Annotated in this window: 34 protein-coding genes (1 of these 34 only partly in view); 9 read left to right on the top strand and 25 right to left on the bottom strand. The window is 37.0% G+C overall.

Translation table 11 applies throughout. The features are described from left to right. From ACY0M5_RS14815 to ACY0M5_RS14875, 13 genes are all read right to left on the bottom strand, one after another. Positions 1-1,674: the 5' portion of a beta-mannosidase gene (locus ACY0M5_RS14815; protein WP_461629665.1), read on the bottom strand. It extends 927 nt beyond the left edge of the window; only the first 1,674 of its 2,601 coding nucleotides appear in the window; the start codon lies at positions 1,672-1,674; its stop codon lies off the left edge, out of view. 72 nt (positions 1,675-1,746) lie between these two features. Then, a complete protein-coding gene (locus ACY0M5_RS14820) occupies positions 1,747-3,708 on the bottom strand; it encodes a sialate O-acetylesterase (RefSeq protein WP_461629666.1) in 1,962 nt (653 codons plus the stop codon). Positions 3,709-3,857: 149 nt separating this feature from the next. Beyond that, positions 3,858-4,493, bottom strand: coding sequence for a GDSL-type esterase/lipase family protein (locus ACY0M5_RS14825; protein WP_461629667.1), 636 nt, complete (start codon positions 4,491-4,493; stop codon positions 3,858-3,860). 49 nt (positions 4,494-4,542) lie between these two features. Continuing rightward, the gene (locus tag ACY0M5_RS14830; protein WP_461629668.1) at positions 4,543-5,661 is read right to left on the bottom strand and encodes an SGNH/GDSL hydrolase family protein; all 1,119 of its coding nucleotides are present in this window, start codon (positions 5,659-5,661) and stop codon (positions 4,543-4,545) included. A gap of 78 nt (positions 5,662-5,739) precedes the next feature. Then, entirely contained in the window at positions 5,740-7,113 is a 1,374-nt protein-coding gene (locus tag ACY0M5_RS14835) for an MFS transporter (RefSeq protein WP_461629669.1), read from the bottom strand. Between the two features lie 93 nt (positions 7,114-7,206). Further along, a complete protein-coding gene (locus ACY0M5_RS14840; RefSeq protein WP_461629670.1) occupies positions 7,207-8,418 on the bottom strand; it encodes a glycoside hydrolase family 27 protein in 1,212 nt (403 codons plus the stop codon). A 5-nt stretch (positions 8,419-8,423) separates the two neighbouring features. Next, on the bottom strand, positions 8,424-9,623 hold the full coding sequence (locus tag ACY0M5_RS14845) for an AGE family epimerase/isomerase (protein WP_461629671.1): 1,200 nt from the start codon (positions 9,621-9,623) through the stop codon (positions 8,424-8,426). Positions 9,624-9,681: 58 nt separating this feature from the next. Next, complete coding sequence (locus tag ACY0M5_RS14850; protein ID WP_461629672.1) at positions 9,682-11,073, bottom strand: glycosyl hydrolase; 1,392 nt, start codon at positions 11,071-11,073, stop codon at positions 9,682-9,684. Positions 11,074-11,253: 180 nt separating this feature from the next. Continuing rightward, the gene (locus tag ACY0M5_RS14855) at positions 11,254-12,129 is read right to left on the bottom strand and encodes a hypothetical protein (RefSeq protein ID WP_461629673.1); all 876 of its coding nucleotides are present in this window, start codon (positions 12,127-12,129) and stop codon (positions 11,254-11,256) included. 69 nt (positions 12,130-12,198) lie between these two features. Beyond that, complete coding sequence (locus tag ACY0M5_RS14860; RefSeq protein WP_461629674.1) at positions 12,199-13,818, bottom strand: RagB/SusD family nutrient uptake outer membrane protein; 1,620 nt, start codon at positions 13,816-13,818, stop codon at positions 12,199-12,201. Between the two features lie 110 nt (positions 13,819-13,928). Then, entirely contained in the window at positions 13,929-17,093 is a 3,165-nt protein-coding gene (locus ACY0M5_RS14865; protein ID WP_461629675.1) for a SusC/RagA family TonB-linked outer membrane protein, read from the bottom strand. Positions 17,094-17,265: 172 nt separating this feature from the next. Then, positions 17,266-18,456: a glycoside hydrolase family 130 protein gene (locus tag ACY0M5_RS14870; RefSeq protein WP_461629676.1), complete on the bottom strand. Its 1,191-nt coding sequence runs from the start codon at positions 18,454-18,456 to the stop codon at positions 17,266-17,268. Positions 18,457-18,469: 13 nt separating this feature from the next. Next, the gene (locus ACY0M5_RS14875; protein ID WP_461629677.1) at positions 18,470-19,561 is read right to left on the bottom strand and encodes a glycoside hydrolase family 26 protein; all 1,092 of its coding nucleotides are present in this window, start codon (positions 19,559-19,561) and stop codon (positions 18,470-18,472) included. A 371-nt stretch (positions 19,562-19,932) separates the two neighbouring features. On the opposite strand from ACY0M5_RS14875, the gene ACY0M5_RS14880 reads away from it, so the two are divergent. Continuing rightward, positions 19,933-20,811: an AraC family transcriptional regulator gene (locus ACY0M5_RS14880; protein ID WP_461629678.1), complete on the top strand. Its 879-nt coding sequence runs from the start codon at positions 19,933-19,935 to the stop codon at positions 20,809-20,811. 112 nt (positions 20,812-20,923) lie between these two features. Here ACY0M5_RS14880 and ACY0M5_RS14885 read toward each other — a convergent pair whose 3' ends face one another. Then, a complete protein-coding gene (locus tag ACY0M5_RS14885) occupies positions 20,924-22,045 on the bottom strand; it encodes a DEAD/DEAH box helicase (protein WP_461629679.1) in 1,122 nt (373 codons plus the stop codon). Positions 22,046-22,232: 187 nt separating this feature from the next. Then, a complete protein-coding gene (locus ACY0M5_RS14890; RefSeq protein ID WP_124992824.1) occupies positions 22,233-22,709 on the bottom strand; it encodes a hypothetical protein in 477 nt (158 codons plus the stop codon). Between the two features lie 597 nt (positions 22,710-23,306). Here ACY0M5_RS14890 and ACY0M5_RS14895 point away from each other — a divergent pair. From ACY0M5_RS14895 to rlmF, 7 genes are all read left to right on the top strand, one after another. After that, positions 23,307-24,098 carry a DUF4382 domain-containing protein gene (locus ACY0M5_RS14895; RefSeq protein ID WP_461629680.1) on the top strand — a complete coding sequence of 264 codons (792 nt, stop codon included), beginning with the start codon at positions 23,307-23,309 and terminating at the stop codon, positions 24,096-24,098. Between the two features lie 143 nt (positions 24,099-24,241). Further along, entirely contained in the window at positions 24,242-24,625 is a 384-nt protein-coding gene (locus ACY0M5_RS14900) for a hypothetical protein (protein ID WP_461629681.1), read from the top strand. Between the two features lie 320 nt (positions 24,626-24,945). Next, positions 24,946-25,683, top strand: coding sequence for a peroxiredoxin (locus ACY0M5_RS14905; RefSeq protein WP_461629682.1), 738 nt, complete (start codon positions 24,946-24,948; stop codon positions 25,681-25,683). A 169-nt stretch (positions 25,684-25,852) separates the two neighbouring features. Beyond that, complete coding sequence (locus tag ACY0M5_RS14910; protein ID WP_461629683.1) at positions 25,853-28,042, top strand: response regulator; 2,190 nt, start codon at positions 25,853-25,855, stop codon at positions 28,040-28,042. Between the two features lie 296 nt (positions 28,043-28,338). Beyond that, positions 28,339-29,775, top strand: a complete 1,437-nt coding sequence (locus ACY0M5_RS14915; RefSeq protein ID WP_160463456.1) for a TlpA family protein disulfide reductase — start codon at positions 28,339-28,341, stop codon at positions 29,773-29,775. 268 nt (positions 29,776-30,043) lie between these two features. Continuing rightward, positions 30,044-31,717 carry an asparagine synthase B gene (gene asnB / locus ACY0M5_RS14920; RefSeq protein WP_461629684.1) on the top strand — a complete coding sequence of 558 codons (1,674 nt, stop codon included), beginning with the start codon at positions 30,044-30,046 and terminating at the stop codon, positions 31,715-31,717. 714 nt (positions 31,718-32,431) lie between these two features. Further along, positions 32,432-33,424, top strand: a complete 993-nt coding sequence (rlmF, locus tag ACY0M5_RS14925) for a 23S rRNA (adenine(1618)-N(6))-methyltransferase RlmF (RefSeq protein WP_461629685.1) — start codon at positions 32,432-32,434, stop codon at positions 33,422-33,424. Positions 33,425-34,149: 725 nt separating this feature from the next. Here rlmF and ACY0M5_RS14930 read toward each other — a convergent pair. From ACY0M5_RS14930 to ACY0M5_RS14975, 10 genes are all read right to left on the bottom strand, one after another. Next, positions 34,150-35,118 (bottom strand): glycoside hydrolase family 130 protein, encoded by a 969-nt coding sequence (locus ACY0M5_RS14930; RefSeq protein WP_461629686.1) that lies wholly within the window; start codon positions 35,116-35,118, stop codon positions 34,150-34,152. A 39-nt stretch (positions 35,119-35,157) separates the two neighbouring features. Beyond that, positions 35,158-37,023, bottom strand: coding sequence for a sodium:solute symporter family protein (locus ACY0M5_RS14935; protein ID WP_461629687.1), 1,866 nt, complete (start codon positions 37,021-37,023; stop codon positions 35,158-35,160). A 10-nt stretch (positions 37,024-37,033) separates the two neighbouring features. Then, a complete protein-coding gene (locus ACY0M5_RS14940) occupies positions 37,034-38,326 on the bottom strand; it encodes an MFS transporter (RefSeq protein WP_124992814.1) in 1,293 nt (430 codons plus the stop codon). A gap of 26 nt (positions 38,327-38,352) precedes the next feature. Further along, the gene (locus ACY0M5_RS14945) at positions 38,353-40,587 is read right to left on the bottom strand and encodes a GH92 family glycosyl hydrolase (protein ID WP_461629688.1); all 2,235 of its coding nucleotides are present in this window, start codon (positions 40,585-40,587) and stop codon (positions 38,353-38,355) included. Positions 40,588-40,801: 214 nt separating this feature from the next. Then, entirely contained in the window at positions 40,802-42,802 is a 2,001-nt protein-coding gene (locus tag ACY0M5_RS14950; protein WP_461629689.1) for a glycoside hydrolase family 97 protein, read from the bottom strand. Between the two features lie 11 nt (positions 42,803-42,813). Continuing rightward, positions 42,814-44,847, bottom strand: coding sequence for a glycosyl hydrolase family 95 catalytic domain-containing protein (locus tag ACY0M5_RS14955; protein ID WP_461629690.1), 2,034 nt, complete (start codon positions 44,845-44,847; stop codon positions 42,814-42,816). A 103-nt stretch (positions 44,848-44,950) separates the two neighbouring features. After that, positions 44,951-47,242, bottom strand: a complete 2,292-nt coding sequence (locus ACY0M5_RS14960) for a GH92 family glycosyl hydrolase (protein WP_461629691.1) — start codon at positions 47,240-47,242, stop codon at positions 44,951-44,953. 7 nt (positions 47,243-47,249) lie between these two features. After that, complete coding sequence (locus ACY0M5_RS14965) at positions 47,250-49,529, bottom strand: GH92 family glycosyl hydrolase (protein ID WP_461629692.1); 2,280 nt, start codon at positions 49,527-49,529, stop codon at positions 47,250-47,252. A gap of 295 nt (positions 49,530-49,824) precedes the next feature. After that, positions 49,825-51,384 carry a SusD/RagB family nutrient-binding outer membrane lipoprotein gene (locus ACY0M5_RS14970; RefSeq protein WP_160463454.1) on the bottom strand — a complete coding sequence of 520 codons (1,560 nt, stop codon included), beginning with the start codon at positions 51,382-51,384 and terminating at the stop codon, positions 49,825-49,827. 112 nt (positions 51,385-51,496) lie between these two features. Beyond that, positions 51,497-54,661 (bottom strand): SusC/RagA family TonB-linked outer membrane protein, encoded by a 3,165-nt coding sequence (locus ACY0M5_RS14975; protein WP_461629693.1) that lies wholly within the window; start codon positions 54,659-54,661, stop codon positions 51,497-51,499. Positions 54,662-55,109: 448 nt separating this feature from the next. On the opposite strand from ACY0M5_RS14975, the gene ACY0M5_RS14980 reads away from it, so the two are divergent. After that, a complete protein-coding gene (locus ACY0M5_RS14980) occupies positions 55,110-57,638 on the top strand; it encodes a Kelch repeat-containing protein (protein ID WP_461629694.1) in 2,529 nt (842 codons plus the stop codon). Positions 57,639-57,671: the final 33 nt, after the last annotated feature.

Here is a 57,671-nt window from a genome sequence, read left to right on the forward strand (position 1 = left end):
AGCTTTGTACTTGTCAAAATCCTCGAACGGATGCAATCCGTGCCACACGCCCCAATAGTGCATATCTCCGCTCCTGCTGTCGTAAGCCGCATGCTTTTCGGGTTCGAATCCTGCCTGTGGTGACGATGGCCAATAGTCATCTCCATCGGTATATTCCGCAACTGCATCCGGTAAAATGTCATGAAAAATATCCATGTATGCCTTTTGAATTTCTTCCCGTTGTTCTTCGTTATACAATTCTTTCCAACCCCAACCGGCTTTGGAAAAATAACTCCAGGCAGTATTTATTTCGTTGTTTCCGCACCATAGGGCAATGGATGGATGATTGCGCAAACGCACAATATTGTCTTTGGCTTCCTGTTTCACATTTTCTAAAAATTCCTTGTTGCCCGGATACATGGAGCAGGCAAACATGAAATCCTGCCAAACCATAATGCCGTTTTTATCGCACAGATCATAGAAAATATCGTTCTCGTATGTGCCGCCGCCCCAAACACGAAGCATGTTCATGTTGGCATCTTTTGCATCGGTAATTACCTTTTCGTAATCGGCTTTGCTAACCCGTGGCAAAAAATTATCATTGGGAATGTAATTTGCACCTTTTGCAAAAACAGCAACTCCATTCAGTTCAAAATAGAACGACTCCCCTGTCTCATCTTTTTCCCGAACCAGTTTCAAACTTCTCAATCCTGTGCTTAGCCCGTATTTAGATATCACCGAATTGTCCTTCACCAATTGAGCTTCGAATTGGTACCTGTTCGGCTCACCCAATCCGTTTGACCACCACAATTTCGGATTTTCGATATTGAATGGAACAGAAATCAAACTGCTTCCTTTTTCAATTTCAACTTGTTTACTCAGCAATTCTTTGCCGGTAGATTGATCTTTTACGATTACTTTTCCTGTAAAAGCTTCGTTTGCTTCCACAGTAAAATCAGCAGTCAGTTTTGCCTGCTCTTTCTTTACCGATTTTTGCTGAATGAACACATCTTTAATACGAGCTTCATCCCAGGCTTTAAGCTCAATTGGCCGCCAAATACCTGATGTCACGAAACGCGGTCCCCAATCCCAGCCATAATGATAACCGGCTTTACGGGTAAAAACCGACACTTTTTTGTCCCCCAACCCGCCATTTTCTGATTGATCGTTACCCGCAGGATATGTATAGGCTGATGTATTCAATAATTCCAATCCTTTTTTAACAGGAGAATGAAAATAGATGCGAAGTTGATTCTCACCTGATTTTACCAGACTTTTAATATCTATTTCCCATTCCCGAAACATATTATCGGCTTTCAACACCAACGAACCATTAACATACACATCGGCATAAGTATCCAATCCTTTAAAATTGAGACGCAGATTTTGCCTGCTGATTTCCTTTTCGGATAATTGAAAAGAACTGCTGTATTCCCAATCCTCTTTATCAATCCATTGCTGATTTTTTTCGTTTGTACGATAAAACGGATCTTCAATCTGTTTATTCGCAAGCAAATCGGTATGAATGGTTCCGGGTACTGCCGCTTTTCCTGCCAACTCACCATTTACCTGATGATAAGTCCAGTTAGAGTTTAATTCCCTTGTTTCCATGTTTTGAATTTCATTGGGTTGACATGCATTGAATAGTCCTGTAAAAAATAGTAATGCCATTAAATTCAACCTGTAATTGTTCATGAGCTTGTTGTGGTTTTTACAAAGTTTATTTTGATAATAAATCTATTAGTTCCTCCGGACATTAATCGGAATCTACAATTTCGCTTCAAAAGGACCCGCTGGTAATTTCGCAGAATTGATTAAGTTGCAATCGGGATTGGAACTCCATGCGTAACGCACCGAAATAGGTTCTGTCACCTGATCCGAACTAAGAATGATTGTATTCTTATCAATTTTAGCCTTTGCCCAATGGTAAACTCCATCTTTTCCGGCAATTGCAAAACCTGTTACTTCTCTGTTATCCGAAGCTGTGAGCCCTTTGTAACAATGATCAAATTCTACAACGAGAGAAGAATTTTTAGTAAGCATCGCTTTATAAGTGGGACCACAATAAGGGATATTCTCGCCATAAACTTTGTTTCGAGCCCACAAAGCCAAACGTTTTCCAACATCCTGTTTGTTGCCTGGATGAATGTTTTTAGCATCTCCTATATCAACAGCTACGGCCATTCCTGTGTTTGGTAATTTAAGGGTTAAACGCTGCGCCTCGCGAAGTTCGGCCCAACTATCGTTCACGGGTTCCGTATTTCGCTTCAGATAAGAAGCCAGCTGCACGAAAATAAACGGAAAATCCTCTCCGCCCCATTTGCTTCTCCAGTCATTAATCATAGCAGGAAATAATTCTTCGTACTGCTTTGCTCTGCCGGTATTGCTTTCTCCCTGATACCAAATTACACCACGAAAACTGTATGGAATTAAAGGATTAATCATGGCATTAAACAATACTGTTGGTTGATTGGGATCGTTTAGTTCCATTGGAATTGTTTTAATGTCTTTTAAATCATATCCGACCTTACACTTCCAGTTTTTAGCCAATTCCATTCTAAATCCATCTTCCGATGTTAAAGCAAAATGAGAAGCTTCTCCCACAAAACCTCCGGCACCACGATAATCGGATAAACGAATTGCAATTACATTTCTACCCGGCTTTACCAGATTCGAAGCCAGCTTGTATTGTCTGGGAACATCCCATTCGGTGCTCTCTCCCACTTTTACACCATTAAACCATGTTTCATCGGCATCGTCAGGCGCGGCAATGTGCAAAGTCATTTCTTTATTCGCATTTTCATCAGAAATACTGATGGTTTTTCTGAACCAAATACTTCCGTCAACAGATCCAATTTTAGTGCTTTCTACCATACCCGGCAGATTCATTGGCATCCAATCTGCATCATTCAAATCAACCGAAGCAAAAATGGTATCCTTACCATTAATTCCTTTATCGGCCTCGCCTGTTTCCTGAATAAAAGCAGCAAGGTCTTTTTTGTATTTTAGTTCCAACTCTTCTTTGGATGTTGGATTTTTTTCAATTTGAAGTACTTTCTCCCGAAAATCAGCTATGTTTTTTAAGGTTTCAGCACTCGTCCAGGCTTCGGCTACGGTTCCTCCCCAAGCTGTCTGGATTAACCCAATGGGCATATTTAAATTTTCAAGCAAATCGCGGCCAAAGAAATAAGCGACTGCCGAAAATTCTTTACAGCTCTCGGGAGTGCATGTTTTCCATCCTTTCGATTCCATTTTTGTTTCAGGCTGAAAAGATGTGTTTCGGTCAACCATAAAAAGACGGATATTGGGATGATCTGCATGGGCAACCTCTTCTTCAGCATTGTTAACATGAGCCCAATTGCCTAAAAGCGGCATTTCCATATTCGATTGACCGGAACAGATCCAAACTTCGCCCACATAAACATCTTTAATTTCCAATGTTTCATTTTTGGTTTTCACCGTCAGGTTATTCGGACCACCATAAACTTCAGAATCAAGTTCAATTTTCCATTTCCCATTTTCATCTGCGACTGCTTGTTTTTGCTGATCTCTGAAGAGAACAGTAATTTTTTCGTTAGCCGGAGCTTCACCAAATACAGAAACAGGCTTATCGCGCTGAATAACCATACCATCACCAAATAGCGGAGACAGACTTATTTCCTGAGCAAAACAGTTCGCGCCTGAAAATATCAGTGTGAACAAAAAAATGACAGTTCTGAAGTGTTTCATCTGTTTATAATTTTAAGTTTTTGTTATATAGCCTGTTCCGAACTTATTTCGGGAGAACTTACCATACAATCATCTCCTTGTCTTTAGAATGATTTAAACATGGATGTTTCGTTTCCTTTTATTATTTTCTTCTTGAATCCTTACTATATCTATTTACTAATAGCCTCACCAACAATTTCAGACATTCGTTTGTACCCAATTTTATTAGGATGAATTTTGTCCGGAAACAAATCTTCATTATTGTACATCGCAGAATGCAAATCAATCAATTTAACATCTCTTTGAGTTAAAATGGAATCGACAACAGGAATAACGCCATTTACAATAACTGAATCACGAATACCCCAAACCTGAGCAAATGCACGTGGCGGATAACAAACAAAAATCTGCATTTTCGGATTGGTGGTTTTAAGAGTATCAATCACACTCAAATAATTGGAATAGAATTCATTGCCATATTGATCCCAATTCTGAGGCTTTGAATCATTGGTTCCCAATAATATTATTGCGACATCGGCATTATACTGCAGTGCCTCGGTAAAAGCGCTTTCTTTCCAAAGCGGAAAGTCTCCTTTTTTCAACATGGTTCTGCCACCAACACCAAAGTTTCTCACCTCTTTGTTTTCACCCAACATTGCGTTCATCTGATTTGGATAAGAATCCTGATTATCTCTTCCAAATCCTTGCGTAATACTATCGCCAATACATGCAATTTTAACAACATGCTCCTTACAGCCAAATAAACAGAAGCAACTTAGAAGACTTACAATTAGAAATTTTCTCATTTTATCTTATTTAAATTAATTTATATCAAAAATATAAATCCATTTGGGCTTACCAACACATTAGTTTTCTAAGTTCTATTTCCAATTCGTCAGCAATCAAAGCATGATCATCAATATTGGGATGAGTGTCACAACCTCTGATATACCTGTTTTTAAAGAAATATTTACTCACTTTGTTATCTCCTTCACTCTTTCTTCTTTCTACTACACTGTTGATGTATTTTTTCAGGACATCATTTAAAGTTTTATCGCCCATTGGACTTGTTAAACATATAATTTGCGTTTCTGGATAATAGGTTCTAATCAGCTTTATAAAATTAAGGTAGGCATTACAAAACAAGGTAGAATCCTGAATCCCATCATTCTGCCCCAGGCAAATGGTCAGCACATCTGGAATGTATTTGTCAAAATCCCAATTTTTGCCATCAATACCCAAACTTGTTCGGTGAAATACTTCAGGCATTTCCGTTGATGATCCGCAACAACTATGAACCAGTCCAATTCCCGAAACAGAAGTCAAATGCCATTGTGCATTTAATCCTCTGGCCGTTCTCGGGCCATAAGCCATATAAGCATTGTGTTGATCGTACCATTCTGAAGTGCCGCATTTTTTATAGGATTCGTCGCTGCCCATACCGCATGTAATTGAATTTCCGATGCACTCAATCTTTCTTTCGGATGATAATTTGCCGGGCATAATCGATGCACAGTGAATCTCTTTTATTTTTATGTATCCGATACCAGCTTCGGTATCCTTGCAGATTAAAACCGTGTGTTCACCGGAATCTAAATTTGTCGGAAGAGAGATTGTATCCAACTTTCCACTAAGTCTGATGCGGTTCTCAATTGAATTATCAATTACCAATTCTATAAAATTATGATTTCCCCATAGGTTTTCATCTTCAATAATAAACCGGCAAGAATTCCCTTTAAAACGAAACCGGAGATAAGCTCCAGGAGCCCACACCTTTGGGCATTGACCGCTAAAGTCCCAGCGACCTATGTATTCTATATTTTCATTCGAAAGATTCACTGATGCTAAATCAGATTCGCAATTTTGATTTTGAGAAACCGCAGGCAAAACAAAATTAGAATTTCCATTTTGTCCCAATGCTGAAAAATGCATGCCTATTACCAATCCTAATATGTATAAATATTTTGTCCTCATTACTATTCTCTAATTTACTTCAACAAGATGTTTTTTAACTGCTTTCAATTCCATAGGTGTTAGACACTTCAACTTATATTATTGACGCTTTTCAGCCAATTCGGAAATTACCTGTTTCATATATTTATCGCTCAATTTATACAGCAATAAAAACAGAGCAGAAAGCGCGGCACCAATGGCTGGATAAATACTAATCATCAAGCGAATTCCTTTTAATGATTCGAAAGATTGTTCAGCATTGGCCTCAAAACCATAAGCGGCCAACAGCCAACCTGTAACGGCGCCTCCAAGTGTCCATCCCATTTTTTGCGACATTGATGAAGATGAAAACACCAATCCAGTAGCGCGTCGTCCGGTTTTCCATTCCGAATAATCGGCAATATCAGCGTACATCGACCAGATTAGCGGCAATACAATTCCAGCTGTTACTCCAATAAAAATGTTGAGCAGAAAAATCAATCCTATTTGTCCGGGTTGCAGCCAATATAGGGCAATACTGAAGAACGATGCCAAAACCATTGCTCCGATAAAGGTTTTCTTCTTTCCTATTCTTGCTGAAACGGGTTTGGCTAACAAAACTCCTATCATATTTGTTACCAACCAAATGGTCATATATGCACCCGCCAACTTATCCCACTTCATTTCTCCAAGTAAAGGAATGGTTTGATCTTTGATAAAATATTTGAAGTAATACATGATGCTTCCATCGCGAAGAGAATTGAAGATCAGCACAGCAATACCAGCGCCAAGCATAATAAACCACTGTGCATTTTTCCCCAAATCTTTTACATCTTTCCAAATCGAATTTTTCACGTCCAATGGCTTTACTCTCTCTTTTGTCCACAAATAGGTCATGATGAAAAAGAAAGCTGCTACAACAGCATAAATTGCAACAGAATATTGATAGCTGCCTGCTTCACTTGAACCTATTTCCCTAAAAAAATCCAATAAATATGGAATAGAAGCAGTCATGAAGATTCCCCCGGAATAGGCACCAATAAATCTGAAGGAAGCCAAAGATGTTCTTTCATCCGAATTATCGGTCATTACTCCCATTAAGGAAGAATAAGGAACATTAATTGCCGTGTACACCATCATCATTAAGGTATAAGTTACATAGGCGTAAATCAATTTCCCTGACGGACCAAATTCCGGAGTGGAAAAGGTTAAAACCCCAATAATTCCAAACGGAATGGCAACCCACAAAAGATAGGGTCTGAATTTTCCTTTCGAAGTACTGGTTCTATCGGCAACAATTCCCATAATCGGGTCATTCAATCCATCCCACAAACGAGTCAATAACAACATTGTTCCAACTGATGCAGGAGACAACTCAACCACATCAGTGTAAAAAATCATGAGAAACATGGAGAAGATCTTCCAAAACATAGAAGATGCAAAATCGCCAAAACTATATCCAATTTTTTCTTTTAAACAGATTTTCTGATCCATTCTATTCGCTTTTAGTGGAGCTGTGTATAAATACTCCAAATAGGTTCGTACTTGCAAAAGCCATTCAACACAGCTTCCCGTTTGCTGGTTTTATTATTTCTGAGGACTAAGTTTTAGCAATAAAACATCATGCCCTTTAATTTTTGACTCAAGATTTTTATTGGTTAACCCGATATTTTTGGATGCATACAGATCGTACATCGAGTAACTTTTGTATTTCTTTTCCAATTGCTTGTGAGTTAGCTGATCGTTTATTGGATGTTTCCACCAATCATAGGAAAGGAGTAATTCATCGTTGCTCATGTTAATAAAAGCCACAGCCCATTCTTCATTGGCAAGAGGTTTCACCCAGATTTCCAATTCCGGACTTTTCAGATGGCAATAAGCTTGAATACCCAAAACATCCTGATTGACTGCAATTACATTTTTATTTTCGATTGTTTTCAATGTTTCGTTAGACATGCTGCGGAGGTCGTTTCCTAAAATCAGAGGCGAGGTCAACAAACTCCACATGGCAAAATGTACACGATCTTCCGAATCCGTCATGCCGTTCCCTACCTCCATCATATCCAAATCGTTCCAATGACCCGGACCTGCGAATTTCCGGAGGTCTTTACGTAGATTAATAATTGGCCAAATGCCTCGTGATGACCAGTTTCCATGACCTACTTCACAATCCCAGCAATTGGTAATATCACCGGTTACTCTCCACAAATGTCCAATATCCTTTGCCCATTTCCAAGGCTCATTATCGCCCCATTCGCAAATACTGAAAACGATTGGTTGTTTGCTTGCATGCAAGGCATCTCTCATGGTTTCATAAGCTCCTTTTGCATTTAAATTTTCGGTATTGCACCAGTCATATTTCAAAAAATCAATTCCCCATTCAGCGAAAAGTTTAGCATCCTGATATTCAAAACCACGGCTACCGGGATAACCAGCACAGGTTTGATTTCCGGCACATTCGTACAAACCAAATTTTAAACCTTTTGAATGCACATAATCAACAATGGATTTTATTCCTCCAGGAAATTTCTTTGGATCCGGAACCAGATTGTTATTTTCATCTCTTTCCTTAGCCATCCAGCCGTCATCCAATACAATATATTCATATCCGGCTTCTTTTAATCCTAATTCAACAAAAGCATCAGCAGTTTGCATCACCAATTGCTCATTTATATCTGTACCAAATGTATTCCAACTATTCCAACCCATAGGTGGAGTTAAAGCCAAATTCTCTGCTTTCTGAGCATTCACGCAAATGCTGAACACAATCATTATTAGTAATAAAACCAATTTTCTCATTCTGATTATTCTTTTAGTCTGCTATAACTTTCAATTAGTGCTCTGGTATTATGGTACGGACATTTCCAAAATCCTACTTTGCAATCACTGGCTACAGGTTTTCCTGCTGCATCAACCCGCCAAAACCATTCTCCACCCTTACCATCTTTAATATTGGCTTTAACAAATGTCCATATTTGAATGGCTCTGTCTAAATACTTTTTATTTCCTGTTATTTTGTAAGTATCCACCAAGCCAATAATCGCCTCGGCTTGAACCCACCAGTGCTTATCTTTATCAATAACCCCATCAATTTTCTCGTAAAAGACACTGCCATCACGATCCATTCCGTCATGAATAACTTTATCGGTTACCTGAACGGCTATTGTTTCCATTTTCTCAATCCATTTCTCATCATGAATCACTCTTGCCGCATCACTAAGCAACCAAGTTGATTCAATATCATGTCCAAATGATATTTCACTGGATTTTACTGTCCAATTCATATCAAAAAACAATTGAAACTGAAAAGTTTGTTGATTAAGAATCCTATCGTAAAATATCGACAACAAATCTTTAATACTGTTCTTCACTTCAGCATTATTCCAAACCCGATAAAGGTTGGTATAAGGTTCAATTATATGAAGGTTCGTATTCATTGACTTTGGCTCATTTGCATCTTTTTCACTCAAGCGCATATCATCCAACATCTGCCAGTCTCTGCCCAAAGCCTCAATATAACCACCAAATTCTTTGTCTTTGTATTTACTTTCCAGCAAATGAAAAAGATTTATTGCCTGTTTAAGACTGTTTTCGTCATTGGAAGCTTTATAATATTCCGAAAAAGCATAAATACCAAATCCTTGCGCATAGGCTTGTTTTCTATCATTCACAACCTCTCCTGCTGCATCAACAGCCCAAAACAAACCACCATTCTCATGATCCAAAAAAAAGGCAAGAATATAATCAAAAGCCCGCTTGGCTATTTCAAGATATCTCTCATTTTTACTATGGTTATATGCGGATGAAAATGTCCATAAAATTCTTGTGTTTAGTACAACTCCCTTTGCAATTTCGCTACTGACTTCACTGGTATTGGAAATCTCACTATAAAAACCACCATTATATTTATCAATTGTACTTTCTGCCCAATAATCAAGTATATCGAACCATTCTTGTTTAATTTCACATAGGAATTGCTCCAGTGAATTATTTTTTTCTCTCATCATCAATCTATTAATCCGTTTGGGGATTCACATTAAAATAAAACACCCTTTAAACATTCTACTTTAAATCAGGCATTTGATCTCGTGTAATCACATAAGTATTGCTAAAAGCATTCGTCCACCAAGCAACATTGGCATGTTCATGAACGTTACCCGCAAAATCTGATTCATTTGTATCATTTGTTCTTTCGTAATCGTACCAAGGCATAAAATAAGACCATTTAGCTCCGGCATTCCATTGCTCAGAAATATCAGCCGTGTTGCCACATTCACTTAGAGTGATCATTTTAGTAGGATAAGTTTGCTGAATTGTATTGAATTCAGCAGCAATAGAAGCTGCTTCAGCATTATTATAAATGTCTCTTCCCACGATATCAACATAGTTGTCACCAGGATAGAAGGCGTTGTCTTTTGTTTGTGTAGTCCACACCCATATCAAATTATTTAGTCCTTGAGCTTTAAAATAATCGAACATAAAAACCCAAAGTTCTTTGTAGGTATCTGCACCGTCAGTACCCCACCAAAACCACGTTTCACCATTCGTATATTCATATGTATTACCTGCTGCTTCGTGCAATGGCCGCCAAATAACGGGGATGTTTTTAGCCTGAAGCAATTTTAAGTATCCAACTATTTCTTCTAAATCAGCTTTGGCAACCGTATTTTCCCAAGTGCCATCTATTGTAACATTTGAAGCCTTAAAAGTTGTTTCTTCCGGTTTATAAGTATAATCTACAGAACCTTCGTAGGTAGGAACAATCCAGTGCCATCCAGCACTTATGATCCCATTGTTGCTCCACCAATCCTCAACAAAAGAAATGTCAGAATAATCAACCCAATCGACAGGAGAATAAGGCAAATGAACGTAATCAAAAGTTGCAATTGCAGGATATTTCCCTGTATGCTGTTTCACCCATTCGGCCTCGTTGATGTTCCAGTTCACATTGGCCATTGCAGAGGAAATTATTTTTTTCCCATAGTTCTCCTTTAAAAAGGAATACAGATTTGTGGCTTCCGGGGAAGGATTTGTACTTACAAGATTAACTCCGGCTTCTTCTATTTTAGATTCTTCTGTGGAAAAAGTCAATCGAATGTCTTCAACCAACGGAACATTAAATATACTACTTACGGAACCTGCAGGAATATTAATAGTATATGTTGTGTTTGCATTCAGATTTGAATTGAAAATTAGTTTAGTAGACGATGCTTTTACTTTGACAAATTTACTGTTCAATGTTACACTATGATTATCTGCAAGTGATACATCTTCATAAAATTCAACTTCAATATTGGTTGAAGACTTTACTCCGACCGCATTATCCTCAGGGATACTTGATTTAAATTCAGGGGCTGTTTTTGGAACAACACTGCTTTTAGAGCATGCAAACAATACACAACAAAATAAAAACACAACAATCAACTTACTCATTACAGATTCATTAAATTTCATAGTTATTTCAGAAGAATTAACAAAAATGATTGCTCAATTAATTATATTTCAATCTGTATTACGATGTAAACTACATGCCTATTACTTCATCATCAATAATATACAGATATTCAAAACCGATAAGAATTACCTGCGATAATATCTTATCGGTTTATCATATTTTAATTCTATTCATTATCCTTAAGGATACACATATCCCTCACGTTTATAATGGTAGAACCATGCACCACTCCATGCATCGGCATTTGCTCCACCTTCCGGCACACTAAGAATTAATTCATCTTCAGTCAATTTTACAATCCAGAACCTATATTGAATTTTATCATCTCCTGTAATTCCACATGGTATACTATGACCTGTCAGTTTTATTGATCCTTCAGACCAAACAGCATCTCCATTTTTAATTACATTATCTCCTCCAATTTCCATTATCCAACTGCCGGTACCATTGCCTGGTTGACCTATTCCGGACATTTCAGTTTCAAAATTCAACTGTCCTTCCATGCTAAATGTTAATCTATCCATAGCTGATGCACCTTTATTTTCAGCAAACCAATCCATAGTTACAGTCCACCATTCAGCTTTAGAACTTCCAATCCAGCCACCATTGCCCCAAACAGCGCCTCCGGCGTAATCATTGTCATCAGCCCACACCCAGGTTTTTTGTCTTACATCACCATTTTGAGCTAATAATTTCCAATAAGGATGGCTAAAGAATTCAGGATCATCTGCCGCAACAGAAAATGTTTTTGTTACTTCTACTCTTTTATCACCTCCCAAAAACGTTGCTTTAAGTGAATAATCCCCTTTCAAAGGTGCGTCAAACTGATTCTCATAATGAGAGCCAGTCCAACCATTGGAAGCTTCCCAATACACTATTAAATCTTTATTAGTGGTTGAGCATGTTACTATATTCCCATCAACAGAAACATTTACTGTTTTTTCTAACTCACTTGCTGCTTTTGCAGGCTCGAGCGAATGTCTGTTTTCGATGGGATCACAAGCACTAAATGCTAATATGACTATCGTCAATATGTATATAATATTTTTCTTCATTTTATTTAAATTTAATAATTGATAATACAGTTATTCAGCGCATCCATCTGCACTTTGTATTTACCTCTACTATTCCCATCCAGGGTTTTGAATCAAATTACCTTGTGATAAAGAAATTTCGGATTCAGGCAATGGTAAAAATGCTCTGTCCTCTCTATAGCTTATGCTGTATTCGTCATTCAAACCTAATAATTTAACAGGTTCACCATTGGCTGCTTCTATTGTTGTCTTAGCATCTCCCCAACGTAATAAATCGTAATATCTAAGGCCTTCAAGAGATAGTTCCAGTCGTCGTTCTTTTTTTAGATTGTCCAAAGAGTAAGGCACTTCATCCAATCCAACCCTTGCACGCACTCTGGTCATTCCTGTATTTGTTTCTGTTAATTCAGAATGCATCAACAACACATCTGCGAAACGAATAATCATATCATCCTGCATATTCCACAGTTGGTAACTGTCCTGTCCACCATACAAATTGTAGTACATACCTTTATAAACTCCACTACCAGACTCAGTCTCTGATAAAATGGCAGTGTATTTTTTATTGTATAAGCCTGTTTCATCTCTAAATTCCCATGCACCCCATTCGTAGCTTCCCACCAAAGCAGTATCTGTTGTTACATCTAAAATACTCATATCTAACCGAGGATCACCAACCATAGCATCTTTTAGCAATGTACTAACCTGACCAATTCCCCATCCCTGACCGTATGGGGCGTAATCCTTACCACCTCTTACTGAACTATACAAAACCATTTGGTTAGAGTAAGCTAAACGTCCAGGATTTCCGGGTCCTGAATAATTCGCCTGATTGGTATATTTTAGCGCAAAAACGGTTTCCTTATGTCCGTCACCAGGCCAATCAACGCCATCTGTAACATGAGCATACGGCCACACGCTTCTATAGTCATCCAGAAGATCATGACCGCTATTGTTAATGCAATCATCAAGCCAGGCAACTACATTGGCTTTTGTAACGCCGTTAGGTAATTCACTTGAAGTATAGTAGCCTGTATAAAATAAAAATACCCGGGCCATTAACGCTTCTGCAGCCCATTTCGTTGCACGTCCGCTATTTACACTAGCCCATTCGGCAGACCAACTCCCGCTTGGTAAATTCTCAATTGAAGCCTTTAAATCTGTTGCAATTTGTTCATAAATTTCAGTAGACGTTGCTTTTGGCAAGTAGACAAGCTCGGTTTGTAAGTTCAATGGAACCTCACCAAACAATTGCGCCAAACGAAAATAATAGAAGGCTCTCAAAAACTGAGCTTCCCCTTTGTGTTGTTTTTGAAGAGTCTCATCATCGTATTCAGCTTTATCAAAATTATTCAATAACATATTTAGTCGGTAAATACCTTCATAGGAACGTTGATAAATTGGCAGGCATAAATCGGAACCACGATTATCAAACTTGTCAACATCATAGGCTTGAGCATCCCCGGTTCCTCCTCCGGAATAACAATCATCCGATAAGACATTAGCAAGAAGAATTGGGTTATTCATTCCATTATCCACAGTTAGACTTGAATAAGCTCCAATAAGCGCTTCATCAATATCTGCAGGAGTTTTATAATAACTCTCCAAACTCTTTTCATATAGGTTATCCCTATTCAAAAGCTCATCTCCACATCCTGTCATCAGGATTAATGCAACTGATATAATCGATATATAAAATAATTTATTCATGTTATTTCTATTTAATTTCCATAATTCATATAAAACAAACATCTTTTTTTCCTGATAATTCAGCATAGAATGTTGGCCTTGTGTTTATGGTGTGTTTATGGATACTAGAATTAAAACTTAAGATTTAAACCAACCATAACTGTTTTGGCTGCTGGATACAGGCCAAGATCAATACCTGATGCCCATCCATCTGGTCCATATCCTACTTCCGGATCCATTCCATCATAATTCGTAAATGTGAAGTAATTCTGTAAGGTCACATATACTTTAGCCTCTGACAATACATTAAAATCAGGAATCAATTTCTTCATATCATACCCCAATGTTATATTGCTGATTTTGAAATAATCTGCATCTTGAACATATAGATCGGACATAAATAAATCATTGCGTTCGTGTAGACTTGATGTTATACGCGGCATGCGGTTAGAGGTACCTTCGCCATGCCAACGGTTGAAAATATCAGTTGTATGGTTATCCCACTGACCAGAACCATAAGATTTTGCGATTTGATGTCCTAATGCTCCATTACCTGTAACATTCAAAAACGCCCCTTTATATTCGGCAGTTAACTGAATACCTATGATATGGTCAGGCATTGGTTGTCCTAGATTTATTTTATCATCATCATTAATTTTCCCATCTCCATTTTGATCAATAAATCTTGAATCTCCAGGCTGTTGATTTGCAAAATACTTTTCTCCTGCGTTGTCGGCACCAGCGGGTGCTACCCAAGCATTGGCTTCAGCTTCATTCTGAATTACACCATCAGATTGATACCCCCAGAAATAACCTATAGGAAAACCTTCTTGAGCTCTGTACATTTCACTCATTCCTTGTTTTAGCACATTAGCCTGACCATGAATAATACGTTCGGTATTTGCAATTTTTGTTACTTCATTTTTATTATAAGAATATGATAAAGTTGCTCCATATTTGAAATCACCCACATTATCATTCCAACTTAGAGATAGTTCAATACCTTTATTCTGCACACCACCTCCATTAATAGTCTGATTACTGATACCATTGGAAGAAGGAACAGCAGTCGGTACTAACCAATCTGTGGTTTTCTTATCATACCAATCAAAGGCACATCGCATTCTTGAATTAAAAAGGTTTGCATCAAAACCAATGTTTAACTGCTCTGATGTTTCCCAGCCTATTTCGGAGTTGGGTATACGTGTAGGATATGATCCTGTTGATCTTGTACTTGTTATTGAGCCTGGAGCTCCTTTGTTATCTCCAAATCCATAAGAGCCATCATAAAACTCTGCTTCTGAGTTGTAATATCCTATTGTAGATGAATATAAGAATGCCGGTATCGATTTATTTCCAACCTGTCCCCAACTTGCACGAATTTTAAAGAAATCCAACCATCCAGCAGTATCATCCAAAAAAGATTCATTACTCAATACCCATCCAGCAGATACCGACGGGAATTTTCCCCACTTGTGATTATTACCAAAATTAGTTGATCCATCGGTTCTAAACATAGCCGAAAACATGTATGTTTCATTTAAATTGTACGATAGACGTCCAAAATATGACATAGTTTTATCACCATAATCGTCGTTACCAGATGCCGAAACAAGGTTAGGAGCATTATCGACATAGGCATTTTTCCAAGTCTGAAACAAGGTTTCTTTTCCTGTTGCGCTTAAATTATATGCCAAAGGCGTATATTCAATACTGTTACCCGCCATAGCAGTAAAGCTATGACCACCTTCAAGCTTGAAATCATAAGTCGCTGTATTATCCCAAGTGTATGAATAACCTGAGGAAAGTGATTGACTTACTTTATCCGCATCTTGTGATGTTGAGGAACTAAGATTGTATTTCGGAATCCAGCTGCGTGAACCACTCCACCATACATTAGCTCCAATTTTAGATTGAATCGAAAGTCCCTTAATTGGTTCAATCGTTAAATAAACATTTCCTGCAATATTATTGTTGTCGTTCTCTCCATATTTGGTCAGGTATTCCATCTGACCAATAGGGTTAGCAGCCATAGGATCCATATCCAAAGCATAGGAATAATCTCCATTTTCATCGTAAACTGACATTAATGGGTTCATTTTCACAAAATTGTGAACATCATTCCAATAAATACCACCTTGGCGAATTGAATTCCGTTTACTTTTCGTATACGTTAAATTCTGACCTACCGTAATAAGGTCTCTTGAACCATTATCAAACAACACATGCTCTGTATTTAATCTAACCGTAAAGCGATTGTAATAGGAATCGGATTGTTTGCCCATTACCCCATCCTGACTGAAGTATGAAAATCCAAGCGAATAAACGGATTTTTCACCTCCTCCAGAGATATTTAAAGAATGATTTGAGATTTTTGCATTGCTAATACTGGCCTCATCAAACCAATCGGTTCCTTTCCATTCTCCACTTTCTATCTTATCCCAATTTGGTGTGACAGCTGCATAATTAAAAGGTGCTAATCCATCATTTATTCTTGCTTCATCCTTTATCAGAACATACTCCTGAGCTGTTAGTAAATCAGGACGCTTGTAAACATTCTGCCAACCTTGGTAGCCATCATAAGTAACAGTTGCTTTCGTATTTTTCCGCCCTTTTTTGGTCGTTACTAATATTACACCATTTGCACCACGGGAACCATAAATTGCAGCCGACGCAGCATCTTTAAGAACATCTATACTTTGAATGTCACTGGCACTTAAATAATCTATATTTCCTTGTATTAAACCATCAACAATATAAAGCGGTTGTGAATTACCCGTTGTTCCAACACCACGAATAAACACTTTAGTTCCCGAACCTGGCTGAGCACTGTTTTGTACAATGTTAATACCTGGAGATATTCCTTTCATTGCACCCAAAACACTTGCGGTATTTAAAGATTCAAGATCTTCTCCCTTCATATTCAGATTTGCGCCGGTTACTAACTTCTTTTTCGTTGTACCATACCCAACTACTACAACTTCATCCAGCCCCTCAGTTTCAACTTCCATTTGAACATTCAGCAAAGTAAGATTAGATGCATCAACGATTTTGTCTTGAAAACCAATAAAAGAAAACACAAGATTTATTTTCCCTTCTGGAATAGAGAAGCTGTAATTTCCGTCAACATCGCTGATTGTACCCTGTGTAGTACCTTCAATTACGATTGAAACTCCCGGTAACGGAAGGTTTTGATCATCTGTTATTGTCCCGGTTATTGTTTTATTTTGTCCGTAAGCCAATTGCTGTGAACAAAACAAAAAAACAATAACCAAGATTTGTAGACTCTTGTTCATAAAATATAGATTTAAATGGTTAAATTTATTTACACATTACACTCTGTAATAGTATTTTACTCATCATTATTTAACAGTTACAAAAACAATATAAGTGATGAAACAGCGCATTATCTTGTCTTTAAACATTAGTAGGCCGGCATGGAATATAGCCTTTGGGCAGATTACTTTATCATATTAACATATTTGAGAAATTTAGATTTTTATCAATTAATTCATTAATTGTATTTACAGATTGATGTGAGTGAAATTTATCTTGCGGTGAATTAATGCAATAGCCAACTAATTGATCAATAGTTGATGTTGCTATATGCAAACGCGTATCCGAAGAAGCATAATAGATTTTCACACTGCCATCTTCATCAGCAATCCATCCATTCGAAAAAACTACATTCGAAACATCACCTACACGCTCAGATTGCAAGGGAGCAATAAAATGACCATGCGGTTTGTGAGTAATCACCCATGGCTTTTCCAGATCCGTCATGAACATGTATAAGGTATATCTTAATCCTGCCGCTGTATTCCGAACTCCGTGTGCCAGATGCAACCACCCATCTTTTGTTCGTATTGGTGCCGGACCTAATCCGTTTTTCACCTCGTAAATGGTGTGGTAGGTTTTTGCATCAACAATGATTTCATTTTTCACTTCTGCATCTTCAATTGTTTCTGACAAACCAAAACCAATTCCTCCGCCTTTTCCTGTATCAATAAAACCATCCTGCGGACGGGTAAAAAATGCATACTTTCCCTCAATTAAGTGAGGAAATAACACAACATTACGCTGCTGTCCTGAAGTTGATTTTAAATCAGCCAAACGTTCCCAACTCACTAAATCTTTTGTTCTGGCAATACCAGCCGAAGCTACTGCGCTTGAAGTGTCACCATCCGGTGCGTTTGGATCTTTTCTTTCAGTACAAAACACGCCATAAATCCATCCATCATCATGTTGAGTCAAACGCATATCGTAAACATTTGTATCCTCACCTTCAGTTTGAGGCATGCTTATTGGACGATCCCAAAATTTAAAATTATCCACCCCATTTGGACTTTCAGCAATTGCGAAAAACGACTTTCTATCGTTTCCTTCAACACGAACTGCAAGAAGGTATTTGCCATCTATTTTCACAGCACCCGCATTAAATGTTGCATTAAACCCGATACGCTCCATAAAAAACGGGTTGGTATCTGGATTAAAATCAAACCGCCACTGCAATGGCAAATGATCTCTTGTTACAATAGGGTTTGCATACCGATTGTATATTCCATTGGTACTAAACAGTTTTTCATTCCTTCTTCCCAACAATTCTTCATGTTTTTCACGAATCAATTTTATTCGTTCTGCAAACAACTCTTTATTCATACCAAAAGTTTAATTATTTATTTTTCAGTTTATTAAAATCGTTCAGTAAAAGCAGTTCAGGTTGATCTAAAAAGTTTCTGGCATCAGTGGCTGACGAATGATTTTCGTATGGAAAAAAGAAATGAACCTTTGGGTCATTCCTCCAAACCATTACATAACTTAATTCTTTGCTGATTAATGAATCACCAAGCACTTTGCCCAGCTTTTTAGTAAACCACAAGGAATCAGAAACATTCTCCAAGCCTGTTTCTGTAAGCGCTGCCAATTTGTGCTTCTCTTTTGCATAACCAATTAGCAAGTGTAATTTTTTAACAGCCTCCTTTTCTCCATCCTGTATTTTTAAATCGTAATAATTGTCCATTCCGATAATATCAACAATATCATCACCAGGATACCATGTAAGGTATCCGTCCAATGTTGTAAAATTTCGATCGGGAGAGTAAGCAACCAACATTTGAGTCAGTCCTTTTTTGTTTTTTAAATAGTTTATGGTAAACCTAAATAACTCCTTAACTTCTTCTGCAGTACAGTTTTTTGTTCCCCACCAGAACCAAGTGCCATCCATTTCGTGCCACGGACGAAAAATAAAAGGCATTGCAATTCCATCATCTGTTTTCAGGGATTTAAAGAAATCAGCAACTCTATCCAATTGAATCAAAAACTCCTTGTGATGTGATCCATTTGGTAAAATATGCTTCACGACATCGTTTTCGGTATTCCATGAACTTTCTCCATTAACAACCGAAAAAGGATGCCAGCTAAACGTATTGATTCCACCCATTAAATACCCTTTTATTGCCAATCGCTTCATGTCCGAAAAAGGAACACTATCCAAATTGTGCGTGCGTTGAAGTTCTATACCACCTAATTCCCATCCGAATATGGCTGGATAATCTCCGGCAACCCGTTTCACATCCGACTCTCCATCCACATAACTCCAATTCTTTCCATAAACCAAATCATCCTGATGCCCGAAAAGAATTCCTTTCCCTTTCACAGATTTCAATTGTTCTGCAATTGAATTGGTGATTTTCTTAACTGGTTTTTGGGAGCAAGCCATTAACACAGACAGACCTAAAACAGCTGTTATTTTCGGTATTATCATTACATTATCATTTTTATATACTCTTTTTAATGGCAACTTTCTCATCTATACAAAATTCTCTAAATAATTATATTTCAAAATTATATCGTTTGCACACTTCAGCCAAGTATTTTTCGATCGTAAGATGATACTTTATTATCATTTCTAATAAAAATGATATGCGACACCCAAAAACAAACAAAAATCACTCTTATTCAATAGAATAACAAAACAACCAAATAACAAAAAAACCGAAAACACAGCTAAAACACACAATACATTTACCAAAACTTAACTCTACAATCCAAATATTCATCTTAAATAGTACAATTCAATCACTATTTGTTGTACTATCACATCAATTTAAGTAGTTTTGCATAAAACAACAAGCTATGAAAGACCATATCCACAGAGAAATTACCCCTCTGCAAGAGAACGATTGTTTCCTAATATTTGATAGAGAAAGAAATGCTTTTAACTTTCCAATTCACTTCCATCCTGAATTCGAAATTAACTACATACATAAGGCAAAAGGAGGGAAAAGAATCATTGGAGATCACATTGGGGAAATCCAAAACAAAGAATTAGTTATGGTAGGTCCTAATCTTTATCATGGATGGGAAAATTACAAAAACGACAGTAAAGAACTTCTGCATGAAATCACAATACAATTCCCGAGAGAATTATTTGATGATAACACTCTGAATAGAAATATGCTTAAACCCATACGGGAATTGCTCAACAATGCCAACAGAGGTATTTTGTTCTCAGAGGATACGACAAGAATGGTGGAACCAAAACTGATTGCTCTTAGCCAGAAAAGAGGTTTCGACAGCTATTTAGCATTTCAGTCCTTATTATATGATCTGGCCATTTCCAGAGAACAACATTTGCTTACGAATATGTCATTCCACCGCCAGAATGATTTTCACAATAGTGAAAGAATTGAACGGATCTACAAATACATACAAGACAATTTCCAGCAAAAAATTAAGCTTGAGGATGCAGCTACACTTGTAAACATGTCAGTAATATCATTTAGTCGCTTGATAAAGCAACGCACAGGGAAATCTTTTGTTGAATTTGTTATCGAAATTCGTTTGGGAATAGCTACACGGCTATTGATTGAAACCAACAAGAGCATCGCGGAAATTTGTTTCGATTGTGGCTTCAACAACATTTCCAACTTCAATAGAATATTTAAGAAAAAACAAGACTGTACTCCGTCTGAATTTAGAATGAACTTTAACGGGACTAAAAATGTGTATTAACCTAGCATTGGTTAAAGGTTTACTGCAATTTTATGACTGTGAAATAATCTTACAAAAAAAAGAGATCCTGCAAGCAAGATCTCTTTGATATATTTTCATGAACAAGAGCTATTTATTTTCTCGGTCTGATTTGATTGAAAGCGATGTTTAACGTTTTTTGGAAATAACGAAGGTTTTTAAGCTCCTTGTTATTCACCAATGCCAGAGAAACACCTTCTTTACCTGCACGGGCAGTTCGTCCGCTTCTGTGTGTGTAATACTCTTCTTTATCTGGCAATTCATAATGTACCACAAACGAAAGATCGACAATATCGATACCCCGGGCAGCAATATCTGTTGCCACCAAAATTCGCAGGCTTTCGTTTTTAAAAGCACGCATTACCTTATCACGTTCTATTTGCTTTAAATCGCCGTGAATGGCATCAGTTGGAATGTTTTTTGCAATTAACTGCTTAGCCAAAACCTGTGCCGAAGCCTTGGTTTTACAAAACACCACTCCCCTGTTTTTTTGCTCCGATTTTAAAAACTGAATCAGGATATTCAATTTTTCATTGTCCTCGCAGATCAGGAACTGATGCTGAATATTCTTGTTCACCACATTTCGTCCACTCACCTCAATTTTATGCGCGCCTGGAGAAAAATGTCTTTTAATTATCTGCATAATTTCCTGAGGCATGGTAGCTGAAAACAACCATCGGTTTTCTACACGCGACAGATGAGTTAAAATCTCATCCAACTGGGTTTTAAAACCCATGCTCATCATTTCATCCGCCTCATCCAAAATTACCGTCTTTACATGGCTCAAATCAACCGCTTTTCTCTTCACCAAGTCAATTAACCGACCTGGAGTCGCAACTATAATATGAGTTGGTCGACGCAAAGCACTAATTTGTCGGTCAATTTGTTCTCCTCCATAAACCGATTCAGTAAAAATCTTATCGGTGTACTTGGTAAACTTGAACAATTGCTTGGCAATTTGCTGTCCCAATTCTCGGGTCGGACAAAGAATCAAACCTTGAACCTTGTCTGACTTGGTGTTAATTCTGTGCAGCAAAGGGATTCCGAAGGCTGCTGTTTTGCCTGTACCAGTTTGAGCCTGGCCAATTAAATCGGTGTTAGCCTGAAGAAGTACCGATATCACTTCTGCTTGTATTTGAGTAGGCTTAATAATATTAAGATCGTTTAATCCCTTAATAATATCTTTATTTACACCTAATTCCTTAAAGTTTTCCACAACAAATAATTTAAATAGTCCGCAAAGATAGCTTAATCAATTCAGAATTAAGAATGATGGCTAAAAATACCGGGACACAAAGAATATGAAGAGTAGCATTAAGGTCACAAAATTATTTTTATATTTAATTACTAGTAAAAAAAACCTCATCCCCTGCACTCATCATAGAGTACAAGATTGATTCACCTTAGAATAATTCCCTGTCTTCTTCATTTTCTATTTGCATGGCATGTACCAATGTCCACTTAAACGGAAAGGACTTACTCAGGGTGTACAAAGCCATGATCCATGGTAAAAACCAAATCAAATTTTCAGTTAGTGAATAGGCCAGCATAGCAACAATTCCTGTTAAAGCTCCAAATAACATTTTAAAAGAAAAAGCTTTTCTGAAATATTTTAGCTTTTCTTCCAAAGTCTCAAATAAGCCCACATATTCCAATTTCTTTTTATACATCATTTCCGAAATAATAATCTCCACAATAATCAAAGAAATTCCCAATATGTTCTTCCATATCGATATATTCAAACTTTTATGAATACTTAAAATTGAATATTCACCACTAATAGCCACAACTCCCAAAGCAAGTTCAACAATAAGAACAATAAAAAATGCTGAAACCAATCCAAATCTTGTCCACTGAACCAATTGTTGTAAATTCTTCATAATATATAAATTGAGCAATTAATAATAGATTTAATCTTTATGTAGGAGGATGGCAATCTTAATGAATAATCGCTTCACTTTGAGCCATACTGATTAAAAAAACAAGTTTTTTTAAACTTTTTTAACACACAAACGATTACAATTCATTGGTAAGAATCAACAGAGGAATTAAAATTACTCCGAAACAAATGGATTAATAAAATATCCAGTTTGCAACTGGATGCTTCGTGTTTCTGAAAAAGCAAAAGCCGTATCGCACTTTATAATGAACTTAATTCCCATTCTAAATATAGAAAACAACAAAATGGGATGTTTTCTTTTGATTGGACATATACACAATATCAAATGATTTTGGAAGCTCTCCTCCTTTTACTAACTGAGGAATTGGGGAAAACATGTAGAACACTTCCCCATATTTTGTCAGTCTTCAAAATATTAGATCCATTTTAATTTTCATCATCTTATTGATACCATACATTTTACTGTATAAAGAGTAATATCTGGCACGTTTATTGGCTTTCTCGAGTCATTAAAAAGAAACAAAATTATTTTTTTAACGTTTTCAGTTAATAAACTTTAATTAAAATTTAACACACAATGAAGATTTTTAAATCACTAAGTGCAATCAGTCTTGTAATTTTATCATTGATTTTTATCCAATGTTCCGATGACAATGTAAAACTTACAACTCCTGTAAAAATTAGATTAACAGATGCTCCCGCACAATACGATAAAGTTAATATTGATATTCAGGCTATTCAATTTCATTCATCAAACGATGAAAACACAGAAGATGGATGGCAGGAAATGAATTTATTAAATGCTGGTATTTATGACTTATTGGAGTTCAATAACGGTTTAGATACTCTTTTGGTAGATCAGGAAATGCCAAGTGGCACTGTTTCTCAAATGCGTTTGATTCTTGGCGCAAATAACTCGGTAGTTATTGATGGTGTTTCTTATGATTTGGATACTCCTTCTGCTCAGACTTCTGGTTTGAAATTTCAAATTCACGATGATTTCTTAGCTGGAATTGAGTACAAATTATGGATAGATTTTGATGCTGCCCGTTCTATTGTTTCAACAGGGAATGGCAAATACAAACTAAAACCTGTAATCAGAACTTTTAACGAAGCGACAAGTGGCGCCATTTCTGGAACTATATCTCCAGCTGAAGCACTTCCAACTATTCATGCAATAATCGGTTTGGATACGATCTCGACCATTGCCGAAGAAAACGGAAGTTTCCTTATTAAAGGATTGCAAGCAGGCACATACAAGATTGATTTAATGCCTGTTGATGGATTCACCGAAAAAGAAGTTGAAGATATTGCAGTAAGCAATGGTTCAGTTACCGATGCTGGGACGATAGAAATTTCGGCTAATTAAAAAATAAACATTACTACTACAATTAAAAGTTGCTCTTTTTAGGGCAGCTTTTTTTTATTTATAAAAACTCTTCAGCCAATGTTCCCTCCTTATTTTTGCTTAACTAAATTGATCTTCATATATTTAATTGAAAAGAAATAGGAATGAAATTCAAATACAAAATATCTCCAGATTTAAAACTGATTAATGAATACTATTGCGGTTATTTCAAATGGGATGATCTAATTCGTCATACATTATGCACTCGTGAAGATTCTTTATTTGATGAAACCTACAATGTGATTGCCGATTTTACACAAGCAAAAGTCATACTGAATATCAAAGATTTGGATGATTATATTGAGGAATACCAAAAGTACAGTCTAATAGCAAATAAATGCGCCATTATTGTAAGCGAATCTTATGACACCTCAATGGCTATGCTGTTCGAAATTCAAATCCGAATTCAAAATGCGAAAGTTTTTCATTCCCATGAGGAAGCATACGATTGGCTTGAAATTGATCCTGTTCTAATCGTAAAAGAATAACCTACCCTGTTTAAACTTATTCAAACTGATTTAAAATTACCTCTCCATCAGTCATTTAACTTGACATCCGCCATTCAATGAGTTAACTTTAATTCTACACCTGGGGATGAATGAAAATTTGTTCCAAGCACCTAAGATTCCCTCCTGAGGAATCGGCAGTATTGGTTTATCTCCCATACCTAATTTAGTTCGTTAATTTATAGTATGAATTGGTAAGATATTTTTTTATTGGAGCAAATCTTACAGCTTGTAATGCAAGCTACGGGTCTTCCAATTTCAATGCAATATCAAAAAAACAGTCACCCTTTAAATCTTGAATCATGGAAGAAAAGAATGAAAGAAGTGTAATTTCAATGCCACGTATCGGTGATAAAGCTCCCGAATTTAGAGCCGTTAGTACTCAGGGGAATATCCATTTCCCGAATGACTACAGTGGCTCGTGGGTCATACTGTTTAGCCACCCTGCCGACTTCACTCCTGTATGTACTTCAGAATTCATGACTTTTGCAAACATGGAAAGTCAATTTCAAGAAGCAAATTGTGAGTTAGTAGGCTTATCAATTGATGGTTTGTACAGCCATATTGCCTGGCTGAGAACAATTAAGGAGAAAATTGAATACAAAGGGATGAAAAACATAGAAGTCAAGTTTCCTTTAATCGAAGACATTACGATGGAAGTGGCAAATAAATACGGCATGATTCAACCTGGCGAGGACAGTACAAAAGCTGTTCGTGCTGTATTTTTCATCGACCCACATGGAATTATCCGTACAATTATTTACTATCCTTTAAGCTTAGGGCGAAATTTTGATGAAATCTATCGTGTAGTTATTGCGCTGCAAACCGCCGACAAATTTTCAGTTGCAACCCCGGCAGATTGGCGCCCGGGCGATGAAGTGATTGTTCCTCCTGCCGGATCTTGCGGCATTGCAAAAGACCGAATGGAAAATATTGATGAAAATGTGCACTGCTACGATTGGTTCTTCTGCACAAAAAAAATTGAAGAGGAAGAAATTCTGAATGCTATTTTAAAAAAGAAGAGCATACTCATTAAATAAAAAACGATGACTGCACAAGTGTTTTTCTTCTGCAGTCATTACTTTTATTAGCTCATAAGAATATCTGAATTTGGAATTCCAAATTAATATGAATTATTTCATTACAAAAAGCACTATGAATATATTTTTTTAAATATCTTAAGGTTAAAATATATCTAGAGAAGTTAAGATGAAGAATGACTTGCATCACGAAATAATTAAATCTTTACCCTACCCATACTATATAATTGAAGTAGATACATATAGAGTCATTGATTCAAATGATCCAAATTTTATTGTGAATCAAAATTGCAGCAATCTTATTTTCTCCAATCCAAATAATTACACCGCAAAAAACCATGGCAAATGTTTTGTGAATATGGTTTTGGAGAAAAAAAAATCCATAAGAACAAAACTCAATAATGTCAGTATTAAGGGTGAAACCAAAAGTATTTGGGTTCATGCCAGTCCAATTTTCAATTCCAATCAAGAAATCACTCATGTAATTGAATATTTTATTGATATTACCGAACAGAAAATTTTACATGATGAAGTTGAGACCAAAACACGTGATCTTGAAGCCGCCATCTCTGATCTTTCAAAGCTTAACTCCGAATTAAGCGAGACAACGAACAAGTACAAAGCCTTATTTGAAAACTCCCCGGAATCTCTTTGGGAGGAGGATTTCACAATTTTAATATTAACTATAGAGGATCTTAAAGCTAAAGGAGTAACTGATTTCAAAAATTATTTTGATGAGCACCCAGAATTATTAATTGAATTAGCTCAGCAGGTTATTATTGTTGATGTTAACCAAGCAACGGTGAATCTATACAAAGCTAAATCAAAAGAAGATCTGATAGGGAATTTAGCACTGACATTTCTACCGGAATCCCTTACCGTTTTTAAAGAGGAATTATTGGCTATTATCAATGGTGAAAACTCGTTTGAAAAAGAGGCGAAAGTAAAAACACTTGAAGGAGAAGTTGTTGAGGTGATCATTAAACTTTTTTACACCAGACATAATGATAAGTTTATTGCATATGTTTCAACAACAGATATAACATCGCGTAAGAAAACAGATCATGCATTAAAACAAAAAAATGATGAGTTCTTAAGATTAAACGCTGAACTTGAGAGTACAAATAAAGAATATGAGTTGCTAAATCTAGAATATAAAACAATTAATTCTGAAATTCTTAAAACCAATATAGAGCTTGAAAAAGCGAAAGAAAAAGCCATAGAAAGCGATCATCTAAAGTCAGCTTTTTTAGCAAATATGAGTCATGAAATACGAACTCCAATGAATACAATTATTGGTTTCTCGGATTTATTAGGTCAACCAAGTCTTACCCTTGAAAGAAGACAGAAATTTTTAAAATTAGTTCAGTCGAGCAGTGAACACTTACTTCGAATTATTGATGATATTATTGATGTTTCAAAACTTGAATCGAACCAACTAAAAGTGAATAAGAAATCGTGTCTTTTGAACGAATTACTTTATGAAATTAAGGAGTCTCAAAGCATGATTAAGATTGTGAAAAACAAAAGTGATATTACACTTCAATTAAACATCCCCCCAAACACTGAAAATCTAAATATAACCTGTGATCCTACCCGATTCAGACAAATTGTTTACAATCTGGTTTCCAATGCTTTTAAATACACTGAAAAAGGCTTTGTGGAAATTGGTTATTCGATATCGCATGTTGATTCGATGGTTCATTTATATGTGAAGGATACAGGTTTCGGTATTCAAGCAGAAATGTTTCAGATGATTTTTGAGCGATTCAGGCAAATTGAGAATCAAAATTTACAAGAAGGAACTGGTATTGGCCTTAGTATTGTAAAAGGTTTAGTGCATCTTTTAGGAGGAGAAATCTGGATTGAATCGAAGGTTAACGAAGGCAGTACATTTCATTTTACAATACCAATATCCGAACAAAACAAACCTGTCATCGAAAAAAAAGTGACTCCTCAAATCACAAATAGTATAGACCTTTCAGAATGTCTTGTTTACATTGCTGAAGATAATATTTCATCTTTTCTTTTACTTGAAGAGTTGCTGCAGACTACAGAGGTTAAATTAAAACATGCTGTGAATGGTGAAGAATTAGTAAATCTTATTAATTCACACACACCCGATTTGATACTACTTGATATTAATATGCCCGTAATGAATGGTTTTGAGGCAATGAACAAAATCAGAAAAACTCATCCATCCATTCCTGTTATTGCCCAAACAGCATATGCTATGGCTGAAGAAAAAGAAAAATGTATTGCCGCTGGTTGTACTGATTATATTTCCAAACCAATTAACGCAACTCTGCTATTGGAAAAAATAAGAAAATATCTGACCTGCCACAGTAATCTTCAATAGTATTGATTCATAAAAATGCATCCAAATTGTAATTCTATTGATCAACATTTGTGTTCTTCCATATTCAATACGAATACACCTAATAAAAAACAAGACAAATAAGTAAATATATATGCCGGCAATTCATGCAAAGCTGATTTCATCTGTTTCTATTTTTAATTTTATGGTCAGATTGAACTTACCATGAACCAATAATCATCCCCCTGTGTTTAGAATGATTTAAACATGGTCGTTTCATTTTAAAAAAAGTTTTGTAATTTTCGCTTCCAATTATGCTTATCAACATTATAATGAAAATGAAGAAAAATTTTATTACTATTTTATGTGTGGGTATTTGCCTGCTATCCTCTGTTACAAGCAAAGCACAAAAATACAATATTGACGTTAACCTAATTGGCTGTGCTGATAGCACCGCTTATTTAGCCCATTATTTTGACGGCAGAATATTTGCTGATGATACTACGCAATTAATTAATGGCAAAGGCTTATTTAGTAAAGCGAAACAATTGGATGAAGGCATTTATGTCATCTATCTTCCTTCTCAAAAATATTTCGATCTGTTAATTGGTAAAGATCAGGAATTTGCCATATCAGCAGATCCAGTTAGCTTTATAGAAACGATTAAAATTACCGGTGCCAAAGAGAGTGAAGCATTTCATTCCTTTCAAAAATTCATGAAAGCCCAAAACGAGAATTCTAAAAAAATTCAGGAAGCATACAAGGCAAACAAGGACAATGAGAAAGAAAAAGAGAAATATCAGGAAGCTTATAAACAAGCAGATGAAGATGTACGTGCATACATTCAAAAACTGAATCAGGATTACCCCAACGGAAGCTTTGTTTCCAAATTTGCACAGTTGACCTTATCACCAAAAGTTCCCGATTTTTCAAAGGAAATTCCTGAATCTACTCCAGACAGAGATCAGGAGATCAAAAAAAAATCATACTTGTACAATAAAGATCATTACTTCGATTACGTAGATTTCACTGACAACCGTTTTTTAAGAACACCAATTCTTAAAAATAAACTGGAGTTTTTTTATGAGAAAATTTTGGTTCAAAGTCCGGATACAATTGTAAAAGAAGCCACTACTATTATTGAAAAATCACGATCTGATCAAGAATTCTTCCAATATCTGGTACAATACTCTCTCAACTATGCAGTTAAAAGCAAGATTATGGGAATGGATGCGGCTTTCGTTAGTCTGGCAAAAAAATACTATTTAAGCGGAGAAGCTAATTGGGCCGATTCAACTTTACTTGCCAATATTCGCGAGCGGGTAATAAAACTTCAATACAATTTAATTGGAATGAAAGCCCCGGATCTTAAAATGGAAACGCCCGAAGGAGAGTTTGTTCGTTTGCACGAAGTAGAAGCTCCGTTCACTATTTTATATTTTTGGGAACCCGAATGTGGTCATTGTAAAACATCAACTCCAAAATTAAAGACTGATATTTTAGATAAGTACAAACAAATGGGTGTAAAGGTGTTTGCTGTCTGCACTCAAAACGAAAAAGAAGAATGGGAAAATTTTATTGCTGATAAAAACTTATTTGATTTTATCAATTGTTACGATCCCCACTATCAGACCAATTTCAGAATTTATTATGATGTTTTTAGCACTCCAACCATATACCTGCTTGACAAGGATAAAAAAATTATAGCCAAACGGCTGGATATTGACACTCTTAAAACCTTTCTCGATCACGAGCTTGAAAATAAAACAAATTAAGCATGAGGACACTTCAAAAGGTGTCCTTTTTTGTTATTCCCATGTTAATTTCCTCCTTTACCCCCGATTATAAGCAGGCCATTCAATAAACAGCCTTTATTTTAGAATAATTCGGAAAAATAATCTTTTCTACCTATACACAAAAGATATAGAGCTTAAAACATAGTAGAAACTAAATTGAAAATCGTATTTTTGACAACTAGTACCAAGATTAAACAGCTTAACCATATTTTTACAGGCTGATAAAATAACTATTAAACAATTTTTTATGTGTGGATTTGTTGGAGTTTTTGATTTGAAGATGGATGCTCAAGAGCTGCGCCCTCAAATTTTAGAAATGTCAAAAAAGATTCGTCATAGAGGTCCGGATTGGTCTGGAATATTTTGTGATGAAAAAGCGATTATGTCTCATGAGAGACTATCGATTGTAGATCCTCAATCGGGAGGACAACCACTTTACAGCAAAGACGGTAATCTGGCTTTGGCTGTTAATGGTGAAATTTATAATCATCTGGAAATTCGAAATCAGATGAAAGACTCTTACGAGTTCCTGACAAAATCAGATTGCGAAGTAATTCTTGCCCTATATCAACAAAAAGGTATCGATTTTATCGATGATTTAAATGGTATTTTTGCATTTGCCTTATACGACAAAAAGAACAATTGTTACCTTATTGGACGGGATCATATGGGAATAATTCCATTGTATCAGGGATGGGACAAGTATGGTAACTACTACGTGGCATCGGAACTAAAAGCATTAGAAGGTTATTGCAATAAAATTGAAGAATTTCTTCCTGGAAAATTTCTATACAGCAAAGACGGCGTTGTTAAAGATTGGTATCAGCGTGACTGGAAAGATTACGAAAATGTAAAAGACAACAAAACAGATATGGCTGCCCTTCGCAAAGGATTAGAAGATGCTGTTCATCGTCAGTTGATGTCTGATGTACCTTATGGAGTATTACTTTCGGGTGGTTTGGATTCATCTGTAATTTCGGCTATTGCAAAAAAATATTCCAGTAAGCGTGTTGAATCAGGTGATCAGAAAGATGCCTGGTATCCACAATTGCACTCATTTGCAATTGGATTGGTAGGTTCACCTGATCTGGCAGCCTCTCGTTTAGTAGCTGATCATATCGATACAATTCACCATGAAGTAACTTTTACTGTTCAGGAAGGATTGGATGCTATCCGCGATGTGATCTATCATTTGGAGACTTACGATGTAACTACGGTTCGTGCTTCTACCCCAATGTATTTAATGTCTAGAGTGATTAAATCGATGGGAATTAAGATGGTTCTTTCCGGTGAAGGTGCGGACGAAATGTTCGGTGGATACCTGTATTTCCATAAGGCTCCAAATGCGGAAGAATTTCACAAAGAATGCATTCGAAAATTAAATAAACTTCACCTTTACGATTGTTTACGTTCGAATAAATCGATGTGCTCATGGGGTGTTGAAAGCCGTGTGCCGTTTCTGGACAAAGAATTCCTTGATATTGCAATGAGAATTAACCCGGAAGATAAAATGGCTAAAGATGGTAAAATGGAAAAATGGGTGCTGCGTAAAGCATTCGAAGACTATTTGCCTGAAAGTGTAGCCTGGAGACAAAAGGAACAATTCTCTGATGGTGTGGGTTACAGTTGGATTGATACTTTGAAAGAAGTTGCAGAGAAAAAGGTTTCTGATGAACAATTGGCAAATGCCAAATTTCGTTTTTCTGTGAATCCTCCACTGTCGAAGGAAGAATATTACTACAGAACAATATTTTCAGAACATTTCCCATCGGATACAGCAGCAGCATGTGTACCTTCAGTACCATCTATCGCTTGTAGTACTCCTGATGCTTTAGCCTGGGATGCATCGTTCCGTAACAACGCCGATCCTTCGGGAAGAGCGATTAATGCCGTTCACAACGACGCATATAAAATGAAATAAATATTTTAACAGATAATTAAATGAGGCTGTCCCAAAAGGGCGGCCTCATTTTTTTATCTGTTCAACAGACCTCTTACAGCTCAAATCCTATGCCTCAAGACATCTCAGTCGAACATCGGTGCTTCAATATCAAGGATCGAAGCATCGAAATCAAGCATCGAGACACCTTAATCGAGTATTGAGGCTCCAACATCAAGCATCGAGACACCTCAATCGAGTATCGAGGCTCCAACATCAAGCATCGAAGCACCTCAATCGAGTATCGAGACACTGTTTGCATCAAAAAAACCACGACTAAGCGTGCCTTGATACTCGAACGGACCTAAAAATACCACACCTCATCGTGGCTCGAACCACCCTTTCACTCAAAAAAGACACGGCACAGCATGGTTCGAACCTCGATTGAACCCAAAAGTTTTGGCTTCGGCCTCAAAAAATTACTGTTAATAAAAGAAGAAAATCCCGCTGCCCGAAACATCACCAAGCTTCTTACAGTAAGGACTTCTGTTTCACTATTGATCTGCTGGTTGCATTGTTTTTATTAGTCTGTCTTGCAAAAATGTCAAGTTATGAATCAGATTCAACATCTAATTTCCAATCTTAAAAGTTCTTTTATTGACACAATTAAAAAAATGGATTTCCAATTTTGGAATAAAGGCGACTTTCTTCCATTAATGTTCTAATTTAGCAGATTCAAATTAGAGAATTATATCTATGCCAGATAAGAAGAGAAAACACCCAAAAGAGAAACCCAGTTTGCATCCCAGAAATAAAAATCGTAACCGCTACGATTTTAAACAACTGGTGGAAACTTGTCCGGAATTAGCTCCATTTGTTATTCTGAACAAGTACGAGGATGAATCGATTGATTTTGCGAATCCGGATGCGGTAAAAATGTTGAACAAAGCATTGCTCATGCATTTTTATGGATTGACTAATTGGGATATCCCTGAAAATTACCTGTGCCCTCCGATACCGGGAAGAGCAGATTACATTCATCATATTGCTGATTTGCTGCAACAGAACAACTATGGTAAAATTCCTGCAGGCAATAAATTTACTTGCGTAGATATTGGCGTAGGTGCGAATTGCATTTATCCTATTATTGGGAACAATGAATACGGATGGTCGTTTATTGGTTCGGATATTGACCCTGTTGCTATTGATTCTGCTGAGAAAATTATCGCTTCGAATCCTTCGCTAAAGGGAAATGTGAAATGTGTACTTCAAGAGAATCCCAAAGATTATTTTTACGGTGTTATTCCAAAGGATGAACTGGTTGATTTATCGATTTGCAACCCTCCTTTTCATGCCTCGGCCAAAGAAGCTCTGGAAGGAACCATGCGTAAAACAAGAAACCTTTCTGCAGAAAAAGTGACGAAACCAAGTCTTAATTTTGCAGGACAAAGCAACGAATTGTGGTGCGATGGCGGCGAAGAACGCTTTGTTAGAAATATGATTAATCAGAGTAAGAAATTTGCGAAATCGTGTTTTTGGTTTTCTACACTTATCTCGAAAGAATCTAACCTTAAGAGTGTTTACCAAGCTCTTGAAGCGGCTGATGCTGTTAAAGTAGAAACCTTACCTATGGGACAAGGAAACAAAAAGAGCCGGATTGTTGCCTGGACTTTTTTATCGAAAGAAGAACAACAGAAATGGAAGAATGTAAGGTGGAACAATCAAGCTGAGAAAAAAAAGAAGATTTAATAGTTCAGACCTGACTGTTTTTGAAAACCAGTCAGGTCTAAAAAGAACTCAATATGCTCAGCCAGCTTTTTATTTAGGCTGCGGTGCGCTGCACCTTTTGATATTTTGATGATTTGTTGCTGCAAATACTGCTTACTACGTACCTGAATAAATAGCAACGGGCTTTGCCAAACTCCGCGATTAAATACTACATCCCTGAAAGAATAGTTAGCAACAGAGTTGCGCAGTCTTTGTAGATTAATTTATACGATAGTGAATTAGGTACAGAGTACCGAAGCTCTTTCTGAATTTACTGTCTAATATTTAGATTTTGGATCAAGTCATACCCTGACATGCTCGGCTTGCTTAGAGTCAATGACGGGTATTTTTATTTTGAGAATGCGTTAGGGATTGAAATGGAAACCCCACAGCGAGGAACGAGCGAGTAGTTGTAATAGAAAGCCCGCCCGAAGGGAACGCCAAAAAAATAGGTACAGAGTACCGAAGCTCTTTCTGAATTTACTGTCTAATATTTAGATTTTGGATCAAGTCATACCCTGACATGTTTGGCTTGCTTAGAGTCAATGACGGGTATTTTTATTTTGAGAATGCGTTAGGGATTGAAATGGAAACCCCACAGCGAGGAACGAGCGAGTAGTTGTAATAGAAAGCCCGCCCGAAGGGAACGCCAAAAAAAAAGGCCAGTATCTGGAAATACTGACCCTTCAAAATCAAAACTAACTTAACTATAATGAGTTCTTCTTAATAAAATCGATTACTTCATCGATGTAGGCGAAACTCATTCCGACTACGGTATCTGCAGCGCCGTAATAAACGGCAACTTTATTTCCTTCGGTTAATGCGGCACATGGGAATACCACATTAGGCACATCGCCAACCAACTCGTAAGGTGCTGCCGGAGCCAATAAATAGGGTTGAGAACGGTACAAGACCTTATCGGGATTTTCGAGGTCGAGAAGGGCTGCTCCCATCGAATAACGGAATCCGTTGCAGGTATTGATTACCCCGTGGTAAAACATCAGCCAACCTTCGTTGGTGCGGACAGGAACTGAACCGGCTCCAATTTTGGTACACTGCCATGCACTATCGGTGAAATTTGATACCTTCATTACACAACGGTGCTCTCCCCAATATTTCATATCGGGACTGTAAGAGATATAAATATCACCGAAAGGTGTGTGTCCGTTATCGCTTGGGCGGCTTAGCATTGCGTATTTTCCATCAATTTTCTCAGGAAACAAAACGCCGTTACGGTTGAATGGTAAAAATGCATTTTCGCACTGGTGAAATGTCTTAAAATCGAAGGTGTAAGCGATCCCGATTGTTGGTCCGTGGTACCCGTTGCACCAGGTAATCCAATAGCGATCTTCGATCCAACAAACACGGGGATCGTATTTGTAATCGGAATCGATCATATTGGTGTTGCCTGCAACCATTTGAATGGGATCGTGATTGATGTCCCAATTGATTCCATCTTTACTGAAACCGGCAAAAATATTCATTTGCACCGATTTATTATCGCAACGGAATACTCCGGCAAAGCCCTCCCCGAAAGGAACTACTGCACTATTAAAAATACTGTTGGATGTTGGTATGTCGTACCTTCCAATAACAGGATTTTGAGAAAATCTCCACATCACATCCTTACATCCTTCCGGCCTGTCTTCCCAAGGCATATTTGCTTTACTAGTCATTTTTTATTGTTTATGAATTTAATTCTATTCAATATCGTTTTAGTCTTCGTTGATTTCTTTTTTGCAATACTTATAATCTGCAGGATAATCTTCGAGCTTTTTGTACCAAGTGAAATATAGGATAATGCTCGTAATTATGAATAATGCTGCGACCCATGACAATGAAGTATACCTTCCGATCACAAAATAAATTGGGATGAGTGGCAACATCATTTGCCAGCCTGCTCCAATGGTACAGTTAAACATGTCTTTTAAGAAATCGTTATTCGGTTTTGCTTCTGGTTTTTGTGCTTTCAGCTTTAAGTAAACCGGTTTCCAAAATCCCCATGGACGAACACTTTCGTAAAATTTAATTAACACTTCATCGGATTCAGGTTTGGTTAGCAAACTACCAATAAGCGATGCGGCAAAAGAAAATAGGAAAATATACGGGAAGGCATAAATTGGTGATACCTCAGGAAACACAAGAGGTGCCACCAACGAAGCTATTAAACCGGCAAGCATTCCATAAAAATAGCCATAACCATTAAATCTCCACCAAACCCATTTCAAAAGATTTGATGCGGTATATCCGCCAAACAAGGCTCCTACCAACCACTTCATAACGGTATCGATACTTTCGGCAAAAAAACCGAAGAATATTCCTACAATTACAACTGCGAATGATGACAAATAACTCATTCGAATGTATTTCTTTTGAGAAGCATTCGGATTGATGAATTTTTTATAAATATCGTTTACAATATAGGCGGGTCCGGCATTTACATTTGCTGCAAAAGTGGACATGAAGGCCGCGATTAATCCTGCCAGTAATAATCCTTTGGCTCCATCGGGAATAAAATTATTCAAGGCATACGGCAAGACCATTTCAAAATCGATATTATTGCCCATCTTATTGAATTCGGGAGCCAGATAAACCAATGCCAATACTGCCAGCCCCGCAATCATCAAATAACGGGGAACGAATAGTACCAAAGATACAATTCCACTCATTTTAGCGGCATCTTTAGGTGTTTCGGTAGAAAGTATACGCTGCATGTCGTAACTGGGAACCGGTCCGGCAATACTCACCAATACCCCTTTAAAAATCATCATCATCATTAAAACCGAGAATAAATTATAGCCGTCGATATCAATTTTGTGGTTTACTGCAGGAATTAGATTGCTCCAATCCAAATCAAGAGTCCAGCCAAAAGAAATATCAGCCCAACCTGCAGGCACGGCTGCAGCAATCTGCTCCGGAGTAACTAAGGATACCGCAATTACACCTACCATGATACAGGCAATGGTCATAATTACAAACTGAAGAACTTCGGTAAAAACTACGGAATACATTCCCCCTTTTACAACATACAAAGTGGTTAATCCCATAATGACTATGGCGTACATGTTCTCCGATTTTATGCCTAGTCCGAAAACAGAGGTGTGTAAATCCCAGGGAAAAAATGTTTGTGCAAATTTACCAACGCCGACAAATCCGTAGGTTATAAAGCCAATTACACTAATAATAGCAAACAGAACAACAATTAAATGCGAAAGTTGTGATCCTCTGCCATCACCGAAACGGGTTTTCAACCACTCAGCTCCTGTCATTACATTCGAACGCCGTAACCAAATAGCCATAAACATCATCAGGAAAATTTGATTCCAAACCGGCCACAACCATGGAATCCACAATGACTTTAAACCATAAACGAACAAAATGGTAACCGTCCACATGGTACCGGTGATATCGAACATACCCGACGCATTCGAAATTCCAAGCATGTACCATGGTATTTTGTTTCCACCCAAAAAGTAATTGGAAAGGTTTTTTGATGCTTTCGTTGATAAAAAGTAACCAATGAATATGGTTAAAATAATGTATCCTACAATTATGGATAAATCGAGTACAGATAAGTTCATTTAATAGATATTAGACTTTATTTTCATCTGCTTCGCTTTCTTCAGAATGAACAAAAGGAACAAATTTTGCGGCTAACAGAGACGGAATTATAACAACAAGTATGCATATAAAAAACAACTTATAGCCTAACCAATCGCTCATAAAACCACTTAACATACCCGGCAGCATAATGCCAAGATTCATGATACCTGTAGCAAATGCATAATGAGCCATTTTATATTTCCCCGGAGCAACTTGCTGCATCATAAACAACATTAACCCCACAAAGCCAAAACCATATACAAAATATTCAACCACAACTGCAGATCCAATTAGAAATATACTTTCCGGGCGGTAAACGGCCAATAGAGCGTAAATTATGAATTGAACATTAAAAATACAAACAAGAGTGAATAAAGATTTTTTTAATCCCCGCGCGGAAATATAATAGCCTGCTAAAATTGACCCCAGAACAAAAGCTGCAGAACCAAATACACCATAAATAAGTCCTATTTGCGAAGTGCTAAGTCCCAAACCGCCATCTTCGATTGTGGCTTTAAAAAATAAAGGAGCTATTTTAATGGCAAAGCCTTCGGTAAATCGGTACAAGATGATAAAAACAATAAACCAACCAATGTGTTTTTTCTGGAAAAAGGTTTTTATAACATCCCACAAGGTTTTAAATCCCTCATTTAACGATGCAACTTCGCTGCTTGCATTTCCTCCTGATGGTAACATTTTAATATGATACAAAGCCAATGAAATCATTATTATTGAGTAGGTAAGCATAACAGCCATCCAAGCATGTAATACACCAAAACGTTCTTCGAGAATACCTGCTAAATAAACAAAAGCACCAGCAGTTAAAATTTTTGCAATGTTATACGACGCACCTTGCCATCCAATATATTTTGCTTGTTCTTTTCCTGATAAAACACTTAGGTAAACTCCATCGGCAGCAATATCGTGGGTTGCACCACTAACGGCGATAACAGCTAATAAAGCAATAGAATAGGTAAAAAAACTATCCAATGGCAGGGCCAATGCGACCAGAGCAAATGTAAATCCTGTTACAAGTTGCGTTGCTACAACAAAATGCTTTTTTGTTTTAAACATTTCCAATATTGGACTCCATAGTGGTTTTAATGTCCAAGGCAACATGATGAGCGAGGTCCAAAATGCAATTAACGAATCGGAAATTTCGAAACTCTTAAACATAAGCACGGATGCTTGAGCAATAGCAACAAATGGTAAGCCCATCGCAAAATATGCAGTGGGAATCCAAGTAGCCGGATGTTTTGGTTTGTTATTGGTTTTTGACATTAGTATTTAACAGGTGTTATTAGGTTTTATTTTTTTAGAAAAAATTCCAGTTTTCCTCCTTCGCTTATTGCTTTGTGATTAATGAAATAAGAGTTTTGTTTCTTTCCATTAATCATCATTTTATCAATAAACAAATCGCCTTTATTCTTACGATGTGTAATGATTTCAAAAGTTTTTCCTGAATAAAATTCGGGATCGAGCTGTATGGTTATTCTATCGAAAACAGGGCTTGTAATAGCATAATCGGTATCTCCCGGACAAACAGGGTATATTCCCATCATGCTGTAGATTACCCATGCAGATAAGGTGCCGCAGTCGTCATTCCCAGGTATGCCATCAGGAGCATTTTTGTAATACGTATCGATTAATCGGTGAACTTCTTTTTGCGTTCTCCACTCTTCACCTTTGGTATAGTTGAATAAGTATGGATAGTGAATATCTGGTTCATTCGCCATATCGAACAATCCTTCGTCAAAAACCATCTGCAATTTGTTTACGAAATTTTTCTTCCCTCCCATTAATTGGGTCAGGCCTTTTATATCGTGCGGAACACAAAAGGTATATTGCCATGCTGTTCCTTCGTGAAAGCCTGGGCTTGGTTCAAAGTTTTCGCCTTGTTTTGGATCAAAATTTGTTAAGAAATCACCATTTCCCAAGCGAGGGCGAATCATTCCGAATTTCTGATCGAAATATTCTTTGTAACGAAGAGATTGATTCAGGAATTTCTTGTAATCCTCCTTTTTATCAAGAGCCTTGGTGAATTGTGCCAAATTCCAATCGGCAATATAGTATTCCAAAGCATGAGAAACCGAGTTGTCAAACTCCTCAACCAAAGGCACATATCCTTTTGCTAAATAATGATCGATATCTGGGCGCAGTTTGTTATTTTTCCCTTCAGTCGTTGCAGATTTCACCATTGCAGAATAGGCAGCTTCTACATCAAAATCTGTTAATCCACGCAAGTAAGAATCAACAATAACCGGAATTGCCGGATCGCCTTCCATAACGTGTGTTTCCTTGCTATTCAGTTCCCATTTTGGCAACCATCCGCTTTCCTTATACATGTCCACCATAGATCGAACCATGTCTTGCTGCTCCTGAGGATATAACAAGGCCATTAATGGGTGGAAATTTCGATAAGTATCCCACAAAGAAAATACGGTATAACGATTGCAATCTTTGGTCTCGCGAATTTCGAAAGATTCCATTGCCGGATATTGTCCGTTTACATCGTTTATGATGTTTGGATGAATTTGCGTGTGATACAAAGCGGTGTAAAATATTGTTTTTTGGTCTTCGGTTCCGCCTTCCACTTTTACCCTGCTCAAAGTACTATTCCATACCTGTGCGGCCTGCAATCTTGTTTTCTCAAAATCGAACTGATTCGATTCAGCATCCAAATTCATTCTTGCATTGGCAATACTTACATATGATACGCCAACTTCTGCAATTATTTGTTCGTTCGTGTTGGTATCGAAAGTAAAATAAGCTCCAATTTCGTCACCAAATAACTCCTGTGTGTAGTTTTTGTAATATTTGAACTGACCATCGGTATCGCTCCAGGCAGATTCCGCTTGCATTTCGGGCATTTTTTTCCACACCCCAAATTCTTCCGCCTTTTTACTAAAGCGAGCCACAAAATAAACCGGACGTTCCGAACCATCATTGTAACAAAAACTTCCGGTCATGCGGGAACCTTCTATTTCCTGATTGTTTACGATCCGAACCTTTGCACCCGTTTCGTTGGTTAAACCCAAACCTAAATTTAAAAGTACATTCGATTTCCCTTTTGGAAAAGTATAGCGACTGATACCGGTTCTTTTGGTAGAGCTCAGCTCTGCTTTAATTCCATACTTTTCCAAGTCGGTGGCATAATAACCTGGTGTCGCCACCTGATTTTTCATGATAGATCCGTATGCTTTATGATCTGCATTCACTTCACCGGTAGTTGGCATCAATAAAATAACGCCCAAATCGGGACAACCAACACCACTTAGGTTTACATGTGAAAATCCGGTAAGAAAAGAATTATCCCAGGAATATGGTGTTGACCACCATCGGGCATCTTTGTCGTAGGTATTCAAATCGGATCCGGAAACATTAAACGGACTTACTGAGACCATTCCCCGTGGTACAATTGCTCCCGGATTTGTGGTACCAAAATTAGTCGTTCCAATAAATGGATTTACGTAATCGACAAATTGAGCAAAACCATTTATGCTTAGAAAAAACAGAATCAAAATTCCTGATAAGCGCTTCATCAAGTTGAGTTTTGTTAGGTTGTAATTCTAAATTAAAATAATACCGAACGGGAATTGGGCCAGCCAAGCTCTTCCCCGAACGGTTACTAATTTCTAATCTATTAGTCAAATAAAAGCTTTATGGATTAAAAGCAGATTAATTTTAAGATTAATCACTCGTTACATTCATTAATCCTTATAAAAATAACCAAAGACTTAGAAACTGTTTAAAAATTTATCCTTTAGCTTCTCTAATTTCGATAGCCTGTCCTCCACTATTCTGCATTTTCACATGCAATTTTGTTTTGCTGTCGACTGCTTTTTTAAAGATTTTTATTTCGGTTGGATTGTCACTTAAGCTAGTGTTATCTGTATCAGAATAAATGGTTGCTTCGTACTTTTTATCAGCATCCAAAAAGCCTAAATCCAAATCAATTTCTCTGGTATTTTCATCGGTAATCGCACCAATGTACCAATTCGAACCTTTTCGACGGGCAACAGCATATACATCTCCGATTTCTGCTACCAATACTTTAGATTCTTCGAAATCTGCCGGCAGATTCACAAAAAACTGAAAAGCCGGCTGATCTTCGTAATTACTGATCATATCAGAAGCCATTTGCAAAGGACTGTACAAACAAACCCACAAAGCCAATTGCTTCGCTAAGGTGGTATTTACCCGGCTATTGCCTTTGTCGTTGCTGTTCCATTTAATGTAATCCTTTCGGTTTTTGTACAAAATATCAAAAGTTCCAGGCGTGTAATCAATTGGTCCACCCAAACAACGGGTAAATGGCAAAATAACATGATGCTCCGGCGGATTTCCCTCACTCCATCCGTTCCATTCCATTCCCCGGGCTCCTTCGCGTGTCATCATGTTTGGATAAGTACGGCTGATTCCTGTCGCTTTTATTGGTTCATGTGCATCCACCATCAAATGATATTTGGCCGCAGTTTCCACTACTTTTCGATAATGTTGTACCATTTTTTGTCCGTGATGAAACTGACCGTTAGGAATTGGTCCGGCATATCCTGTTTTCACTACCCGAATGCCATTATCATGCAATTTTGAAAAGGCTTTATCCATACTTTCTTCATAAAAGATATAATCTCCGCCTGTTTCGTGATGTCCTATCAGTTCAACGCCTTTTGACTTTGCATAGCTCACAATTTCATCAAAATCGAAATCGGGATAAGATGTTACCTGATCGAATGCCTTTGGCTTCCCCCAATTTTCCCAGCCTGTGTTCCAACCTTCGGCCAAAACTGCCTGAATATTGTTATTAGCAGCAAAATCAATGTATTTTTTCATATTTGTGGTTGTCGCTCCATGAATTGGCCCCGGAGTCCAGGTTTCAACCCCCAAATGCATTCCCCACCAAATACCAACATATTTCATGGGTTGAATCCATTTCGTATCTGGAATTGCACAAGGCTCATTCAAATTCTGAATTAAATTCGATTCAACTAAGCCTGCCGCATTTTTGCATAGCATTACTGTTCTCCATGGAGACAGTAATGAACCTTTTGCTTTTACTTTCACTCCATCGGGCCAAGGAACCAAATTCGCTTGAAAATTAGTGCTACCCGTATTCTTCAAAGTCATTCCTGCATAATTCGTCAGGTTTGCCTCATGAATACTCACGTAATAACCCGATTCCATTTTTACCGTAATTGGTGTATTCGCATCTGGTACTTCGCTTAATTGGGTAGTTCTATAAAGCATTTCATAAGAATCAAAATTTGCAGGAATCGACCATGCTGTTCCATTTTTAGCAAAATTGAATTCTGTTAATTCCTTAGTAATGTTAATACTATCGATGCCATTTTGCTGAGGGATTTCATATCTGAAACCTAATCCATCATCGAATAAACGCACGTATAACTTCAAATCTTTATTTTCATGATTTTTTAAGGAAACTATTAGCTCATTGTACTTTTCGAGTATGCTATCATTTGGTCCCCAAACTGGTTTCCAATTCTCATTCTTTTCATTTCTTACTACATTAATAATTCGCAAGCCATCGGTAAACAAAAAATCTTCCCGCAATTCCATCCCTAATCTTGAATCAGAGAATATTTGATTTTTATTGGTTTGAAGCTTATAAAACGCCTGTCCATTCTCATTCACTTCCAGATTGAAAGCAATTTCACCATTGGGTGATAACAAGTCAACGCTTTTACTCGATTCGCATGCAGAAAACAGCAAGACTGACAGCAATACTACAATTGTCATTTTATTCATAATTACTCAATCACATAAGTTTTTAATTCGGGGCCTACACCCTTTATGGTTAATTTCCTCCATTGTTTTGGCAAACACGGATTTTCTTGTTCTATCCCATTCTCTGTAAAATGTAATCCTCCAAATCCGAAAAGAACTGTTTGCAGCATACCGCCAGCTCCTGTCGCGAAATACGGATTATTACTATAAGCAGATTCGGAAAGTGCTCCAAATGGCGGTCGTTTATTGGGCACATAAGCTTTCTTGAAAAGTTCAAATGCTTTTTCCGGCTCACCCAATCGTGCATACAATACGCCTAAAACAGAATAAGACATTGCCGGACCTTCCGGAGCAATCTTAGACTCATAGTATTCCAAATCTCTTCTTATTTCTTCGGGTTTAGTAACAATTGCAAAAGGATAGGCCAATAAGTTAACATCTGCCTGTTTAATAATCTCCCCATTGTATTCCGAATTCTCTTTGGTCACACCATCCTCAAAATAATGAAACTTTAATCCTTTGGCTGCATTAGCCCAACGAGGATTGCCTTCTTTTTTGAGAATTTCTCCCGCCTCAACAGCAAATTGCAAAGCGGTTTTCGCCGATCCATTGGTAAAGGCATTATCATTGGCATGATGATAGAATTCATTCGCACCAACTACATTGTTAATGGAATAACTACCATCATGATTCTGAACAGAACGACTTACCCAAAAATCAGCAACTTCTTTCAGTACCGGAAATCCAATCTCTCTCAACCACTCCTTATCTCCTGTAGTTCTGAAATAATTCCAAAAAGCGATAGCAATATCTGCTGTAATATGATGCTCGAAGGTTCCCGTCAAAGCCCAGGTTGGCGTCGCCTCTTCACCTGTATCATCCGATTCCCATGGAAACATGGCACCTGTATAGCCATAATTCTGAGCCTTCTTCTTTGCCATTTCCAGTCTGTCAAATCTGTAATTCAGTAAAGATTTTGCAATTTTCTGATTGAAAACCAAAAGAGGTGGAAACATCCATATTTCAGTATCCCAGAATACATGTCCGTTATAGCCTTGAGATGATAAACCCATTGGAGCAATGCTCAAATTAGAGTCATCTCTGGCAAAAGAATACAAATGAAACAATGCCAAACGGATATCTTGCTGAGACTCCGGATCTCCTTCAATTTCAACATCACCTTTCCACAATTCAGACCAAAGTTCTTTATGACGATTAATCACGGCTTGTTTATTTCCCAGTAGCTGAAAAATAACCATTCGTTCCGATTCACTTTTCGGATCTGTAAAATTCTGCGATGTACAAACCGATCCACACCAGGCAAATTTATATTCTTCCTCTTTTTTCAAAGATTTAGAAAAGCCCAGTTCATTGGTAAAAGGATCTTTCAAATTGTGCTTTAAATCGGGTGTTTCGCCTTCAAATATAAATGCTGCACTGGTTGCCAAATCGTGTTTCCCAAACGGACTCTTTGCTACAGTCTGCAATATTGGCATTCGTGCATCCAAATCTTGTAAAATCCTAAAATCAGAAGTCACATCTTTATATTCACTTGGACAAACAATTTGTCCATTCACCTTAAATTCTAATTCCTTTTGCAGGGATTTTATTTTCACGTCTACCAATCCGGAATAAGGCATTCCTCTTAATGCATAAAGCGTAAAAGATATCACGGCATATTCTTTAAACTGACATGATGTTGCGAACGAAGCAGATTTCATATTCAGTACTTGTTTCCAATTGGAACAATTTGCAGTAGAAAGCGTGTCTTGATTGACAACTATTTCAATATTTGCAAAATTAATTCCCAACAACACTTTACTAACACCAAATTTCGATTCCTTATCGTAAACATTGTTCAGAATAATCGATTTGGTTTTTCCTGGCTCGGCTGAAGGAAGAATTCCTATTCGTCCATTTGCAACTGATATTCCTGTATAATTGGTATAATCATTTGCTTCAACCATCCAAGCTGGATTCTCCTGTGCAAATAAGCAATTTCCAAAAAATCCAAAAAGAAAAGATAACAGTAACAATTGTGCCCTAACTCGTATCATATCACTTACTTTTAGATTGATTCATCAATTTCATACAACAAAGGCCTACAAACTCATGTTTGCAAGCCTTCCGTTATATTTGATATGCTAATATCATTCTTTCTTATTTACTCATAGAATATGGAAAACTTTCTTTAGTAGTTCCTCTCACCTTATTTGGTTGTGCCGACATATTAAATTCAAGATTTCCCCCGTTTAAAATATCGTTGTGTTTAATGAAATTTGCTCCATAAGACTTACCGTTTAACTTGATGTCATCCACAAAAACATGATCTGATGAATTATCAGTACTTGAAATTGTAAACGTTTTTCCATTTTCGAGGGTCAAAGTAATTTTATCGAAAAGCGGAGCACCAAAAACATACTCATCGGTTCCGGGACACACGGGATAAAAGCCCATTGAACTAAACACGTACCAGGCAGAAGTTTGTCCGTTATCCTCATCCCCACAATAACCGTCGGCCTGCGGAGTGTAGAGCTTATCCATTACCTCACGAACTCTTGCCTGCGCTTTCCATGGCTGTCCAGCGAAATTGTACAAGTAGATCATGTGTTGAATGGGCTGATTACCATGTGCATAATTCCCCATGTTTGCAATCTGCATTTCACGAATCTCGTGAATTACTCCACCATAATATGAATCATCAAATTTAGGAGGCATCTCAAAAACACCATCCAAAGTAGAAATGAACTTTTCCTTTCCCCCCATCAAATCAATTAAGCCATTCACATCCTGAAATACCGACCAAGTGTAATGCAAACTGTTTCCTTCAGTAAAGGCATCGCCCCATTTTAATGGATTAAAAGGAGCCTGAAAAGAACCATCCTCATTCTTCCCTCTCATCAAGCCAGATTCGTTATCGAATACATTCTTATAATTCTGAGCTCTTTTGGCAAACAAATCAATTTCTTCCTGCGGACGCCCCAATTCTTTAGCAAGCTTCCAAATGCAGAAATCATCGTAAGCGTACTCTAATGTTCTGGCTGCATTCTCGTTGATATTCACATCGTAAGGAACATAACCCAACTCGTTGTAATAATCTGCTCCATAACGACCTACAGATGTAATCTCTTTGTTGCAGCCCTTAGTATTTTTAAGAATTGCTTCGTACAATGTTTCAATATCATATCCGCGAATTCCTTTTAGGTAAGAATCTGCTATTAAAGAAGCCGAATTCGAACCAATCATGCATCCTCTGTGACCAGGACTCGCCCACTCGGGCAACCAACCACTCTCTTTGTAAGTGTTGGCCAATCCTTCCATAATCTGAGCGTTAATATCAGGATACATTATTGTGAAAAATGGAAAGACTGCCCGGAATGTATCCCAAAAGCCATTATCTGTAAACATATAGCCGGGCAGTACCTTACCATTGTAAGGGCTGTAATGAATTACTTCATTATTATCGTTAATTTCATGAAACTTGCGGGGGAATAATAGTACCCTGTACAAGCATGAATAAAATGTCTTTAATTGATCATCGGTTCCACCTTCCACTTTAATTCGGGAGAGCTCCTTTTCCCATGCCGATTCAGCGTCGGTTAATACCTTGTTAAAATTTTTAGTTCCAATTTCCCTATCCAAATTCAATTGTGCCTGTTCAGGACTTACAAAAGATGAAGCTACTTTCACATGAACTTCCTCTCCTTTTTGAGTTTTAAATCCAATAACAGCACCAACATGCTCTCCGCTTGCTTTCAGTGAATTTTCAGTTAACTGATCTCCATTCCAAGTATGTGTTACCTCAAATTCTTTATCGAATTCGGCAACAAAGTAGTTGTGGAAGTTATCAGGAACACCACCGCTGTTATTTCTGCAGTAACCGATTATTTTTCTTTCTTTCGGAAGAATTGTCACTTCAGATCCTTTAAAAAATGCGTCCAACAAAATATAAGATGACTCATTTTCCGGAAACGTAAAGCGAAAAACAGCCGCTCGTTCTGTAGGTGTTATTTCGGCGGTAACATCATAATCCGCCAGGTAAACTTTATAATAGTTTGGTTTCGACACTTCAGCTTTATGTGAAAACCAGGATGCTCTTTCATCCTCTTTAAATTTTAAATCACCGGTAACGGCCATTAATGAAAATGCAGCGTAGTCGTTTATCCACGGACTTGGTTGATGGGTTTGTTTTATTCCTCTGATTTTTTTGGCATCATAGGCATAACACCAGCCATTTCCCATTTCACCGGTTTGTGGTGTCCAAAAATTCATTCCCCACGGCAATGCAACAGCCGGATATGTATTTCCATTTGACAAAGAATAGTCGGAATCGGTTCCCATTAATGGATTTACAAAATCAACCAAATTCTGCTCCTTACTGATTTCCTTTTCTCCTCCACATGCAGCTAAAACCGCAATAAATAACAATAGTAATACGTTTGCTTTCTTCATCTTAGTACTAGTAAACAATTGATTTAGGTCGATCTTGAATTGATTTTCCAAAATTTGGATTTGGCCTTGCTCCCATTTCGAATGTCAGCTCTCCTCCTTTTAAAATATCTTTGTGCGTGATGAATGATTTTGTATACTCCAATCCGTTTAAAGTCGCAGACTGAATGTAAATATTATCATCACTGTTGTTGTTTGCTTTAATGGTAAACTTCTTATTTGCAGGAAGATTAATGCTTGCTTCATTAAACAAAGGACTGCCAAATACATAAGCACCATTGCTTGGATTAACAGGATAGAATCCCATGGAAGACATTACATACCAAGCCGACATCTGTCCACAATCTTCATTCCCGCACAAACCATCAGGTTGATCGGTGTACAATTCATTCATGATGTAACGAACCTTGTCAGCCGTTTTGAATTGCTCGCCGGCATATGCATACAAATAAGTGATGTGATGACTTGGCTCGTTTCCGTGTGCATATTGACCAATTAAACCAGAAATATCCGACGACGCTCCTTCCTCCAATTCCGAAGAAATTGAGAATAGACTGTCCAACTTATTCAGAAATGGCTTTTCGCCTCCCAAAAGAGCAATTAATCCTTCCGGATCTTGTGGTACCAACCATAGATATTGCCATGCGTTGCCTTCACAATAATCGTTTACACGATGCTGTGCTGAGTAGGGATTGAAAGGTGTTCTCCAGGAACCATCTTTCATTTTTCCTTTCATAAACCGATCTTTCGGATCGAAATATTTGGTATATGCTTTAGCTCTCTCCTCAAAATATTTTACATCATCAGTTTTACCCAATTTTTCAGCTAGTTTGCTGATTGCCCAATCACTAATCGCATATTCCATGGCACTTGCCACCGATTCATGCATCATATCACACGGAATGAAACCATATTCCTGTAACTCTTTAACGCCAGGTTCAAAATCGCCCATAGCCGTTGCTTTTACCGCTTCGTAAGCTAATTCGTAATCTATCCCTTCAAATCCTTTCAAACAAGCATCTACTACAACCGGAACTGCACTGTAGCCAACCATTGTATTGGTTTCGTTTCCCCTTAAATGCCAAACCGGTAATTTCCCTTGCTGCTGATAAATTGTCAGCATTGAATTAATCATATCCGGAACACGTTCCTGTTGTGTCAAAGTATATAAAGGATGCGCTGTACGGTAAGTATCCCATAAAGAAAATAAGGTGTAATTTGTAAAATCAGCATTTTGGTATACTTTTTTATCAACACCTCTGTAATCTCCATTGTTATCATTAAATAAGTTGGGAGCAATTAATGTGTGATACATTGCTGAGTAGAACACTTTCTCCTTTTTAAGATCATTGGTTACGATCTCAATTTTAGACAGCTCTTTATTCCACTTTTGTTGATTCTCAGAAAGAATTTGTTGAAAATCCCATGATTTCATTTCAGCCTTAATATTCGCCAATGCATTTTCCATGCTAACAGGAGACATCCCAAACTTAACCTGCACTTCCTCTGAAGCTTCTGTCTCAAATTCCAGGCAAGCTTTTACTGCAAGTCCTTTTGCTGCATCTCCCTCCACTAATTTGTCGCCATTATAGACTTCAATATCTTTAACCGGCTTGGATAAAACCATTGCAAAATATTCTCTTTGATCTTCAGCCCATCCGGTTGAAAAACGATAACCGGCTACAATTGTATCATTTACTTTATGAAAAAATGTTTCGGTAGCGTTATCACCGTTTCCCTCCTGCAAATCAAGAATTATTTTTGACTGATCTGATTTTGGGAATGTTATTTTATGAAGAGCTACACGTTCACTTGTGGTCATTTCAATATCTATATCATAGGTATCCAAATGCACTTTATAGTAGCCAGGCTCAACTTTCTCGGTTTTATGACTGTAGTAGGAAGCATAACCATTTTCCGGATTCTCCTGTGACCCAGGATTCATTTTCACATCACCAACAGCAGGCATAATTAAAAAATCGCCTAAATCGGCACAGCCTGTTCCACTCAAATGCAAATGAGAAAAACCTTTGACGATGCTATCTGAGTAATGATACGATGAACACCAATCCCAGCCTTTATGGAAATTGCTCGGGCCAGCCTGAATGGCTCCAAAAGGTACACTCGCACCTACAAAAACATGTCCATGTCCTGCCGATCCAATTAAAGGATCAACAAATTGAATGTAGTTACCTTCGGTATCTTTTTGCTCTCTGTTACTACAGGAAAATAAAGTAGTAATTGCCAAAGAAAGCAAAATTAATGATTTAAGAGAATTTTGGTATAGCATCTGATTTTTGTTCTTAAGTTTTATAATCTGCTGATATATGTTGTAGCTCAAGGCTGTTTAATCTTCAATTTTAGTACACCTTTTTTCGAAAAGGCTGGAAAAAAATCCTTCCCTTTTATGGAGGCGGAAGCAAACCCTATAACGGGAAACAATATTTGTATAATTTCTAATGCAAACCAAAATAACAGTTCACACATGTACGAAATTTATCACTAATTGCAATTTAACTACTTATTTTAAGCAGGAAGAATAGAGCTGCCCCCATAAGAGCAGCTCCATTCAAAATATTTTTTTTCTAAAAATTACTGTTCATTAATCCACCTGATTTGGCTTTTGTATTTTCAACATCCCACCAAAGTTTGATATCCATACGGTCTGTTTCGATCGTATTTAATGCCGATGGCATTGAAACTTCATTTAAATTGTGTTGATTATCAGGGTAACGAACTCGCTTCACATAAGTATCGGCAGCTACAGAAGCGTTTCCACTTACTCCATCGTAAGGCAGGGTTAAGTCAGGATAATCTGTTCTTCTAAAATCAGCCCAGGATTCAATTCCATTTGGAAAGTTTGCAATCCATTTCTGAGTAATAATTTGCTTCAACTGAGCTTCATTACTTCCCGTTAAATCATTTAATCCGGCAACATAAGCATCACCATCAACTGCATTCACTCCAACAAAATCCATTGATGCTTCAACAGCTTGTTTGTATAATGCATTCGCATTGCCAGAAGTCCACCCACGAAGAGCTGCTTCAGCCTGAAGAAATAGAACCTCCGAATAATACATTACCGGACAAAACATTGCATTTTTATCTCCATCACCTGAGAATTCCACGAATCCATTTTCCAAACGAATAGTCGCTTTACCTGTTACTTCAGCCGATGATGATGGCATACTTGCATCTAAGCCATTCTCCAAGCCTTCATAAGTTGCTTTTCCAGCTGCTTCCTTAGTTAACGGTTTTCCGTCTACTTTATAAGACAACCAACGTGGTGCTCTAGGATCTTCTCCAACACTTGACTGACCATATAAATAATTAGTAAATGTTTTAGCTACACGAATATTATCCCAATACCATGCCATCTGATGAAGATAATCATACCATCCATTGCTCCACATCGGAACGTGTGCAATATCATCATTGCTTGTCATCACTCCACCGGCAATCGCTGCTTGAGCCTCAGCCTGTGCTTTAGCTGGAGCAATATTTGAAATACGCATTGCAAGTCTTAAGCGAAGCGAGTTACCAAAACGTATCCATTTTGCCACATCTCCCTTATAAACTAAATCGTATTCGCCATAAAGTGCTTGTGTTTCATCATTTTTAATGCTCTTAATTGCCTCATCAAGTTTCAGAAACAAATCATCGTAAATAGCCTCCTGAGAGTCGTATGCGTTAGTTTCGGCATTACTAACACCAAAATATGGAATGTCTCCATAAGTATCAGTCATACGCGACCACCAATACACCATCCAAATATTTTTAATGGCAATCTGATCATTATAGGCAGGTTTATCGCCAAATTGTGCATCAACAGTATTCGACTCCAAATTAAATTGAGTATAATGTTCTTTCCATTGATTTCCAATCCAATCATCTTTGTATTCATATCGATCAGACACAGCCCAAGCACCTGTAGATGCCCAGTATTGCGCATAAAAGTCAGGATATAAATTAACGTTTCTCTGGTAGTTTGCAAAAACTCCCTGAACCATATCCGAAAAGAAAAATCGAGGTTCTACTTCCGTTACGGAATCTTTGGGCGTATTCATCTCCTCAAAATCATCGGTGCAACCAAAACCGATGAATATCAAGCCTAATAATAGTAATGAATTATATATTCTTTTCATCTGTATATTTTTAATTTTCAACAGGCACATGAATCTCGTAATTTGAATAACACTTCTGTCCTATCAAGGTATTTTCATTAGTTCGATTCATGATCATTAATACTTATAACTCTTAGAATCCCAAATTAAGTGAGAAACCATATGTTCTGGTCGCTGGAACTGGAGAAAAATCAAATGCCGAAGCCTCAAATCTAGAGCTGTAAGCACTTGCATCAGGAGCAGTCCCAGGTGTGTCTTTATAGAAATAGAACAAGTTTCGTCCCACTATTGAAATTCTTGCGGTTTTAATCGGATTCTTACCAATTTTACTCAAGAAACTTTGAGGTATTGAATAACCAACAGCCACTTCTTTTAGTTTCATATAGGATGCGTCATACACAAACTCTTCATCGATACTGGAAATTCGACCCCAATATCTTTCTGCTGTTGCAGATGTTAAATTTACTGCTCCACCCTCTGTTAGTCCATCAACTGTATAAGGATTCCTATTATTTTCAGCTGTTCTTTTTGCAGTACCTGCTCCAACAGCTCCTTTTTCGGTAATCGAAACAATATCGCCTCCTTGCTGAATGGAAAGCAGCGCAGACACATACAACCCTTTATAATCAGCCTTTAAACCAATAGATCCTGTCCAGTCTGCTTGTAAATTTCCAATCACCTCAAGCTGTTCAGTTCTCATTGGCAATCCTTCCGAGTCTACTAATATTGCACCCGCATCATTTCTGCGATATTTATACCCTTTAATATCACCCAATTTTTCTCCCTCAATACCAACAACCATTGGGCTTCCATTAATATCCCCAAATCTATATTCTTTTAGATCTGCATCAAGCTCTTTTACTTTTGTGGTATTAGCAGCAAAATTGAAGTTTAGATCCAAAGTGAAATCCTTAGTCTTAATTGGAGTTGTTGACAACATGATTTCAACTCCTTTGTTTGAGATCTTACCAGCATTAATCAATTTCTGCTGATAACCTGCACTTTGATCCATATCAACCGGCATAATCTGATTTTGAGTATTTTCATCATACAAGGTAAAATCAATTCCGATGCGGTTATTAAACATTCTTACATCAAAACCAAATTCTGTAGAAGAAGAAATTTCAGGTTTTAAATCTGGATTAACTAAAATACTCGGCACTGAACCTTTTAGTAAATTAAAATTACCCGTTTCAATTTTATACAACATACTAGTCTTGTATGGATCTGTCGCTTTCCCAACCTGAGCCCATGAACCTCTTAATTTAGCGTATGTAATCCAACTTGGCATCTCAACCATTTCAGATAAAACTCCACTTAAACTAACCGATGGATAAAAATAAGAGTTGTTATCATCTGGAAGTGTTGACGACCAATCGTTACGTGCTGTAAAATCAAGAAATAACATATTTTTATAGGCTACCTGACCAAATCCGTAAATAGACTGAACTTCTTCTTCGGAAATTGACTCACTTGAAGAAATGTTGGTACCATATCCTAAAAAATAGTTTCCTTCAGAAGGCAACTTGCCCGACTTGCTTGATAAATTCTCTGTAGTAGTATACATTTTATTACCACCTACATTTAAACTAACAGCAAAATCTTCACTTAAATCTTTATTGTAACTCAACAAAAACTCATAATTCTCTTCTTTAAAAAATCGCTCCATCGTATTGTAATCAGGGTGATTACTATATACATTATCAGCATATTTATACATAGATTGAGCATCTTCACGATAGTAATCCAAACCGTACTTTAATCTAAGTTTTAGATCAGAAGTCAATTTCATATTGGCTGCAAAATATCCAAAAGTACGGTACCTCTCATCCTGATAACTTTGCTGATCTTGCAAGAAATATGGATTACGAAAACTTGCATTCGAAGTTGTATACAACTTCTCAACATGGTTACCTCCTACCATATCATATCCAGGTTTTAAATCCTGAGTTCGGATATTCATAGGCATTTGATTAAAATATGACATATAACTATAGAATCCCATCTCAGGTCTTTCCTTACCTTTGGTATTCATATAGGACACTTTTGTGTCAATATTTAACCATGGATTAATATTGTAGTCAGCTCTTAAATCAAAATTCATTTTTTCTACCTTGTGTCCATCATAAATTCCATTGGAAATATCTTTCCCCATTGATGCACGATAGGATCCATCTTCGTTTCCACCTGTAAATGAAAGGTTGTGTTTTTGACTCACACCTGTTCTGGTAAAATCTTCTATCCGATTAGTTTGAGCCTCATAAGGAATCATTTCTCCAGTCCAGGATTCAAGCATTTGTCCCTTCATTTCCGGTCCCCACGAAGAAGTTCCGTTTTTATCGTAAACACCTTCGGTTCCCTGACCAAATTTATCCTGCATATCAAGAAAGTAAGCTGCCTCGGAAATAGTTACACTTCCAGAATAGGCAATTCCCAGACCTGCATTTTTCTTCCCTTTTTTGGTTGTCACCAAAATAACACCATTACCGGCACGAGAGCCATAAAGAGCTGCTGCATTTGGTCCCTTCAATACAGAAACAGATTCTATATCATCTGGATTAATATCAAAAGCTGCACCTGATTTATCAACACCACCAAAAACTCCGGCATCTTCGCCTTCTCTGGAATCATTAAAAGGAACTCCATCAACAACCCAAAGCGGAGCATTGTTACCTGTAAGGGAACTAGCACCACGAATTTCAATTCTTGAACTACCTCCAACACCACCACCAGACTGATTAATCTGAACTCCTGCAATTTTTCCTTCCAAAGCACTTGCTAAATTAGCATCAGCTCCTTGTGTTATTTCATCAGATTTAATATCCTGAACAGAATAACCAAGAGCCTTCTTTTCTCTTTTAATACCTAAAGCTGTTACTACAACTTCTGCCACTTCTAATGCATTCACAGTCATCACAACATTAATTACAGATTGAGAACCAACTGTAATTTCCTGTGTTTGCATACCAACAAAACTAAAAACCAGAATACTGGTTGATTCAGGAACTGTGATCTCGAATTTTCCATCGATATCAGTTACTGTTCCAATTGTAGTACCTTTAACAACAACTGATACTCCAGGAAGTGACATCCCTGAGTCTTCAGTAACAGCACCTGTAACAACTTGCTGTGTTGCAGAAACAGATAAATTGTCATTAGTTAATGTGTTAACGTTTGCATTTGCCGAAAATGGAAGAGCCATCATCGCACAAAGCAAAGCAAAAATCCCAATCTTACTTCCAAGTCCTAATGGGTTAGCCAGGCTTGAATGAAGATTTCGTAAATAGCATTTCTTCATAGTTAGAATTATTAATTATACAATGAACAAAAAAAATGTTGTTTTTTTCTGCAACCAATATTAGCGCAAACGTATTAATTCACGATTAATATTGAATTAACAAGGCACATAAAATCATTAATCAACCATTTTACATCTGATTTACAAAACTTTACTAAAAGTGGCTCGCCGGGCAAAATTAATTAGGTTTTTTAGCAATTCCTTATTTGTTCCAACTATTGAATGAAGTCGATTTTAGAAACAACTTATACCTATCACAATTCCACCACCTATTTACTGTTTTTTCTATTATCGAAATGAATAAATTAATTTGATTGATATCAAGCTGAAATAAGTTCACAAATTCTTCTTCCGTTTTGTGCAATGACCTTAGTCTTTTTAGGCTTTTATCTTTAAAGTCTTGGTATATTTAGATATATTTGGAAATTAACAAACGCCATAAATAATAATGAAATTTCTACTTACATTATTTGCTTTAATTATATCTTCCCCTTCTCTTTTTGCTGACCATGGTATTTATTTTAAATCCAACGAGGTTTCGAAAGAGAATCGGACTGGAATTGATATTACACACAAGAATAATATTTCATATACCAAAAGCTTCACCATTGCTTTTATGCTTTCTTTACGGGAAACGGAAACTCATTATGGGGAAATCCTATCTTTAAAGGAGGAAAATGGTAAAAACTTAATTCAGGTTACCTATAGAGAACCGGATTTATATGTAATCCACAATAAAAAAGAAACTAAATTTCATTGTAATTTTAATTCATTAAACCTTCTTCGAAACAGATGGATTCCATTCCAACTTGAAATTGATAGTGAAAATGGAGAGATTGCCTTAACTCTTGGAGAGAATCACTTTAAGAATTCAATTCAATTTCCAAAAACCTCTGAGTTTTCCTTATCATTAGGTGTAATAAACAAGTATGGCTTTTTTATTGATGAAGTTCCCTCGATGTCTGTAAAAGATTTGGCCATTCATATTGACGGAACACCAAAACATTTATGGCCATTTCGAAAAGTTGCCAACAATGAACTTAAAGACATTTTATCGAGCAGAACTGCGAAAATTTACAATCCTGATTGGGTAATTGATTACCACAATCAGTGGACAAAAGTTAAAACATTATCGTTTCCCACAATGCCATCAATGGCATATGATAAAAAAAATGAAGTAATTCATTTTGTTCTTAAAAATGGTGTTACAAGCACCTACTCATTAAAAGCAGGCACTTTAATTACAAACAATAAAAATTCCGGATACCCTGTTTTTGAAAAATCTCAACAGCTTATTATTGACAGCAACAATCAATTAGTTTCGTATAGTTTAAACCAAAACGATCTTTCAACTTACAATTCAGTCAATCAAAGCTGGAGTCATGCCGACAGTGTAACTAATGACCTGCCAAAGTGGTGGCATCACAACAAGCTGATTCATCCAATTAATCACCAAATAACTACTTTGTGCGGATACGGTTACTATTCCTATTCCAATTCAATTAAATCATTCAACGAAAAAAGCAAAGTATGGACTGAGCTCAAACTTAAAGGAGATGTAATCGAACCTCGGTATTGCGGTTCTCTTGGATTTTCGGCTGAAAACAGTAATGTTGTTTATTTATTTGGAGGACTGGGAAATCCTCTTGGAAAACAAATTTTAGGAAAAGAATTTTACTACGACCTTTATCGAATTGATTTCAAAACAAATGAAATAAAAAAATTATGGGAACTACAGCAAAATGATCAATTTCAATACCTGCCCGTAAATTCATTAAAAGTAACTGAAAAAGACAGTGCCTTTTATACATTACTATTTCCTTGTCAAAAAAGCAGTACTCACCTTCGAATAGCAAAAGGATTTATTAATGATCCAAAACTATATTTTATTGGCGATAGTATACCTTACGAATTTGTAGACATTAAATCATTCGCTGATTTATATTATTGGGAAAGTGAAAATAAATTGATTGCACTTACATCGCAGGAAACGAATGCGGATGCTGAAACATATGAAGTATCTATGTATTCGATAAGCTATGAACCCGGAGCAGATAAAGAATTGAATATGAATAATGATTCACTTCCGTTCGCCATAAAATTATTCTACGTTTTTTTAGCCGCAACACTTTTGTTCCTGATATTTTTTGTAAGGAGAAAAATTAGAACTAAAATAAAAATTGAAAAATTAGAAAATGATTCCATTTTAACCTTTCAGGAAAAACTACCGACTTTTGAAATTCCACAAGTAAACTCTATCCTGTTGTTTGGAGGATTTCAGGTTTTTGATAAGAAAAACAAAGATATCACCTACCGCTTTAGTCCTACTCTAAAAGAATTGTTTCTTCTGATATTATTGTATTCTCTTGAAGATGGAAAAGGAATTTCATCAAGAAGAATTCAAGAATTCCTTTGGCCGGATAAACCGGAAGATAAGGCCAAAAACAACAGAGGTGTTAATATTAAAAAGTTACGTGGCATCTTAGAAGATATTCAAGGAATTGAAATTACTTTCGACAATAATTATTGGAAGATGGTACTCGAAGAGAATATTTTCTGCGATTTAGCACACATTCAAAAATGTATTAGTACCCAAATAACAAATTCGGATAATGATAAAATAGAGGAAATAATTCAGATATTACACAGAGGCACCCTGCTTCGCGATATTATTCCTGAATGGCTGGATTCTTTTAAAGACAAAACAACCGGTACAATTGTAAGTACTCTTGAGGAATTATTAACTAAATTCGATTTTGAACCAAGCATACGCCTGGCCATTTCAAATGTTATTTTTGAATTCGATCAGATGAATGAAACCGCCCTTCGGGTGAAATGCAATCTCCTTTCCATACAAGGAAAACATAGCTTGGCAATGGAGACGTATGAAAACTACATAAAGCTCTATGTGAAATTATACAATGAAAAATATCAATTCACATTTAAAGAGATCGTTTCAGAAAATACAACAGTTTAATCCATAAAAAAACCAGGTTCACACCTGGTTTTT

Origin of the sequence: Labilibaculum euxinicum, assembly GCF_963678175.1 — a bacterium.
GTDB lineage: Bacteria > Bacteroidota > Bacteroidia > Bacteroidales > Marinifilaceae > Labilibaculum > Labilibaculum euxinus.

Coding starts and splice junctions, on each gene's coding strand:
- ACY0M5_RS14960 (WP_461629691.1), bottom strand. CDS start 47,242: ATGAAGAAAGCAAACGTATTACTATTGTTATTTATTGCGGTTTTAGCT.
- ACY0M5_RS14835 (WP_461629669.1), bottom strand. CDS start 7,113: ATGGATCAGAAAATCTGTTTAAAAGAAAAAATTGGATATAGTTTTGGC.
- ACY0M5_RS14910 (WP_461629683.1), top strand. CDS start 25,853: ATGAAGAATGACTTGCATCACGAAATAATTAAATCTTTACCCTACCCA.
- ACY0M5_RS14875 (WP_461629677.1), bottom strand. CDS start 19,561: ATGATAATACCGAAAATAACAGCTGTTTTAGGTCTGTCTGTGTTAATG.
- ACY0M5_RS14895 (WP_461629680.1), top strand. CDS start 23,307: ATGAAGATTTTTAAATCACTAAGTGCAATCAGTCTTGTAATTTTATCA.
- ACY0M5_RS14865 (WP_461629675.1), bottom strand. CDS start 17,093: ATGAACAAGAGTCTACAAATCTTGGTTATTGTTTTTTTGTTTTGTTCA.
- ACY0M5_RS14970 (WP_160463454.1), bottom strand. CDS start 51,384: ATGAAAAGAATATATAATTCATTACTATTATTAGGCTTGATATTCATC.
- ACY0M5_RS14820 (WP_461629666.1), bottom strand. CDS start 3,708: ATGAAACACTTCAGAACTGTCATTTTTTTGTTCACACTGATATTTTCA.
- ACY0M5_RS14980 (WP_461629694.1), top strand. CDS start 55,110: ATGAAATTTCTACTTACATTATTTGCTTTAATTATATCTTCCCCTTCT.
- ACY0M5_RS14845 (WP_461629671.1), bottom strand. CDS start 9,623: ATGAGAGAAAAAAATAATTCACTGGAGCAATTCCTATGTGAAATTAAA.
- asnB (WP_461629684.1), top strand. CDS start 30,044: ATGTGTGGATTTGTTGGAGTTTTTGATTTGAAGATGGATGCTCAAGAG.
- ACY0M5_RS14870 (WP_461629676.1), bottom strand. CDS start 18,456: ATGAATAAAGAGTTGTTTGCAGAACGAATAAAATTGATTCGTGAAAAA.
- ACY0M5_RS14830 (WP_461629668.1), bottom strand. CDS start 5,661: ATGAGGACAAAATATTTATACATATTAGGATTGGTAATAGGCATGCAT.
- ACY0M5_RS14825 (WP_461629667.1), bottom strand. CDS start 4,493: ATGAGAAAATTTCTAATTGTAAGTCTTCTAAGTTGCTTCTGTTTATTT.
- ACY0M5_RS14915 (WP_160463456.1), top strand. CDS start 28,339: ATGAAGAAAAATTTTATTACTATTTTATGTGTGGGTATTTGCCTGCTA.
- ACY0M5_RS14890 (WP_124992824.1), bottom strand. CDS start 22,709: ATGAAGAATTTACAACAATTGGTTCAGTGGACAAGATTTGGATTGGTT.
- ACY0M5_RS14860 (WP_461629674.1), bottom strand. CDS start 13,818: ATGAATAAATTATTTTATATATCGATTATATCAGTTGCATTAATCCTG.
- ACY0M5_RS14975 (WP_461629693.1), bottom strand. CDS start 54,661: ATGAAGAAATGCTATTTACGAAATCTTCATTCAAGCCTGGCTAACCCA.
- ACY0M5_RS14945 (WP_461629688.1), bottom strand. CDS start 40,587: ATGAAGCGCTTATCAGGAATTTTGATTCTGTTTTTTCTAAGCATAAAT.
- ACY0M5_RS14950 (WP_461629689.1), bottom strand. CDS start 42,802: ATGACAATTGTAGTATTGCTGTCAGTCTTGCTGTTTTCTGCATGCGAA.
- ACY0M5_RS14850 (WP_461629672.1), bottom strand. CDS start 11,073: ATGAAATTTAATGAATCTGTAATGAGTAAGTTGATTGTTGTGTTTTTA.
- ACY0M5_RS14955 (WP_461629690.1), bottom strand. CDS start 44,847: ATGATACGAGTTAGGGCACAATTGTTACTGTTATCTTTTCTTTTTGGA.
- ACY0M5_RS14900 (WP_461629681.1), top strand. CDS start 24,242: ATGAAATTCAAATACAAAATATCTCCAGATTTAAAACTGATTAATGAA.
- ACY0M5_RS14855 (WP_461629673.1), bottom strand. CDS start 12,129: ATGAAGAAAAATATTATATACATATTGACGATAGTCATATTAGCATTT.
- ACY0M5_RS14940 (WP_124992814.1), bottom strand. CDS start 38,326: ATGTCAAAAACCAATAACAAACCAAAACATCCGGCTACTTGGATTCCC.
- ACY0M5_RS14840 (WP_461629670.1), bottom strand. CDS start 8,418: ATGAGAAAATTGGTTTTATTACTAATAATGATTGTGTTCAGCATTTGC.
- ACY0M5_RS14935 (WP_461629687.1), bottom strand. CDS start 37,023: ATGAACTTATCTGTACTCGATTTATCCATAATTGTAGGATACATTATT.
- ACY0M5_RS14930 (WP_461629686.1), bottom strand. CDS start 35,118: ATGACTAGTAAAGCAAATATGCCTTGGGAAGACAGGCCGGAAGGATGT.
- rlmF (WP_461629685.1), top strand. CDS start 32,432: ATGCCAGATAAGAAGAGAAAACACCCAAAAGAGAAACCCAGTTTGCAT.
- ACY0M5_RS14965 (WP_461629692.1), bottom strand. CDS start 49,529: ATGCTATACCAAAATTCTCTTAAATCATTAATTTTGCTTTCTTTGGCA.
- ACY0M5_RS14880 (WP_461629678.1), top strand. CDS start 19,933: ATGAAAGACCATATCCACAGAGAAATTACCCCTCTGCAAGAGAACGAT.
- ACY0M5_RS14905 (WP_461629682.1), top strand. CDS start 24,946: ATGGAAGAAAAGAATGAAAGAAGTGTAATTTCAATGCCACGTATCGGT.